The following is a 57671-nucleotide window of genomic DNA, read 5'->3' on the forward strand; positions in this document are numbered from 1 at the left end:
ATAAAATTTTTAGACCCTAGCATCTTAAATCTGTTACCTATCAGCCCGGTTTGAAATGTTACCTATCAAACCGGTTGCACAATATGTATACTTCCAGGCGGAGAAGGGATTTAATATTATCCCCTCTCCCACTTATGGGAGAGGGGTAGGGGTGAGGGTATGTTCACTTCATTATTCAAAGACTAGCTAATGCGTGTAGGTAATGACCTTCGTCAGGAGGTACATTATTTTTTTGCGCGAGCCACATGCACTCGGCTAATTGTTCCATCATTAAATGTTCCACTGTTAAAGAGTCATTATATTTTTGGATTAAATTCTTATAGATTACTTGAATACCGCTAGGGCGATCAGTTGCTATCTGCTCTCTAATTGCAAGATGAAGCCCCATATGCAGGAATGGATTGGGCTCTCCTGACTCCGGAAAATAAGATTGTTGCTGAAATTTCTCCTGATTTTCCAGCATCTTGTGGTATTCAGGATGAACTAATATCACTTGAACTATTTCATTTTCTAAAGGTGATAACAGCTTTTTATGCTGGTATTTTTCCCAGCTGGAAAAAAACATCTGTCGTGTATCTTGGATGGTATCGCCGTAAAACATGTATTGCTCATATTTATGAAAGCTTGAGTCTAACTGAAGTGAGTTGGAACAACAATAGAAATGGGTTTTGCAACGCCCACTCGCTGGTTGACATGTATAAGTGGTTATGAGATATTCACGCTGCGAGGTTGGACTTGCTATGTGTCATTCCACTGGGTCAATTGGCGACACACTGATTGGCCCTTTCTATTAAATCGATTTTCCAATCATCTCTGAAATTAAGCCTAAACAATCCGCACCGAGTTTAATCCCTATCAAGGCCATTAATAGGCCACTAAGTAACTCAATTCCTTTCCACACATTTGCTTTAGTTAAAACATCTGAAAAATATCGCGCGGTAAATGTTAATGAGCTGAACCAAATAAAACTTGAGGTGAGTACGCCTAATAAAAAAATATGTTCTTGATCAGGATATCCGCTGCTGCCTCCGCCAATAATGACTAGAGAATCAATAATAGCATGTGGGTTAAGGATGCTAAATCCTAAGGCCAGGAGAATGATTTGGGTCCTGTTTCGTGGTTGGTGCATACTGTCGGTGCTTTTTACTGGTTTTGAAAAAGCATTAGTTAACGCTTTTGCCGAGTAAAAAAGCAAAAATCCTGTACCTAGCAGCATCATCCAGATTTGTAGAACGGGGCGAACCAGGAGTAATTCATGTAAACCTGCAATACTAGAACAAATTAAGATGAGATCACAGATAAAACATATGGTAGCAGAAAGAACAGCATGATTTTTTTGTGCGCCTTGTTTAATCAAAAAGACGTTTTGCGGCCCTAGAGCAATAATTAAGGATAAACCTAAAAGCAAACCATCAAGATAAACAAACATAATCGCAATAATATAAAAATAATCAAAGATAGCGATTATAACATTGCAACTTATGTCTTGTGGAGTATAAAATGCGTCGATTATTCTGTCTCCGCAAGAGAAGCGTACAAAATAAGAACAAATAGGAGGGGGCGTGGGCTCTTTGTTACTAAGAAAGCTAATTGTCACTGCAACTTTGACAGTGTTGGGCATGGCAGGTCAATTATTACATGCAGAAAATGCTGCACCTGCTCAACAGCAATTACAAATCCATGACGGATATTATCCTGTTTATCCACCTACTGCTCCAGCTACAGGCGAGCAACAAAGTTTAATTCAGCGTGGAGAATATTTATCAAAAATAGGGGATTGTATTTCTTGTCATACCAATGTTAAAGCAGGTACACCCGCTTATGCAGGTGGATTGCCTATCGAAACTCCTTTCGGGACGTTTTATAGCCCTAATATTACCCCAGATAAAGAAACTGGGATTGGTAACTGGACAGAGAAAGATTTTATCCGCGCGCTAAAAGAAGGCCGTGATCCTAAAGGTAGAAACTATTTCCCAGTATTCCCTTATATTTATTTTTCTAAAATATCCGATGACGATGCACGTGCTCTATATGCATATTTTATGAGCTTGCCTCCAGTTAATTTGCAGAACAAATCATTACCTTTTCCGTTTAATGTCCCAGGCGCTCGTTTTACGCTTTGGGGGTGGAACCTACTATTTTTCTTCCCTGAAGGACATGGATTTCAATATGAAAAAGGCAGATCCCCTGAATGGAATCGTGGAAAATACATTGTCGATGGTTTAGGCCATTGCAGTATGTGCCATACACCTTTAAATCCATTCGGTGCACCAAAGAATAAATATTATCTAACGGGTGGATTTATCAACGGTTATTGGGCACCAAACATTACTAAGTATGGATTAGAAACCGCAACGCATGAACAAGTTGCTGATGTGTTTAAATACGATAAACTGATTAACAATGCGGGTCCAGTAGCTGGTCCTATGTCAGAAGTAAATCATAACAGCATGATGTATTTAACTGATGCGGATAGGATGGCTGTTGCTACATACCTTAAAACAGTGGTAAGTGAAGAGCCTTTAGGGTTACCCGCTTCAAATGAGCGTCCTTCACTCGACCGTGGAAAGCAAGTTTATTTCACAGCTTGTGTTATTTGCCACCAAGATGGCGTGATGGGTGCGCCTTTAATGGGTAATGCTCCAGGGTGGTATGAGCGATTAAAATCAAGTGGTTTAACCGGATTATATCACCATGCGATTAATGGATTTAACTCAATGCCGGTAAAAGGGGCTTGTGTGACTTGTTCCGATAACGACATTATTTCTGCTGTTGATTACCTATTAAATGAGTCATTAACTCGTACTGAGTTAGAAAATCTTAAGTCAGGCGGTGCAGCAAAATATCCTGCAAATGGAGAAGCCGTTTATAACGAAAATTGTGCGGCTTGTCATAATGAAGGGAAAGATGGCGCGCCTAAAATTGGCGATAAAGAGGCGTGGAAACCCTTGATTACAAAAAATATGGACGTACTGATTGAGAATACCGTGAACGGAAAAGGTCATCCGAAAAACGGGGGCTGTAAGCAATGTACTACGAATGAAGTAATTGAGGCAATTAAGTACATGGTCAGTAAATCGAAAACTGAAGGAAACTACACGTTGTGGTAGTGTGGCATTGATTGAACAGTCCCCTCGCGAAAAGAGGGGGCCAATTGAAAATTTATAAAAACTAAATTGAAGCTGGATGAATCTAGCTATTGACAAGGCGAGGAATGGGGATGTTAAACAGGTTAAAGATCTGTAGATTATTAACAATGCTTGGTGCCTGGGTTGCGAGCCAACCAATATTCGCTGCTGCGGATTTCTGGCAGTTAAATATGTATGAAGGGGTAACCCCTATCAGTAGAGACGCGTACTACTTACATATGGTTTGTATGGCAGTATGTGCCATTATCGGGGTTGTTGTATTCGGTGTGATGATCTATTCCATGATCCACCATAGAAAATCCAAAGGCTATAAGGCTGCGACTTTTCATGATAATCCTCGATTAGAAATTGTTTGGTCGATTATTCCTTTCTTGATTCTCGTTGGACTTGCAGTACCAGCTACCCGAGTTTTAATCCGCATGGATGATACAAGGCAATCAGAAGTAACTGTAAAAATAGTTGGTTATCAATGGCGATGGCAGTATGAATATCTTGATCAGGGAATAAGCTTTTTTAGCACCTTATCTACGCCTTTTGCCCAGATTCAAAATAAGGAGGCAAAGAATGAGTGGTACTTACTGGAAGTAGATAAACCAATGGTTTTACCGGTGAATAAGAAAATCCGCTTTTTGGTTACCTCAAATGATGTGGTCCATTCATGGTGGGTTCCTGAATTGGGTATTAAACGCGATGCGATACCAGGTTTCATGTATGAAGCATGGGCAACGATACAAAAACCAGGAACATATAGAGGGCAATGTGCTGAACTTTGTGGTGTCAACCATGGATTTATGCCTATAGTTGTCGAAGCGGTAAGCCAGGAAGATTTTGATAAATGGGTTGCAGCACAAACCAAATCACAAGACCAATACAATAAAGAAGAAGCGAATGAAGCAGCACAGAAAACAATGACACGAGATGAATTACTCGCTCTAGGAAAACAAAGATATGAGCAATTTTGTTCTCCATGTCATAGACCCGACGGAAAAGGTATACCACCAATGTATCCTGCACTCAGAGGAAGTTCGGTTGCAACGGGCAATCCTATTTCACGACATATAGATACAATACTTAATGGTATTCCTGGCTCAGCGATGCAGCCTTATAAAGATCAACTGACCGATGAAGAAATCGCTGCTATTGCGACTTATGAGCGCAATGCCTGGGAGAATAATACTAATGATGTTGTCCAAGCAGCAGAAGTTGCGACACAACGTCAGAAAGCTAATCAACAACCAACCATGGTTAATAAAGTTCAAGCTGGAGGTTTGCAATGAGTAGTTATACATTAGCACACGATGAAAAACATGACGATCATGGTCCTGAACAAGGCAAGGGCGTCTTAGGATTTATAAAACGCTGGTTATTTACTACAAACCACAAAGACATAGGTACACTTTATTTGTGGCTTGCAATGTTCAGTTTCTTTTTAGCTGGTGCCATGGCCTTAATTATTCGGGCAGAGTTATTTCAGCCGGGTCATCGTTTTGTTGATCCCAATTTCTTTAACCAAATGACAACACTTCATGGATTAATCATGTTATTTGGTGTAGTAATGCCGGCATTTACTGGAATGGCCAACTGGCAAATTCCAATGATGATCGGTGCTCCAGATATGGCTTTACCCCGTTTAAATAACTGGAGTTTCTGGATTTTACCTTTTGCTTTTTCATTATTACTCTCAACAACCTTTCATGCTGGTGGGGGGCCTAATTTTGGTTGGACAATGTATGCACCTCTGTCTACCAAATACGCACCGCCAAGTACCGATTTTATGATTTTTTCGATACACATGATGGGTATTTCATCCATTATGGGCTCAATTAATATCATTGCGACCATATTAAATTTACGTGCACCCGGCATGACTTTGATGAAAATGCCAATGTTTGCATGGACTTGGTTAATCACCGCCTTTTTATTGATTGCCATTATGCCTGTATTGGCTGGAGCAGTAACCATGATGTTGGCTGACCGCCATTTTGGTACCAGCTTCTTTGATGCAGCAGGTGGCGGTGATCCCATACTTTTCCAGCATGTATTCTGGTTTTTCGGACATCCCGAAGTTTATGTTCTTGTATTACCTGCTTTCGGAGTTATATCCGAAGTTATTCCTACCTTTAGTCGTAAGCCTTTGTTTGGCTACTATTTTATGGTGTATGCGACAGTCAGTATTGCCGTATTGTCATTTATTGTTTGGGCGCACCATATGTTTACAACAGGTATACCATTGGGTGCAGAATTATTCTTTATGTATACCACGATGCTTATTGCAGTCCCCACTGGGATTAAAGTATTTAACTGGGTAAGTACGATGTTCAGAGGATCTTTGTCCTTTGAAACGCCAATGTTGTTTGCGTTAGCTTTTGTCTTTCTATTTACCATAGGAGGGTTTACCGGTCTGATGTTGGCATTGGTACCTGCAGACTTCCAGTATCAAGACAGCTACTTCGTAGTCGCGCATTTCCATTATGTATTGGTTCCGGGCGTAATTTTTGCTTTATTCTCTGCTACGTATTATTGGTTGCCCAAGTGGACAGGACATATGTATAACGAATGCTTAGGTAAATGGCATTTTTGGTTATCTGTAATTTCTGTGAATGTGGCTTTCTTCCCTATGCACTTCTTAGGATTAGCAGGTATGCCAAGAAGGATCCCGGATTATGCGCTACAGTTCGCCAATTTTAATATGGTCTCCTCGATCGGCGCCTTTATTTTTGGTTTTACACAACTTCTATTTTTATATAATGTGATTGCTACTGTTAGAAAGAAAGGCACTAAAAAAGATATTGCGGCTGGAAGAGCATGGGAAGGTGCATATGGTTTAGAATGGACATTACCCTCTCCTCCTCCATATCACACATTTACTACTCCACCTAAGTTGGATTTGTAGGTTAGTTGTATGAAAAAACAAAAAGGGCATCGCAGGTTAATTGTTATTTTATCCGGCCTTGTGCTGGGAATGTTTGCCTTCGGCTTTGCATTAGTGCCCATTTATAACAGTTTGTGTAAATCACTGGGTATTAATGGTAAAACAAATCCTGAGGCAGTCGCTTACGATATAACTAAGGCTAAAGTTGACAAAAAAAGAGAAATAACAGTTGAGTTTGTTGCTACAAACAATAGCGGTGTACCTTGGGCATTTTATCCTAAAACTCGAAAAATAAAGGTACATCCTGGCGAAATAGCAAAACTTGCATTTTATGCTGAAAATAAAACGGACCATCCAATGACAGTGCAAGCAGTACCCAGTGTTACTCCAGGTATTGCTGCAAAGTATTTGAAAAAAACAGAATGTTTTTGTTTTACGCGACAAACATTAAATGGACATGAGGCGATGAACATGCCTTTACTATTTCATTTGGATGCTGATTTACCCGAGAAAGTGCATACAATTACATTGTCCTATACTTTATTTGATGTAACAGACAAGGGTTAATGCAAGTTTGTAAGTTTTAGTTGTGTGATTTGACAAAGTTCACACGATTATCATGCAAAAAATCAATGTGTCAGAATTGGCAATTTGAGTGGTTTAGACTCTCCCATCTATAGAGAGAGCATTTAAAATAGATTATTGATACAGGAGATAAAAATATAATGGGAGCACATGGTACTTATTATATCCCTAAGCCAAGCCATTGGCCTTTGGTTGCATCATGTGGGCTGACTACTACGCTTGTGGGCGCAGCATCTTGGCTTCACCATGATTGGTATGGGCCCTACATTTTCACTATTGGCATGGGAATTATGATTTTCATGCTGTTTGGTTGGTTTGGCCAAGTAGTTTACGAGAACTCAAAAGGAGTTTATGACTTACAGGTTGATCGATCGTTTCGTTGGGGTATGTGTTGGTTTATTTTTTCTGAAGTTTGCTTTTTCGGAGCATTTTTTGGTGCCCTGTTTTATACCCGATTTTGGGTTGTCCCTCTTTTAGGTGGCGATGTACATCCCATCACTCACTTTACTTTATGGCCAGATTTTAATTCGACTTGGCCTTTATTAGATAACCCGAGTAACAAAGTATTTGCTGGAGCTGATGAAGCAATGGGAGCTTGGGGATTAGCTGCGGTGAACACGCTTATTTTATTAACTTCTGGGGTTACTATTACTTGGGCACATTGGGCTTTAAAATTAGAAAAGCACAAGCAAGTTCTTATCGGGATGGTTTTAACCATTGCACTCGGTATATCGTTTTTGGTATTGCAAAGCTATGAATATCATGAAGCTTATACGAAGATGAATTTGACACTATCTGCGGGTATTTATGGAACGACCTTTTTTATGCTAACTGGATTTCACGGCCTACACGTAACCATTGGTACAATCATGCTGATTGTTATCGCGGTTCGTTGTAAGCTAGGTCATTTTACACCAGAGCGTCATTTTGGATTCGAAGGTGTTGCCTGGTATTGGCACTTTGTGGACGTGGTCTGGTTGTTTTTGTTTGTATTTGTTTACTGGTTATAAAAAGTCGAGATTAAATGTAGCCTGAGTGCAGCGAAGCGGAACCCGGGATGTTTTCTTTTACTAATTCCCCGGGTTCCGCTTCGCTGCACCCAGGCTACGAAATAGTAAATGTTCACTGAGATTTGTCATCCCGAGTGTAGCGAGGGATCTCCATGAGCTAGCGCTGTGTTACGATGGGAGATCTCCGGGGTCTGTTGCGCAACATCTAGGCTACTAAATATCTTTTTATTAATTAAGATATAATACTAAAAATTCATAGCCTAGTATTAATCAACAACCCAGGTTGGAATTGGATTTCTTGTATCGTTAATTGATAGGTAAAAAACGAATGAGCAAATTTGATTTCCTCGATAATTGCTTGACCACGAAAGTGCTTTGCAAAAAAGGAAACCTCAATGTCTTTTTCAATATACTCGTCACATTTCAGTTCTAATTTCTCTTCAGATAAACTAAGTAGTTGACCTACAAATTCATCTTCGCCAATTTTCATTAGAACGTAAACAGGTTGCACTGGCTGTATTAACATTGCAGTCTCCTAGCAATATAACCAGCTTATAACTATAAGTGTAGCTTACTATAAACTTCTTTTATTAATTTACATCGATGAAGTATGAAGGGTTGGTGTAAAACACTTCTTAAAACTATATAATTATCAGATTATTTTAAATATTTACCAATATTTAACATGCCTAAAAAAAAATTTTCTGTATATCAAGAACTATGCCCATCACGTAATGTACTAGAAAAAATCAGTGACAAATGGTCAATTTTAATAATTACTATATTATTAAATAAAACGTATCGATTTGGGGAGTTAAAACGAGAAATTGGAGGAATTTCCCCTAAAATGCTGACCCAAACATTAATTAAATTAGAACGTCTAGGATTTATAGTGAGGCAATCATTTCCGGTATTACCCATGAAAGTGGAGTACTCATTAACGCCATTGGGTGGTGAGTTAGGTGTTATTCTCAGTTCACTTACCGCATGGACGGAGAAAAATATGACTACAATAATGTTCGCTGAGAATAAATTTGTAGCAACGTATAATTTATAATTAATGCCCAAACCACTTTCTCAGCGTGTCTTCCCCTAGGTTATCATAGATATAGGATAAATATAGAGTTAATTCCTGCTCGTAGTTTTCATCGGACACGTGGTCATTTTCGTTTATTATGGGTTCGTGGTGAAAGAAAATACCACCAAGATACTCACTACAAAACGCATGATAATCTTTTGTAAACAAAAGAAAAGTATGCCACATATTATCAATATCAACCATTTCAGGGTGAATGACGCACGAAAAGTTCAGGAAGTCATTGCCAGGATTGCTGTACTTTTCTGACTTCTGCTTCATACAGAGCCAAATAAATTTCATTAATTCCTCTAAAGCGTCTTCTGCTTGCATTGTGGCACTAGGATAATCCTTATCATATCGAGAAATAATCTTATCATTTTTATAATGCACTAATTGATTTAAATCAGGTAAGTACATAATTTAACTCCATAATGTTCATGCATCATAACAAATGATAGATATGATGCATGTTTGATTATAATTATCCAACACATGTACCCGGTCCGCACCATCCTTTGCTTCTATTTAATACTTTCTCTTGAACAATTTTTTTGATAATTTTTTCCTTCATGATAATTTTCCTTAATTGAAATAAAATCACTATCGAGAATATAAAAGAGATACTAACGAGTCAATTAGTTACCAATTAGTAACTAATTTGGAGAAAACCATATGGATAATAAGAATTGGAGTAACTATTATAAAATTACAAAACAAAACACTCTCCCAAGAAAAACTTTATTGAAAGCAATTGAAATTTTTAATTGCAGGAATAAGTTTAACTGTGCTCAATTAGCGATTGATGTTGGATGTGGTGCCGGGGCTGATTCTATTGAGCTTTTAAAGAATAATTGGTCAGTGTTAGCAATAGATTCGCAAGCGGAAGCAATATCAACTTTAATTTCTTCCTGCCCTCAATCGTTACAAAATAGATTAAAGACAAAGGTAGCTTCATTTGAGTCACTAACTTCTTTACCGACATCTCAACTCATTAATGCAAGTTACAGCCTTCCCTTTTTAAGCTCGGATAATTTTTATAAATTTTGGAAATTAATTTTAGAAGCACTGCCTCCGGGCGGTATATTTGCAGGGATATTTTTTGGAATAAATGATGGTTGGAATTGTTATAAAAGATCGGATATGACGTTCCTTAGTACGAATGACTTATATAATTTATTTGTCCCGTTTAAAATTGAATTGCTTGAGGAAGAAGAAAGTGATGGGGCTGATGCCATGGGTTTCATTAAGCATTGGCATAGGTATTTTGTTGTAGCCGAAAAATGTTAGCACTGAATATAACTGTTGTAGCGTTAGCACTTTTGGTGGTTGTGCCCCAGAAGCTCAGAACCTAAATTGCATAGCTTATATGCTCATTTTCACACGGCTGAAACGAGCAGCGCAATAACCTAGTATCTAGGTCACAGCTCTGCTTAGAGTAATGAAATATCATTGATGCGCACGATTCAATTGATTAAGAATAATTTGCAAGCATTGTTCATTGTCATAGTGAATAACTAATGAACCCTTTCCAGCTTTGCCAGGTTTAAGCTTAATTGACGTTTGCAAATGGTGCGATAAATTGTTTAGCTGATCGTCATATCTGTGGGAAAGGTCCATATGTGGTTGTTGTTCCTTCACCTTTCCCGATTTGATGCGATCAACCAATTTTTCTGTTTCACGTACAGATAAATTTTTTGCAACAATAAGTTGAGCTACTTGATTTTGTTGCTCTTCATCTAATATCAACAAGGCACGCGCGTGTCCCATATCGAGATCACCATGCTCCAAAAGTTTTTTAACGCCGGCTGATAGGGCTAATAATCGCAAGTAATTACTGACTGCAGTTCTGGATTTACATAAAAGATCGGCAACTTGCTGATGAGTTAAAGAAAACTCATGTGTGAGTCTATGCATCGCACGAGCTTGATCCATTGCATTGAGATCTTCACGTTGCAGGTTTTCAACCAAAGCCATGGCCATAGCGGTTTCATCATCAACTTGCTTTAAAATGACTGGAACTTCGGTAAGGCCTGCTAATTGGCTGGCACGCCAGCGGCGCTCACCGGCAATAATTTCATAGCGTCCACTACTTAGTTCGCGAACTAAAAGTGGCTGTAATAAACCCTGCTTTTTAATTGATTGAGCAAGCTCCATGAGCGGAGCCTCTTCCATTTCTCCACGGGGTTGGTATTTTCCAGGTTGCAAACAATCGACAGCCAGCTTCAGGATTTCACCTTGCGGCTTCTCATTTAAAAGAATGCTATTCGATTGACTTAATAAAGCGGATAAATTACGTCCTAAACTACTACGTTTTACTGTCATAAATTACCCCATTTATCCTACGATAGTCTGTTTATTAATTAACTCAGAAGCAAGGACCATGTAAGCTGCTGCGCCAGGTGATGTTTTATCATATTGTAAGGCCGGCAACCCATGGCTTGGTGCTTCAGCAAGTCTGACATTACGCGGTACTACGGTTCTATAGACCTTAGTTGGAAAGTGTTCTATAAGTTGTTTCGATACCTCGGAGCATAATCGATTACGTGCATCGTACATGGTTCGTAGCACACCCTCAAGGTGCAAACGAGGATTTACCGAGGCTTTAACCTGTTCAATCGTCGAAAGCAATGCGGCTAAGCCCTCTAGAGCATAGTATTCGCATTGCATAGGAATAAGAACAGAGTCAGCAGCTACAAAAGCATTGATTGTTAGAGTATTCAGCGCGGGTGGGCAATCGATCAAGACAAAATCATAATTATTTTGAATCGGTTGCAATGCTTTATATAAGAACGTTTCACGATGATTGCGTTCCATAAGACTCACTTCCGCAACGGTTAAATCATCATTACCGGGAATTAAATCATAGCCACATGTTGTGGTAAGACATGCCTGTTCTGCAAGACAATCATGTAATAAGACATCATTGGTTGTATGTACCAATTGACTTTTATCAACGCCACTTCCCATAGTTGCGTTACCTTGTGGGTCCAGATCAATCAGTAAAACCCGTTGTCGATTTGCCGCTAAAGAAGCAGCTAAATTAATTGCTGTAGTGGTTTTGCCTACTCCACCTTTTTGGTTGGCAATGGCTATGACTTTTGCCATGATTTATTCCTTGGTTAAACCAGAAAAAGCAGTGAACTAGAGCTTACCTTTCTACTATCTTGGCCAAAATTGCCTAATTTTCTGTGCTCCGATACTCACATACTGCGTGTATGCTGCGTCTCGGTGCTCGAAAATTAGGCAATTTTGGCTCAAGATAGCGAAATGTAAGCCCTAGTTGTCACCACTCTTCTTAGGTTGATTTTCAATAATGACGCAACAGCGCTCGCCTTCAACCCCTGCGACAGTATAATGTTTCACCGTGCAGTTTTGCTTTATTTCATTCAATTCTGTATCAGGATAACGCCCTTTCATTGCTAGCCAGATTCCTTCATCAGCTATTAAATGTTGCGTCCACTGAATCATTTGTTCAAGGCTACTAAAAGCGCGACTTAATACTGTATCAAAACCTTGGGTTGGGTGGTAGTTTTCGACTCTAAATTGTACAATTTCAATATTTTTTAAATCGAGCTGACGTTTTGCTTCATGCAAAAAACGAGTTTTTTTACCGTTTGAGTCTAATAAAACAAAATTAAATTCAGGTCTGGCCAAAGCAAGAGGAATACCCGGTAACCCTGCACCGGTTCCTACATCAATAATTTGATCACCTTTAAGCCAGGGCAAAATAGCCAGGCTATCCAAGATATGCTTACCAACCATAGACTCAAGATCGCGAATTGCGGTGAGATTATAAGCTAAATTCCACTTATTAAGTAAGAATAAATAATCCGATAAAGCTGGCGTAAGCGCATGCAAATTAAATTGCTGCAAACCCGCTTCAAGTTGTGATTGGATGCTTGCTATTTGTTCCTTCATACCTCAATTCGCTGTTTTTTTAAATGGACTAAAAGGAGGGACAAGGCCGCAGGAGTAACTCCTGAAATACGGCCAGCCTGTGCTAAAGTAGAAGGTCTTATTTTTGTGAGTTTTTGAATCACTTCATTCGATAATCCAACCACTTCACTGTAATCCAACGACTCGGGCAACATCGTGTTTTCATGTTTACGCATTTTTTCTATATCAAGTTGTTGTCTTTCGATATAGCCCGCATATTTATTTTGAATTTCTATTTGTTCACTGACTTCAGTTGATAACTCAGGTAAGTTTAAATCATCGAGCATTAATAAATGCTGATAATTAATTTCAGGACGTTTAAGAAATTCTGAGGCTCTATTATCATGTTGCATGGGGTTGTGTAGAATATCTTTTAAAAGCTCATTATGTCCTACACGTACCCAAGTATTATGCAGTAGCGCCTGTGTAGATTCTATTGCTTCAGTTTTGGCAGAGAAATGTTGCCAACGTTTCTCGCCTACGAGACCTAATTTTCTGCCTTGAGCAGTTAAGCGTAAATCCGCATTATCTTCGCGCAAAAGTAGGCGATATTCGGCACGGGAAGTAAACATTCGATAAGGTTCTTGAGTGCCGCAGGTGATGAGATCATCGATCAACACACCAATATACGCTTCATCACGTCGTGGACACCAAAGTTCTTTTTCCTGAACATGTAGCGCGGCATTCATTCCTGCGATGATTCCTTGAGCAGCCGCCTCTTCGTAGCCTGTGGTTCCATTGATTTGGCCTGCAAAAAACAAATTGGGAATGGGTTTAGTTTGCAAAAACGAAGTTAACCCACGCGGGTCAAAATAGTCATACTCAATAGCATATCCAGGACGAGTGATATGAGCATTCTCAAAACCTTTAATCGTGCGCACAAATTGTACTTGAACTTCAAAGGGAAGACTTGTAGAAATACCATTAGGATAGATTTCTTCAGTGGTCAATCCTTCAGGCTCGACAAAGATTTGATGCGATAATTTATCCGCAAAACGAACAATTTTATCTTCAATAGAGGGGCAATAGCGTGGACCTACTCCTTCAATAACTCCTGCATACATCGGTGATTTATGTAGATTATTGCGAATGATGTCGTGTGTAGCTTCTGTTGTATGGGTGATATGGCACGCCACTTGTTGTGGATGATCACTAACATGTCCCAAATAAGAAAAAACAGGGATGGGCGTATCACCTGGTTGTTCGGTCATTTGGCTGTAATCTAAAGATCGACGATCAATTCGTGGTGGTGTGCCAGTTTTTAAACGGCCAACTGGTAGATCAAGATCACGCAAGCTTTTTGCTAAAGCAATCGAAGGTGGATCACCTGCCCGACCGCCAGCATATTGGTTCATTCCTACGTGAATTTTTCCCCCTAAAAAGGTACCAACAGTCAATACCACAGCACGAGCTCGTAAGGTAAGACCCATTTGGGTAACAACAGCGGTTACATGACCGCCTTCAATCAGTAAATCATCAACTGCTTGTTGAAACAAAGTCAGATTTTCTTGAGTTTGTAGTTGTTCTCTAATGGCTTGACGATAGAGTACACGATCGGCTTGTGCACGAGTAGCACGAACCGCAGGCCCTTTAGAGGCATTAAGAGTACGAAATTGAATTCCTGCCCTATCCGCAGCTTTTGCCATAGCCCCGTCTAAAGCATCTATTTCTTTGACCAAATGTCCTTTTCCTATGCCACCTATGGCTGGATTACAGGACATTTGACCGAGCAAATCCATGTTATGAGTCAGTAATAATGTCTGAGCACCCATTCGTGCTGCTGCCAGAGCAGCTTCTGTGCCTGCATGCCCACCGCCTACTACAATAACATCATATAATTTTTCAAGATTCATGACTGATCAATATTTGTGAAACAAAAAGAGGAATTATACACTTTTTTATTAATTGTCCCAATATTAAGAGCACTTGCCTGCTTTTTTAGCCAAAAAAGAAAAGGTTTGCTGTAACTATTGAGCTGGGTTTATATAGAGTTTTTGACAATTCACCTTAGCCACCTGCGAGTGGTCAACTGACCCATGGTAGAATTTAAACTGCTTTTTGCCTGTTCATCTCTATATAATAATTAATTGTTATAATATGAAAGATAGATAAATTTTTTATTGAGATAAGTAATGTTTTTCAAGACTGACATTGAAACATTTGAACATCTAGAAGCGGATTCGGTAGAGCATTTAAGAAAAAAATTAAACTCTATGAAAGGCATAAAAGCTCCCAAAAAGTCGATTGCTTTATCCATATTACGAATGCTTCCATTTGCAAGCGGATTGATTGATTCTCTAGCGGGGGCAGGGGGTGCGATTAATCGCTTGGTCGAGATTGAAGGCGTTGTAAATGAGGCTACAGCTGCTGCATCAGAAGGGTTTCAAATTATTAAAGTACTGACGGGCATTAGTGATTTTATAGTGATCCCGATTATTTATTTTGGTGCTTATATAACCAATCAAAAAGTACCTTTCACTTTATCGCGTAACGCCCGTTTTTTATATGCTGCAGTAATTTTAGGACTTACAATAACTGCTTTGGCCTTCCCTCCTTCAGCTCCTATTATTGCCTTAGTTAGCTCAATCGCTGCATTAGGCCTGAGTATAATTACTCTTGCCAAACTTTATTACAAACGTTATGAAATCGAAGACCAGTTGGCGGAGATAAAGGAACAAATTAATGTCGGAAAAAATCGACTAAATGCATTAATCGACTATTTAGAAAAATTAGAAGCAAATGCTAAAAAGGCGAAGGAGGAAGGAAAAATAGAGGAGTATAATTCCCTGGAAGCTGAAATTGAAGGCGAAAGAAGGAACATTAAAGAACAATTAAATTCATTACAAGAATTACATAATAATCAAGTACATTGCGAACAAAAATTGGAAAAGTTGGGTGCAACTGCCGTTTTAGATAAATCAGCAGGTATCGCTTTTGCCTCTCTCATACTAATTGGTGCAGTAGCCAGTTTAATAGTCCCTCCAGTAGGGGTTGGAATAATTGCAGTAACCGCTGCATTGGCGGTTGCCTACACGGTTGGACGACTCATCTATCCCTTGCTTAAGTTTCTTGCAAATAAAATAGTAAATTATGTCACAAGAAAATCTGAATCTGATACGGAAGAAGGTGAGGCGCTGAAAGAAAAAGATTCTCTGACCGAATCAGAATCTGAGAGTTCGGCCAAGAAAGCGAAAAAAGATATGCCTGAAGTTGCGAAACGATTAGAAAACGCTATAGAGGACGATCCAAAAACAAAAACGGAATACTCAACTCAAACTTTTATTTCAGGAAAAAGGGTATCTAAAAAAAATAAAGACGATGAGGAAATAGAACAAGACTCGGAAAATCCAAAAAATTTAATGCAATGAACTTCTTTTTAGCAACGATAGGACTCATTACGTGAACGATTACAAAATAGTCCTATATCAAATAGGATTAATAGGTGGAAGGTCGTTGTTGTTTTCTTTTTTACCGGCATTATTCTTTTTTATTTGTTGAATGCTACGCCACAATTCATCTCCACGCCATAAGGTTTTTTCTTTGTTTTTGTACAAAATTTGTGACAAAAGCTGTACTTGTTTTTTGAACGATGCATCAGCAGTAAGACGCGTTAAATCCGTTAGATTCAATATGGGCGCATCTGGCCAGTGTAGGCTGGCCCATTTTAATAATGCATCACGTGCACGTTGGGGATTTCCCTGCGTGCAGGATTTGTGAAGTTCGTTTAATACTGTTTTGTATCGACCTTTTCCAGTGTTTTTATTACCTCTTTGCCAAGCCCAGAGGATTAAGGTAATCAGCCAAGCGAGAGCAAAAAGTGCAGCAACTGCCCAAGCCCAATTGAATTGTGTTGATGGAGATTCACTCTTTGTCTGGATGGGTTTAACGGTATTTTGATTTTTGCTCACAGCCGGTTGGCTTGTGCTTGCTGCAGGTACGGTGTTCGAGGGAGTTACTTCAAGCGTTTTTGCAGGCAAGGTGGCTATTTCTTCTTTTCCTGTTTCTGTATTGAACCATGGAAGTTTCAATTCCGGGATGGTTGTTTTTCCTGCTTTATTGAATAAATAAGTTACTTTAATCTCAGTACGGCCAATCAATTCTCCCTGAGTGATCCGATTTTTATCTTTACCTTTCTCTGGATAGACGCTAACCCCATCTGCATCTGCAAAATTGAGTGTGGGTAAAAGCTGTGCTGGAACACCTACACCCTCAATAATTACGTTACGAATTAACGTATTACCTTGAGTTATGGTTTGATCCGAGTTTTCATATTGCTCGAATAATTTAACTCCCTTGGCAGGCAACCATATTTTACTTGAATACCCTTTAGGTATTGGTTGCACATCGATACTCATGGTTTTATCCTTAGCTTGGACTCGCTCAGGATTAAAGTCATAGATCAATGCAGTGAACACGGGAGACTTAATTTTTAAAGGCCCACTTTTTTGTGGAAAAATGGCATAATTTTGTTCTTCGACAAGATAGGGCACGCCATTTTTTTGGATCTGGGAGCGTTTATTCTCACCTAAGGGGACAAGTAAAGCATTTTCTACTTGGGGTGCTTGGTAATCCGCATCTAAAAGATGTTTTGAATTGTATAAGGTTACTTTATAAATTATTTGTTGGTTTACATACGGATTTTTTTTATCAACTTGTGTCGTTAAATAAAGTGCCTGATTTTTCTGGGAGCTAGTAGAAGTGTCGCTGGGTGTGTTAGGTGAGGTGGTACCTGTAGTTACATCAATTGTTAGCGGTTTTGAATATTCTCTACCAATCTTAATCGCAGGGATTGTTAATTTACCTTCTTTTTGTGGTTTTAATGTGACAGTCCATTCGCTGGATGATTGGGTTTGCCCATTGATAATTGAATAGTTCATGCGGCGCTCAGTGCCAAGAATCATAAAATCTTTCTGTAATGGGGTCAGATCAGGAATACCCCCATTTTGTAAATTATCTTGGGTCAGAATTAATCTGAATGAATCATCAATACTTATTTGCGAAGGATCGACCTGCACTTGTACTTCTGCATAAACGAATGCACTGAATAAATAAAAAAAACCAATAATTATTAATTTTTTCATTGATACCATCCACGTTCCCTTCGTAAATGGTCACGTAAGAATTTTTCTCGCATTAATCCGCCCGGATCATCTGGAATCAAACGTAACCACTGTTCTTTTGCTTGTTGTTTTTCCCGCTCCGCTTCAGATTGAGCTTCGCTATTGTTCTGGTTATTATTTTCTTTGTTTTGCTGCTCTTTGTTTTGTTGATCTTTGTTTTGTTGATCTTTGTTTTGTTGATCTTTGTTTTGCTGCTCTTTGTTTTGTTGATCTTTGTTTTGTTGATCTTTGTTTTGTTGATCTTTGTTTTGTTGATCTTTGTTTTGTTGATCTTTGTTTTGCTGATCTTTGTTTTGCTGATCTTTGTTTTGCTGATCTTTGTTTTGCTGATCTTTGTTTTGCTGATCTTTGTTTTGTTGATCTTTGTTTTGCTGATCTTTGTTTTGTTGATCTTTGTTTTGCTGATCTTTGTTTTGCTGATCTTTGTTTTGTTGCTCTTTGTTTTGCTGATCTTTGTTTTGCTTTTTTTCTTTATCTTTTTTTAAAAGCTCTTCAACCAGCTTACGATTATAAAGCGCATCCTGATTTGTTGAATTGAGTGCTAGAGCTTTATTGTAGGCTTTAATTGCCTCTTCGTATTGTCCCGTATGTGCTAGGGCGTTACCTTGGTTGTAATAGCCTTGTTCATTTTTTAATTCTTGATACAACTCAGCAGCTTTTTGGTAATCGCCAGCACGATATGCCGCAGCAGCGGCCCAATCACTCCGTGTAAATGTTTCCTTGGCTTGTTTAAATTGATTTTTTGCCATTAAGTCTCGCCCTTGTTGATCTGGAGTGGACCATAAGTCTTGCCAACTAAAAGCATGGGTCGTTAAAGACAAAAGTGAGATGAATAAAAGAATAAAGTAACGCATCATACAACGATCCTCTGTATCCAACCACGCCGAAATACAGGCAAAAGTAACAGCAACGCAGGTATTAAAAACCAGCGTCCTTCGTCGCGCCAAAGTGGTATGTCATCGTCTGTACTTAAAGCAAACTCATTACTATTACTTGAATTGAGCCATTGATCTAAGTCATTTGAATCTGGGGTATATTGTACCAATTGTCCTCCACCTGCATCAGCAAAACGGCTGAATAATGGATTTAGATTCTTATCTGCTTTAACCGGCATAATGGACGAATAAATGCCTGATTCGGCTAATTTCTTCGCTAGGGCAATTGCTTCATTAGAGGGGGTATCTGCGGTTAATACCAAAATTTGTCCTTGGTTGTAACCTGCTTGTTTGATTAAGTTACTGGCTTCATTCAAGGCACTATCAAGATTTTGCCCAGTTACGGGCATGACATCTGGAGTTAGAGAAGAAAGTAAGGATGAAATAGTTTGTCCATCATCAGTAAGTGGCGAAACAACAAAAGGTTCACCGGTAAAGGCTATAAGACCAAATTGGCCCACATCTTTGTGAGCAAATAAATCATGCAACTTAAATTTAGCGCGACTTAGCCGATTGGGCGTTAAATCGTTAGCCATCATATTGTCTGACATATCTAAAACTAAAACTCTAGGTTGTATTTGTTTATAGGTAGCTACGGGCAGCTTATACCAGACAGGACCGGCGATGCTCAAAATCATAAATAGAATACTTAAAAACAGACAGACCATGGAACCCATACGCCGTCCTTGTCCTTTTTTTTGCAGTAAATGACTGAGTAAATGGGAATCACAAACTTCTGACCAAGCATGCAATTTAGGTTTTTGTCGCCATAAAAACAAAATCAATCCTAATAAAGGCAAAATCATCAAAAGCCACCAAGGCCTTAAAAAATGAAAATCTGCAATCATGATTTTAATGCCCCCCGACCTGGTACCACAGAGTTTACTTTCAAGGTCAAATCAGCTTTGCCAATCAACCAAGAGAAACAAAGTAATAATGCAACACCAACAAACCATGGATAATATTCTTTTTGTGGGCGAACGGTCGCTTGTTCCTGACTTACGGTCTCCAACTCGTTAATTGTTTTATAAATAGAATGTAATGTTTCAGTATCTGTAGCACGGAAATAGCGACCCCCAGTCATATCAGACATTTTTTGTAAGGTTTCCTCATCCAAATCTGCTGAAGCATTTTGCATAATAAAATCGCCAACTAAGGCTCTCGATTCTGCTTCAGATCCCAAGCCTATGGTATAGATTTTAATTCCTTCCTCTTTGGCTAATTCAGCTGCTTTTAGCGGCGCGAGCACGCCTGAATTATTTGCCCCATCCGTCAATAAAATAAGAATCCTTCCTTCTTTAGGTACGTCATTCAACCGTTTTACAGCAAGACCAACGGCATCACCAATGGAGGTGGTTTTACCTGCAAGCCCTGCGGTGGCATCTTCCAGACGTAAAAGAATAGTATGCCGATCATAAGTGAGCGGTGTTTGTAAATAAGCACGCGTCCCGAAGAGGATCAGACCAATTTTGTCTCCGGAACGATCGCGTACAAATTGCTCAGCAGCACTTTTTACTACACTTAAACGGCTTACCGGTCTTCCATGCAGGAGCATATCAGGAATTTCCATACTGCCAGATAAGTCTAAAGCCAACATAATGTTGAATCCTTCACGTTCAATGGGTTTGGGAGGACCAATCCAGCGAGGACCAGCTAACGCAATAACTAGTAATAACCACACCACAGCTGGAACGATTAGTGAAGATTGTGCTGAAACGGAACGTTTTTCTTGATCCGCAATGTGGATCATGGCCGTAAAGAACGGTACTTTCAATGCAGCAGGCAAGTGTACTTTGGCTCTTGGTATTAAAAACCAGAGGAGCAAGGGTATAGGTAAGAGTATTAGCATCCAAGGATTGGCTAATTCGAACATGGCACGCTCCTTTGTTTAATCCAGAGTTGTGCTGTGCTGAACAATGGTTTGAGATCAATGGGTTCCCCTGTTTTAAAGGGAGCCTCTAACAACATGTCTTTTACCAAATTAAAATCAATTCCTTTGCTTGTTTCATTTAAAAATTTAAGCCACTCTTCTCCATGCAAACTTGCAACGCGCTCTCTTGGATAGTAAACAAGGGCAACTCGACGTAACAATTCTGAAATATTCGCACTGGTTAAGGAGCTATTCTGTTCTTTTTCATAGTTTTTTTGATAGTCACTTAACAAAAGTAACGCTTGTTTCTTAGCCAAAGCATGACGATATCTTTTATAAGCACCATAAGCGAGTACGATTGCTAAAAAGAGAACAAAACCCATCAGCATATACCAACCAGGAGCCAATGGCCACCAACCAATGGGTGAAGGAAGGTGTATGTCTTTTAACTGTGCTAAGGGATCAGTGTTAGCCACGAGACCTCCTAGGAAAGGTTTGACGCACCAATTGGGCTAAATCAATATCTGCTGTAACTTGAACATACTGAATGTATAAACGTCGTAATTGATTCTGCAAGTGATCTATGCGTTGCTGGCAATATTGCTCATAAGCGGTGCTCACTGAATGTAGGCTGGTATCGAGTATTATTTCTTGCTGTCCATTCGTCATGGCATATTGCTGTGGTTTAGGTGGAGAAAGTTCCACTCGATCACAAACATGATAAGCCAGTATGTCATTATGGTAACGTAACCGCTTTAAATGCTTTTCACATTCACTGTCCATAGAGTAAAAATCACTGATTAGAACCAGGATGCTCCCTGGTCTCACGACGCGCCGTAAGCGTGCCAATGCATCGCTAAGCAGTCTTGGCTGGGCTTCTCTTTGTTCATCAGTCTGATCAGTATATCGACTTAAAGAGGATAACATAGGCAGTACTCCCATATCACGACTACGAGGAGTAAATTCACTGTGATCAGTGGCTGAGAAGAATACGCCACCCACTCTATCGCCTTCCTTGATCACGGTCCAGGCAAGAAGCGCTGCTAGTCGAGCGGCAATTACTGATTTAAACGCAATGCGGGTACCAAAAATCATTGAAGGATTAAAGTCTGTGAGGATGACCACGGGTCTTTCGCGTTCTTCCTGATAAATTTTGACATGAGGTCTACCGGTACGCGCAGTAACACGCCATTCCATATGACGTATTTCATCACCAGCCTGATAATTTCTTACTTCGGCAAAATCCATGCCACGACCACGTAATTTGGATAAATGATTGCCGGATCGTATTGCTTTACCTTCGGGGTGATAATAAACGGATTGAACATAGCGCCTTAAGTCAATCAATTCATTTAATTCTGCAATAACGCCATTAACCATAAAAACCTCGTATACCTCATATGCTGTGTAGATGGGGTCGAATCCTTCAATCATGTAGCCTGGGTGAAGGCACAAGCCGGAACCCGGGTTCCGCTGCGCTTCACCCAGGCTACGGAACAGCAACTAAACGTAATAAGGAGTCAATAAAATCATCACTATTAATTCCTTCCGCCTCAGCTTCAAAACTTAATAAAATTCGATGACGTAATACATCATGAGCAATTACGTGAATGTCATCTGGAGTGACATAATCTCTTCCAGAAAGCCAAGCATGAGCTTTGGAGCAGCGATCCAAAGCAATCGTAGCACGAGGACTGGCGCCAAAACGTAACCAACGACCTAATTCTTCGCTATACACACCGGGATTGCGTGTCGCTACTACCAATTGGACGAGATAATTCTCTAATGCTTCGCTTGTATGCACATTAAGTACTTGTTTACGCGCTTCAAATAATGTTTTTTGTGATAATTTCTCTGATACCGGTGATTTGGTGGCCATAGCTGCGCCTAAAGCTTCTTTGCGTGATAGGGCTAAAATATCGTGTTCGATTTTGGCATCAGGATAACTAATTTTTACATACATTAAAAATCGATCCAATTGGGCTTCAGGCAAAGGATAAGTTCCTTCTTGTTCAATGGGGTTTTGTGTCGCCATGACTAAAAATAATTCGGGCAAGGGATAGGTCTTTCCACCTATAGTAACTTGTCTTTCTGCCATTGCCTCAAGTAATGCAGATTGTACTTTTGCTGGGGCACGGTTAATTTCATCGGCTAAAAGTAAATGATGGAATATGGGGCCGGGTTGAAACACAAAAGAACCATTTTGTGGGTGATATACATCTGTACCGGTTAAATCGCCAGGTAATAAATCAGGGGTGAATTGGATGCGATGAAAATTACCTTCGACCCCATCAGACAATTCTTTAACCGCTCGAGTTTTTGCTAATCCAGGTGCGCCTTCTACCAATAAATGGCCATCAGCAAGTAACGCAATGAGTAAACGTGAAATTAATCCATTTTGGCCTAAGATTTGCGAATTTAAGCGATGACTTAACTGTAATATTTGGTGCTGCACAGCATTTCCAGTCTTATTGCCTTCTACCTGCTCCATAGCTTCTACCTTAATAAAAAAATAACATCGAATAGAATAAAATAAAGAGAACTTATCCTAGCGTGAATTGTACGCGATGCCAAGTACTGTGAATGATTTTTGTTTAATATTTGTCCAAAAATGGTTTGATTCGGGGGTTTTTCCAATTCTGAGGATGTTTCATAATTGTAGCCTGGGTGAAGGCGAGGCCGTAACCCGGGTTTCGCTTTGCTTCACCCAGGCTACGATATTGATTATTGTTGATAGTCTGGATGAAGTTCTAACGGCATCATCGTTTGTAATTTTTGATAGAAAGAAAGAATTTCTTCACAAAAAACATGAAGCTGTTGCTGATTTTCCCATAAATCATAATCTGTTCCCTTAAGAAAAACCTGTTGTTTTGCTAAGGTTTTTAATAAAACAATTTCTTGGCGAGAAAAACCCAAATGGCTATTTAATTCAACTAACTCCATAAGTTTCTTATGTTCTTTAATTGGTCGGTGTTCATGCAAGCAATAGGCTTTTAATGTCAAGACAAAGGCTTGGTACATTAGCGAAGTCACAGGAGTTAATACGGTAAGCGGATCGGCTTGTCGAAATGTCCAATCTGTGATTTGTTGTAATAGATAATCAGCAGCATAGGCATGTTGTGTTGCGATATTGAGCATTTCCAAAGGAGATAAATAACGTTTGTCCATGAAGGGATTTTCCTATTTGATTCTTTTCTAGGTTTTAAGTATGTTAAAATAGGCCCTCATTATATCCATGAAATAAATTGATGCACGCTTTTATTAACAGTTCTTGGAAAATAGGTACCCTGATTCTGCCCAATCGATTAATTCAAGGCCCTTTGGCAGGTTATAGTTGTGCACCATTCAGAACCTTATTTAATCGATATGTGTCCCCTGCATATTGTGTTACCGAAATGAGTTCTGCAACCGACATCCTGCATAGACACCTAGCAAGTTCACGTTATGTTTACCGTGCGCCACAGGAGCAGATCCTTGCTTATCAAATTGCAGGCACAGAACCGCACGTATTGGCACAGGCAGCACAACAGTTACAGCTTAAGGGGGCGGATATTATCGATATAAATTGTGGTTGTCCAAAACCTAAAATACGTAAAAAAGGTGCGGGAAGTGCCTTGCTAGAGGTTCCAGAGCAATTGGCGCGAATTATTAAAGAAGTACGCGCCGCAATTACTATCCCTTTAACTATAAAAATTCGCATTCAAGGCAATGAACAGGATCTTTTGCTGGCGAAAAAAATCGAAGAAGCAGGTGCTGATGCATTGATTGTACATGGTCGGCGTTGGATTGATGATTATAATGTTGCTTCTGATTTGCAGCAAATTGCACAAATCAAACAAGGCCTTTCTATTCCCGTGATTGCCAATGGCGATATTCATGATGTTGCCAGTTTACAAAGAGCAATAGAATTAAGCGGTTGTGACGCTTACATGATATCGCGAGCTGGAAGTGGCAAGCCTTGGCTTTATCAGGAGCTATTGGAGCAGCAGAGTATCGCGGTAAGTGTCGCGGAAAAAATCAGTCTGTTTATGACCCATTTGCAAGGATTGGCTAGCCTGGAAGATGAGTATAAGGCAGTTTTGCAAAGCAAGTCTTTAATTCGTTATTATTTTGGTAAAAGACTTGGTGAGTCACTATTAAATAGGTTTTATCAATTGGGTTCTTTAGCTGAAGTTCATTGTTTTTTACAATCTTCTTTTTCATAAACTATAATTAAATTATCCCAATCTTGGCATCATAGCCTCAGTGAAGGCGAAGCCGGAACCCGGGTTTCCTGAGGGTGATTATTTCCCATCTCCCGGGTTCCGCTGTGCTGCACCCAGGCTACAATCATATTTAAACCGAGGAACAATTTAGGCTAGATCACTATAATCTTGATTATAAACAATGAGATGTTGTAATCGCTCAGCTACTTGCTTAGCTCCTTCTTGATTGCCGTTTTGAAAACGAAGTTTGGCCAGATAATTCAGATAAAGCTCTATATATTCTGGAGGGATAGGATAATGAAGACCAGCCTCCAAAACTCTCTGCGCGAGCTGCAGTTCATTTTGCTCGATTAAAAATCGGGCAAAAGTAATTCGAGCTAAACAAAAATGTGGATTATTTTTTAACGTTTTAAGAAAATATTTTTTTGCTTCCTGAGGCTTATTAAAGACTAAGCTTTGCAACAATGCCATTTGAAAGTAAGAATGGGCAAAGTAGGGGTTCATTGCCATTGCTTGATTAATAGCAGTCATCGCTTTTTCCGTCCAGTAATGACGCAGGTGATCCGATGGTGCATGTTGGATCAATTGCAAATAAGCATCTATTTGGAGACTTAGAATTTCAACAAAATGAAATGACTTTAATGCATGGTTGCTATAATTAATCGCCTTATGAAATTGTTTTGCCTGGATCGCGGCCTCAGTTTTTCCAATATAGTGTTCTAAGATTAAAAAGCGAATAAAGTAACTGCCCATGAGCAAGAGAAATACCATTAGGCTACTTTGTAGAATCCAAATGCTTTTGCCTGAAGACAATGAATAAAATCTAATACAGCCTTCTTTTTTAAAGAAATAATAAAGATACCCCAAACAACATCCCATGAGGAGATTCATGGGAAATACATAGAAATTAAAATCAATAAAGCTATGGCAAACCAAAGCACCTAATGCAGTAAAACAGGCCATACCCTGGATACAGGCTATAGGGTCCTTATCTTGGCGGCTTAAGTAGTGCCTTAAATAAGTGATGCAAGTCACTATAATTCCAAGCAGAATAATGATGCCTGGAACTCCTGCTTCAATCAATAATTGTAAAAAGTCGTTGTGAGCATATTCGAGATTAGAGCCGTCGCCCGGCAAACTAAACGCGGGGTAATACTGTTTAAAATTGAAAATGCCTAGACCATACCAGGGGGTTACTTGCCATAAGTGCCACGCACCTTGCCAAATAACAAGACGTGATTTCTCATGCGCAAGTAAATCCAGCCTGTGTTGTATGGCAGGTTGAGCCAATAGATACAATGTACCTAAAGCAAGAACGAGAATTGCCAACAACTGATAAATATTTTTTATTTTTATCACGTGGCGACATAAAACGATCTCTAGCGCGGTAAAGAAAAGAAAGCAAAGGATAACACCGCGGCTTAAGGCGGCAAATAAAGCAATAGTGATAATGTAAATACTGATTAAAAGAAAAGTTGTATGAATTGTTTTTTGTACCTTGGATTGATTCATTCCATTTAATTTAGGATGATTTAACGTAAAAAATTTCCCCATTAATAAGAGGTTAACCGCCATTAAAAAGGCTGCGGCAGTATTTTTACTTGCAAAAAATCCAGCAGGCATTGCATTTCTAACCAAGAGTTGAGTTAGAGCATAAGCCGCACAAACCAAGCCTAATATCCAGAGCAATCTTAGTAAATTTTGCCATAACCATTCAGTGAGAGGGGTTTGCGTCACTAAAAAAAATCCAAATATCCAGGCTGAGCATTGGAAAATGCCGAAAAAAGCAGTGTTAGGAACTATGCCCAGCAGAGGTGGAAGAGTCGTCCAGACAAGCCAGATAACGAGCCAAAACGTTAATGTGGCGCATTGGATTAATTTTGGAGGCCAAGAAAAGGAAATAGAACTAACTAAAGCAACAAGCATTATGCTGTAGCTGACCAGTATAATTGAATAATCGCTTGTTCCTTTAAACAAAAACGATGCGATCAGCAGAAAGAAAAATAGGGCTCCTACTATTTTATGAAGACACGACGTAATAGCTCACCCCCTACCTATGTGCCGTGGCTTGTCTGTGAAAGCCAATTTTGATGTCCCTTCATGGGATGCCGCGGATAACCCGCGGCACACGGATGATTGGATAAGCCAAGTGCAAAGGACTTTAACATCAAGAAAGCCATTTAGCTTTGATAAAAGGACCATCCAGAGAGAAATCATTCTGAGTTACAACTGTTGCAGGATTAGAGTTTCCTCCGGGAGGAAGAAGAAACATATCAAAATAATGTTGCCACATCCAACCGCCCATTAAGGTAAGCTGTCCGCTAATGCAGCTACCCCATTGATAGCTTAACCCTAATTTTGCTTCCAATTCGGGAACGATATGGGTGCCTTTGGCTTGCGCGCTAAAAGGAAAAACATTGGGTCCGCTTATATTGGCCCCTGATAATTTTGCTTTTCTTTCGCCAAGGAGTATGGCTGTAGCACTTTGAGCAAATACAGCAAAACCATGGTTCAGGTTATGAGCCATGTCTATCCCTACACGAGGGCCTGCACCTTGGAATTTCGTATGCGCTACTGCTTCTTGAACAAGTGTATTAGGTGGGAAGAAAATGACATTTTCAAAATCATACTCCGCACGTTTAATCTTGGAGTTGACATATTGTCCCCCGCCATAAAAGCGAATATTTGTGTTTTCACCAAAGGAGCTGCTTTGTGCCAATTCAAGATTGACCGCATCAAAATAAGTGTCAAATCTCAAATTAGTAGTAATATCTGCTATAAATGGGTTTACAGCTGGGTTTTCATTTATGTTGGTAAGGATACTACTGGAATGATTTCCTCTAAAGTGCAACCAATTTACATTAAGGTCATTTCCTGTGTTAAAATGATAGCCTCCTTCCAGCAAAAACCCCCAATCCCAAGAGGATTTAATAGTATTGAACGTTTTGGTAGTTGTGCCATCAGTTTCGAAATGATTTATAGTCAATGTAGGATTTAGCAGGTCTGAATTAGTGTTTGGTTGTAAATATAAAGCACTAATGCCTATTTCCCATGCATTGCATGGACAGGGAACGGTGACATTATCAGGGTCACAAGAAGGTTTTATTATTCCCATGCTACCAGCCTGTACCATACTGATATTCAAGGTAACAAATATAAAGGCTACTATTTTCTTCATGAATTCACTAATCCATCCTTGTTGGTTTTCCCTATTATTAAATAAGTTTTTCCATTAAGCAATTAGCTAATGATTAATTAGCCAAGTAAACTTCTTCCTCCATCCACTTTGAGTATTTGTCCGGTAATATAGGGGTTCTCAGCCAAAGCTAAAATGGCCTGGGCAATGTATTCGGGATTACCGTGTTTTTTTAATGGGGTCTTCGCAATAATTTTTTCTTGTTGTTCTGGGGTCAACGTATTGGCATTCTCAGGCCAGGAAATTGCTCCTGGAGCAACAGCATTCACCCGAATTTCAGGAGCAAACTCGCGCGCCAAGCTTTTTGTTTGCATTTCCAGGGCGGCTTTGCTTTGACAGTACGCGGAGTATTCTTTCAGTGGTTTTTCTGCATGGGTATCGGTCACATTGATAATAGCCCCTGATTGTTTGGCCAATAATGGACGCGCTGCGAGGCTCAGTAAAAAAGGCACTTTAACATGAACATTAAATAGGGTATGCCAATCCGTTTCAGCAAATGCAGCAAATTCAGTACGAATGAAAACAGAGGCATTATTGACTAATAAATCCAAACGTCCAGCCCAATCTTGTATTGTGGTTATGATTCCCTCTGCCGCGCCTGTTTCAGTTAACTCCCTTTGTACAACAAAAGCACTGTTTGGGCGTTGTTCATTTAAGTGTGCTGCTAGAGAATGAGCTTCCGACAATGAATGATGGCAATGAATGACCACTTTATATCCTGCCGCATGCAGTTTTTTGGCTGTTGCAGCACCAATACGACGTGCCCCGCCGGTGACTAAAGCAACCTTCACTTCTTGTTTGTTTGTCAAATTCAATGTATTTTCCCTATTTTTTAGATTACTGCGATTAAATTAAAAAGAATCCCTTCTCCCGCCTGTGGGAGAGGGGAAGTTTCATTATAAATGGCAGTGGTTTCAACAGGCTACAAATTTTCTAAGTAATTAACTATGAGCATAAAACAAACCCTACACGCACTATTAACGCAACGCCAGGTGATTCCCTTTGTGGAGTTCATGCAACTTGCATTGTACGCTCCTGGTGAAGGATATTATAGTTCTGGGTTGCAAAAATTAGGCAAGCATGGTGATTTTATTACTGCACCTGAGTTAACCCCCTTATTTGGTAAAACACTAGCGAATCAATGTCAGCAAGTGCTTATGAAACTTGATTCTCCTGTTCTATTCGAATTTGGTGCGGGTTCAGGGGCTCTTTGTGTCGCTGTATTAGAACATCTGGCAGAGCATCACGCTTTGCCAGAGGCCTATTACATTTTAGAGGTCAGTGCGAATTTACAGCATCGTCAACGTGAACTTATAGCACAGAAAATTCCTCATTTAGCCCATCTGGTTACTTGGCTTGATCGCTGGCCAGAAATTCCTTTTAATGGAGTGGTGCTGGCTAATGAAGTCCTGGATGCGATGCCTGTACATCGTTTTATGAAAACTGAAGAAGGCATTATGGAAAGTTATGTTGCCTTGAATGAACAGCAGCAATTAACTGAGCTATTCAAGCCCTGTCAGAATCAACGGTTACTGGATTATATAAACAACAGATTATCGCTGCCCGCTGCGCCTTATCTTTCTGAGGTGAATCTTTTTATTGATGATTGGATCCTGAATATTTTTCATATGTTAAAACAAGGTGTGGTGTTTTTAATCGATTATGGATTTCCTCGTCACGAATTTTATCATCCAGATCGTAATCAAGGAACCTTAATGTGTCATTATCAACATCGTAGTCATCCAGATCCTTTATTGCATCCGGGAGAGCAAGATATTACTGCGCATGTGGATTTTACGCATGTGGCAGAAGCTGGACAACAGGCAGGTTTTCATATTGCGGGTTTTACGAACCAAGCCTCTTTTTTGCTGGCTAACGGTTTGCTAAGCTTATTAAATACGTCGGATAATGAGTTGGATCAAGTTCGAGCCAAACAGGCGATAAAACAGCTTACCCATCCTAGTGAAATGGGGGAGTTATTTAAAGTCATCGCGTTGAGTAAGAATGTGGAAATTTCCTTAAACGGATTTCTATTAAATGATAAACGAGTGAGTTTATGAACAAAAAAAAATACCTGACAACAGTGGAATTACAAAAAGAGTCCATGAAATTTTCTGCTGGCCACACTACTATTTTCTCCGCAACTGAAAGAGAACCACTACACGGCCATATGTATGGAGTTTATTTGGCGCTTACCACTTGGGTTGAAGAAAATGGGATGACGTTTGACTATCGTTACTACAAAGAACGTATCCATAAGTTATGTCGTTATTTGAATCAAACTTTTCTGATGCCGCAATTCTCGCCTTTTCTGGAATATGCCGAAGATGAGGAATATTATTATTTTACGTTTAACCACAAAAAAATTCCTTTTCTTAAAGAAGATGTAACTTTATTACCAGTAACCAATATTACAGTAGAGGAGCTATCACGTTGGTTTGTTAATGAACTGATTAAGGATAGGGCAGAGTTAGACAGACATCGTATTGAGAACGTTTTGGTTAAGGTGTTTTCAGCTCCAGGACAATCAGCTAGCCATCAATGGCAAAGAGTGCATGAATAAAAGCGATCGAGATCATTTTATTGGGAAAAATTCGGTGCCAATATCTGCAGACACCTCTTTAGAACTTGTTGATGATGATTCTAAGGAGTCTTGGAACAAACCGCAGGATAACCCACAACATGGGAAGACTGTTTATCACGTCTGCATTCCACATACTCATCGAGATGGTTTTGACTATGTTGCGGAAGGTTTAAATCCATGCATAGGAGCTCGTGTTTGGGTTCCTTTCCGCAAACAAACGCGTTTAGGGTTGGTACTAGGTAGAATCAAATCGTCGAAAGATGTTTCTTCCCTAAAAAGCATCAGCACGGTCATTGATAACCAATCTTTGATCGATGAAGAAATGTTGACTTTATGCGCATGGATTGCCAATTATTATCAATCGCCTTTGTCTGAGGTATTACCCCTGGCGTTACCTAAAAAATATCGACTGGGAGAACCATGCCAATTACCGATGGGGGATTTTTATCAACTGGCGTTGCCGGTGGAAGAGGCCAAAAAGCGTATCCCTGCACGTGCGCGTAAACAATTGGAGCTTATCGAATTTTTGAATGCCCAAAATGAACCAGTTGCCAAACATCGTTTGACGGAGAAAGGATTTAATTCCACCCAGCTGTGTAACTTACTTGCCTCACAAGTTGTTTCTTTGTCCCAGCAAATCATGTTGCCCGAACAAGCAGAAGCTTTATCACCTCCTTTAACACTTAATCCTGAACAAGCTGTGGCTGTGGCTGCAATCACAGAAGCGTTACATCAATATCAGTGTTTCTTATTGCAGGGGGTTACAGGGAGTGGCAAAACAGAAGTGTATTTGCAGGTAATTGCCCAAGTATTAGAACAGCAAAAACAAGTTTTGATTTTAGTCCCTGAAATTGGACTAACACCGCAATTAGTCTCACGATTCACGGCACGTTTTAAGCAGCCAATTGCCGTAATTCATTCAAGCTTGAATGAAACAGAGCGCCAGGTCGCATGGCAATTAGCAAAGGAAAGCAAGGTTCAAATTGTGATCGGAACTCGGGCTGCTCTATTCACGCCCATGCCTAATTTAGGACTCATTGTAATTGATGAAGAGCATGATGCGTCATTAAAGCAAATGGAAGGAGTGCGTTACTCTGCTCGCGATGCGGCCCTAATGCGGGCGCATTTGGCCAACATACCCATTATTTTAGGTTCAGCAACCCCTAGCCTGGAAAGCATGTATAATGTGAAGCAAAAGAAATACACCTTATTGCGTCTGAACCATAAAGCGCTCTCGATTACGCCGTTACACTATCAACTCATTGATTTACGCTCCCAAACACTCCAACATGGTTTGGCAACAACAACATTACAAGTAATTAAAGAACATTTGCTCAAACAAAATCAGGTACTGGTATTCATCAACCGTCGCGGTTTTGCTCCTGTACTGTTATGCCATCAATGTGGTTGGATGGCCGATTGTCGTGCCTGTGACAGTCATCTAACTCTGCATAAACAGTTAGGACAAATGATTTGTCATCATTGTGGATTAACCCAACAAAAACCAGAGCGTTGCCACAGCTGTCATAGTATGGAATTAATTCCAGTTGGAGCAGGTACCCAGCGCATCCATGAGTTTCTAAGTACTTACTTCCCAAATACCGATGTGGTACGCATCGATCGTGATGCAGTGCGTAAAAAAAATTCTTTAAATGAGCATTTGCATAAAATACATAAGGGCGAAGCACAGTTAATCGTTGGCACACAAATGTTAGCAAAAGGCCATCATTTTCCACGTCTCTCTTTAGTGGTTATTCTTGATGCCGATGCTGGACTCTATAATCAGGACTTTCGTGCCCTAGAGCATTTAGGGCAATTATTAATGCAGGTTTCGGGGCGTGCAGGGCGTGCAGATCAAGACGGTCAAGTTTTGATTCAAACTCATTTACCCAATCACCCCTTACTTAATTTATTGATTCAGCAAGGATATGATTCGTTTGCGGATGCACTATTAACGACACGCCAACAAGCCCAACTTCCTCCTTTCCACTATTTGGCCATAATTAGAGCACAAGGAAAAGTCGCTGGGAGTGTATTAAAATTTTTACATGCAGCTAAAGAACAAATGCTGGAACATTCCATTACGGTGATGGGGCCCGCGCCTGCTCCTATGCCGCGTAAAGCCAATCAATACCGTATGCAACTGTTACTTAAATCCTCGTCACGGAAAACCTTAAAAAACGTTTTAACCCAATTGCGAGAATGGTTAATGGGAAATAAATTAAGTAACGGTGTGCGCTGGAATGTGGATGTAGATCCTATGGATTTATCTTGAGGGAGATCGAGAAATGGCTGAGTCGAAAATCGAAATACATAAAAAAGTTTTTCCCATTGCTTGGGGAGATATGGATGCACTAGGACATGTAAATAATGCACGTTATTTTGATTATTTTCAGGAGGCACGTATTGAGTGGTTAAGAGAGCTCAATATCAGCATGACTGAAAATACGGGTCCTGTAGTCATTCATGTTGGATGCACTTTTTTAAAACCAGTGATTTATCCTGCAACAGTGACGTTGTGTTCCAAAATACACAGTCTTGGGAATTCCAGCATGATGATGGATCACGATCTATATCAAGATGAAATACTGATGGCGCAAGGTACTTGTAAAATTGTTTGGGTGGATTATGTCCAAAATAAATCGGTACCTTTACCAGATGAGATCCGTAGACTTTTTTGAAAATAATGTAGCCTGGGTGCAGCGCAGCGGAACCCGTGTTTAATTGAACCCAACAGTTCCCGGGTTCCGCTGCGCTGCACCCAGGCTACATTCGCTACGATAGCACTTTAAACCGCAATTGGCGCTTTGATGCCAGGATGCGATTGATAGTTTACAAACTCAAAATCGTCATAAACATATTCAAATAAGGATTGTGGTTTGCGTTTGATATTTAAAGTAGCCAAAGGTAAAGGTTCTCTGGTTAATTGAGTGCGTGCTTGCTCCAAATGATTGAGATATAAATGGCAATCGCCGCCAGTCCATATAAAATCGCCTACATTGAGATTGCATTGCTGAGCAACCATGTGAGTCAGTAGCGAATACGACGCAATATTAAAAGGAACACCCAAAAATACATCCGCAGAGCGTTGATATAATTGACAAGAAAGCGTCTTATCCGCCACATAAAATTGGAATAAAGCATGACAAGGCATTAAAGCCATTTGATCCAGTTCGCCAACATTCCAGGCACTAACCAGCAAACGGCGTGAGTCAGGATTGGTTTTGATTTGCTCTACAATATCGCTGAGTTGGTCAATCGTACGGCCATCTGCTGTTGGCCAATTTCGCCATTGTTTGCCATAAATAGGCCCTAAATCTCCATGACTATCAGCCCATTCGTCCCAAATTGTGACCCCATTTTCATTTAAATACGCAATATTGGTATCACCTTTTAAAAACCAAAGTAATTCATGCACAATACTGCGCATATGTAATTTTTTGGTAGTGACTAAAGGGAACCCCGTGCGTAAATCAAATCGCATCTGATAGCCGAAAACTGATAGGGTACCTGTCCCTGTTCGGTCTGTTTTTTTGGCGCCGTGTTGTAAAATATGTTCTAACAAATTCAAATAAGTTTTCATCGTTTAAGCCACCATAACCAAAATCCCAGTAATAACATGGGAATAGATAAAATTTGTCCCATAGTCAGCCATCCGAACGCAATATAGCCAAGCTGTGGGTCGGGTTGTCGAAAAAACTCAGCAATGATACGACACACTGCATATCCCATTAAAAATACAGCGGATACCCGGCCAACAGGACGAGGTTTACGTGCATAGATCCAAACAAGGAGAAATAAACCAATTCCTTCCAAACCAAATTCATACAGCTCTGAAGGATGACGAGGTTGGTTATCAACATGGCTATATACCATACCCCAGGGCATATCGGTCGGGCGCCCCCATAATTCACCGTTAATAAAATTACCAATCCGGCCTGCACCTAAACCTATAGGAACCAGTGGCGCAATAAAATCGCCTATTTCCAAGAATGACTTTTTACTTTTATAGGAAAAGAACCAGAGCGCGGCAGCAACGCCAAGCAAGCCGCCATGGAACGACATACCTCCTTGCCATATTTTAAATAAAGACAGGGGGTCATGCATCAAATCCGGGAAATTATAAAAAAGCATATAGCCGATGCGTCCTCCAATAATAACACCGAGGGCCGCGTAAAAGATCAAATCACTAATTTGTTCCGAAGTCCAATCCAGATGATAGTGCTTGTTACGCCAATGAGCGAGTAACCAGCCACTTACAAAGCCAATCAAATACATTAAGCCGTACCAATGAACTTCTATCGGGCCTATGGAAAATGCTACAGGATTGATGTAGGGGAAGGTTAGCATATTTTTTTAAGTTCCTTTTATATCTCCGGCCTTTAAGAGAATAGAATGTAGCCTGGGTGCAGCGTAGTGAAACCCGGGATTAACTGTGCTTAGGATTCCCGGGTTTCGCTGCGCTGCACCCAGGCTACATTGTTTAAGCAGGTTCTTATTCATAAGGACTTACCAGCCCTGATGAGACTGCCTAATCCTTCGTCTTCCAGTGCCTTTTGTAAATGAAAACGTATTTGTGCAGGATGTTCAAATTCTAACACTTCGGCAAGAATTTTACGCGCATGAGCAATAGCCAAATTACGAATAACCCATTTCACTCGCGGTAAACTAGAAGAGTTCATACTTAGGGTATCAAAACCCATAGCGACCAATAAAATAACAGCTAGAGGGTCGCTAGCCATTTCGCCACAAATACTCACTTCTACTCCTGCTGCATGACCTCCTTCTACGACTTTTAGTAAAACACGCAACATAGCTGGATGCATGGCATCATAAAGGCCAGCAACTCGGGCATTATTACGGTCTACAGCAAGAAAATATTGGGTCAAATCGTTGCTACCTACAGAGATAAAATCAACTCGTTTGGCGATTTCGCGTGCCAAATAGGCGGCTGCAGGAACCTCAATCATGACACCTAGCTTTGGTTTTTCTATATTACAACCTTCTTCTAATAATTCTGTAAATGCTTGATCAATAAGATAAGAAGCTTCTTCGACTTCACTTAAATTGGTGACCATAGGTAACATGATGCGCAAATTATTCAATTCTTCGCTCGCACGCATCATCGCACGGACTTGCATCAAGAAGACATCAGGATGATCCAGGGTTACGCGAATTCCTCTCCACCCTAAATAGGGATTATCTTCTGCTACAGGAAAATAGGGGAGAACTTTATCACCACCAATATCCAGAGTCCGCATGGTCACGGGGCGTGGAGAAAAGGCTTTTAGTGTTTGTCGATAAATAATGGTTTGTTCATCTTCTGAAGGAAAATGATCCCGGCTCATAAAAGGCACTTCTGAACGATATAGACCAACCCCTTCAGCGCCGACGCTCATGGATAAACCAGCGTCCATAGCCAAACCCGTGTTGACTTGCAAAGAAATTCTATAGTTGTCGGTAGTTTCTGCAGGTTTATCTCGTAAACTAATCAAGCTCTGGTTTAATGCCTGCTCTTCTTGCTCAAGGAGCTTGAATTCTGCAAGTACGGATTTTGATGGTGAAATATAAACTTGCCCATAATATCCATCAACAACAATGGCCCGGCGGGAAATCAAATCTAATTTTAAACCACGCACACCCATAACCGTGGGAACACCTAATGCACGAGCTAAAATAGCAACATGTGAGTTATTAGAGCCTTTGGCTGATATAACGCCTGCCAGACATCCTTCAGGAACCTCAGCTAACGCCGCAGCAGTTACTTCCTCTCCAACCAAAACAGTCCTTTTGGGATATACAATTTCTTCTTGTTGTGACCATTGTAATGCCGCCAAAACACGACGTCCCAAATCACGGAAATCACTGGCCCGTTCACGAAGGTAGGTGTCTTCCATATTTTCAAATTGTGCTATGTGCTTTTTAATTACCGTTGCTAAAGCTGCCTGCGCCCCAATTTTTTCTTTACGAATGATATGCTCGACTTCAACACCTAGGCTGTCTTTATCCAGAATACGTAAATAGACATCAAACAGCGCATGTTCTTCTTCGCCAACCACAGACTTCATGCGTCTGCTTAAACGGTGCATGTCTTCACGAGTGGACTCCAGAGCTTCATAAAACGCGTTAATTTCCTCATCCAAAGTCTCGACAGGATTTAGTGGTACGGCATCAATGTCTGCCTGCGGATACACAACTACGGCAGTACCTATCCCAATACCTGGGACAGAGCCAATTCCAGCAAGCGCTGCGGTGCTGACTTCTCCTTTTTTGGCAACACCCATAGGCTTGGGCTGTGTTAATTCAGCTAACTCACCTGTTGCCTCTGCATGAGCGATAATTCCACCAAGTTGAGCCGCTAAAGTAATTAAAAAAGATTCTTCCGTGTCATCGAAATAACGTTGTTCTGTTTGTTGAACAATGAGAACACCATAGAGCTTTCTATGCTGAATAATCGGGACGCCTAAAAATGCTTTAAAATGTTCTTCACCTAATAACGGATTATGATAAAAATCAGGATGGGCGGGGGCATCTTCAAGATTAATAGGCTCTTCGCGTCGACCGACAAGGCCAACAAGACCGCTATCAAAGGAAATACGAACTCGAAATTGTGCTTGTTTGTTTAAACCTTCTGTTGCGATAAGAACGTATTCGGCGTGTTTGGTATCGATGAGGTAAACGGAAGCGGCCTCTGCATTAATGGCTTTATTAATTTGTTGCACTAAAATGCCAAGTGCTTCAGAAAGCTGCTTAGCTGCAGTGACTTCTTGAACTATCCGCTTAAGTACTTTGAGCATCTATGCCTATGATTACCTCTTTTCTAAATGGTCAACGGCCATATTTGGCACATCTTGTACGAAAATCGTTTCGAAAAACACCGATCTATGCTCCGTTTTTTCTAAAGCGATTTTCGTTCAACCTGCGCTCAAATTCAACCGTTCCCTAATATTTTATATCCCTGTGCCCTATGATCTCTTCTTTCGTTTAATGCCGTAAGGAGAACGACGATTTTTTTTCAATAAAGGTTCTAATTCTTTTAACGCCTGCGAGTAAACCTGGCGTTTAAAAAAAATAACCTGCCCTTCAGGCTCATGAAAATCAACCCAACGCCAGCTGTCAAATTCTGGTGAGTCACTCAGATCCAGTTTGACTTTTTGCTCACTGGCAATGAGCTTTATCAAATACCATTTTTGTTTTTGTCCAATCACCAAAGGTTCGCTGCCATGACGCAGATATTGTTTAGGAAGTCTGTATTTAAGCCAGCGCTTTGTAGAGCCTATAACTTCAACATCTTCCTTATCCAAACCTACTTCTTCATGCAATTCCCGAAACATTGCCTCTAATGATGTTTCGCCAGCAGCCAAGCCGCCTTGCGGAAATTGCCAAGCATCATGACCAGTCCTTCTACCCCAAAAAACCCTATTCTGTGCGTTGACAAGGATAATACCTACATTCAACCGATAACCGGCACGATCAATCACCATGATGTCACTGTTTAGATTAAACCGCTAATACTTTGATTTTTCCATAAACAGCAAGACCTTGGCAATTAAATCTGTAATTATTATTGAAAAAAGGTTACTACTCAACAAAATCTGTCGTAGTTTTCATTCTTGGAGATCAAATCTGTAGCCTGGGTGCAGCGCAGCGGAACCCGGGGTTGTGGATATGAATTGAGCATTCAATCCCGGGTTCCGCTGCGCTGCACCCAGGCTACATGACTCCATGACTCTATCCAGCATTGAATAAAAGTATATAATTTATAATTAGAACAAATACTCAAACTTACAAACACATGAAAAAAAGAGTTTTAATAATAAATACCGGCGGTACTATTAGCAGCATTAAGACAGAAAATGGCTATGAGCCTGCTGCAGGGTACGTAGAAGCTGCATTGCAACAAATTCCTTTGCTCAAACATGAAGACATGCCCGAATATTCGATAAAGGAATACTATCCTTTGCTTGATTCTTCGAATATGACTGTGTATGACTGGAATCGAATAGCGCGCGATATAGCGGAAGATTATGCGCATTTTGATGGCTTTGTTGTATTCCATGGGACTGATACTATGGCTTATACCGCATCGGCTTTATCCTTTATGTTGGAAAACTTGGGTAAGCCGGTAATTATTACAGGTTCGCAGATTCCTTTATCTGAAGTACGCAATGATGCAATTGATAATGTGATCACTTCCTTATGGCTTTGTGCGAATCAGCCTATACATGAAGTATGCATTTATTTTAATCAGCATCTATTACGCGGTAATCGATCACAAAAAATCAGTTCACAGGGATTTAAAGCGTTTGATTCACCGAATTATCCACATCTCGCGTCTATAGGGATTGAAATAAAGGTTCATAAAAACTTATTGCTGAAGCGGCCGAAAAAGGCATTTCATTTACAAACAATAGAACCACAGTTTATTGCCAATTTTAGATTATTCCCAGGTTTTGCCACGGAGGTTTTGACCTATATTTTGAATCAGCCTTTATGTGGTTTGATTCTTGAGACATACGGTGCGGGTAATGCTCAAAATAATGATCCTCGTTTTTTAAAATTGCTCAAGGATACTTGTGCACGCGGGGTTATCATTGTTAATTGCACTCAATGCCAACAAGGTGGTGTGGAAATGAGTCAATATGCTACGGGGCATTCTCTAAAGCAAGCAGGGTTAATTAGCGGCCACGATATGACTCCAGAAGCTGCTCACTGCAAGTTGTTGTATTTGCTCAGTAAGCGACTCGAAATTTTGGAAATAAAGAAGCTGATGACAACAGACCTTTGTGGTGAGTTGACTTCGTAGACTGGCGTTTTGTAACCTGGGTTAGGCGAAGCCGTAACCCGGATTTTTTTACGCCATCCCGAGTGTAACGAGTGATCTCCGGATAACGGGATAGATAGAATTAAGTTGTTAATGATGCCTTCTCTTTCTTCTCTTCTTCCTCTTTTTTATCGAGTGTTCTGGCTTCAATTTCCTCAAACGCATTGTCCATAGCAACTTTTAATCGTCCCCGGCTGGGTTTTATGGTTGGTGCCTTAACTCGTGCAACTGCAATCAAAGTGACTTGCACAGGTATTGAGTCAATGGGCTTGGATTCTTCACAAATTTTGGCATTTTCTCTATGAATTGCCTGTATCGCTTCGTTAACAAATGTCTTACGTAAATTTTTATAATCAGGTTTATCTGGATCCAAACCTTCCAGTTTCTTCTTACAGATCAGAATATTTTTCATCAGACATTCTTCTTTTTGAGCTCGGATCTCTATTGCTGTAGAGTTGCTAATACTATTGGCAACTTTTTCATATATTTTAGCAAGCATACCTTCTTCAGGAGGACAAAGAATATGTTCGCCCAAGTAATAAGCTGCATGAGCACAAAGTAGATTAAACGGATCATCATCATCAGCAACATCGATAAAAGTAAACGCATTCTCACTGTTCTCACTTTTCTCGCTTTTCTCACCAAGATAACGGTAGAATCGGTCCAGACTTGAATTAAGCGCACTTAAAGTATCATTCAAACCACCCCTACTCCACGATTTTAGAGAGCGTAATTTTTCTACGGCACCGTCTGTTTTGCTGATGAGCTCTTGCAAGGCAGCTAAATTTTTTTTATCTGTATCTTCCGGCTTAAGGTCCGCAACATATTTTTGCAGATTACGTGTTAAAGCCCTTTGTTGTTCAGAATGTTTGGTATCTCGAAAAATTCCAGATATCACCCCGTTATCATCAGCAATTGAATCTTCAATTGATTTTTGCAATACTCGATCGATAAGTGCTTGGGCTGTTCTAACAAATATGGTCATCGCTCTACTCCTTGAACTGTAATTTAGTTATCATACCCCTTTAATTTTTTTATTATTGAGGCAGATTGTTTCATTGCTAGCTGCTTTGTTTTTAACCTAGGAACTCATAATTACATGAACTTACAAATTATTATTTTAGCTGCAGGACAGGGTAAACGAATGTATTCCAATACCCCTAAAGTACTCCACCAAATTGCTGGGAAGCCTATGCTTACTCGAGTAGTGGAAACCGCACAGCAGCTAAATCCTGATGTAATTCATGTTGTATACGGTCATGGTGGTGAACAACTTAAGAACTCACTCCCTGACTTACCTGTGCATTGGGTATATCAAGCAGAACAATTAGGTACTGGACACGCAGTGATGCAGGCCTTACCGTTTATTCCACCACAAACACAAGTACTTGTTTTATCTGCTGATGTACCGCTTATTCAAGCAAATACGTTGCGTGCTTTGATCGAATGCAGCAATACAGCAAATCCCTATAAATCCGTTTTGGCACTCTTGGTTGCCCATCTCGAAGATCCCAGCGGTCTTGGACGTATTATTAGAAACAACCAAGGTGAAGTTTCCATCATTGTAGAAGAAAAAGATGCAAATGAGCAAGAAAAGAATATAAAAGAAATTTATTCGGGAATTTGTTGTGCAATATCTGACGATTTGGCTTCATGGTTACCCAAATTGGGTAATGATAATGCTCAGTCTGAGTATTACCTCACAGAAATTATTGCTTTAGCTGTTGCCAATCAAACACCAATTAATACACTGAGTGTAAAAGATAGTGCAGAAATTCAAGGTGTAAATAACCGTCTGCAATTGCAGCAATTAGAGCGAATATGGCAGGTAAGGCAAGCTGAAAAATTATTGCAGCAAGGGGTAACTCTTGCTGATGCAAATCGTTTTGATTTACGTGGTGAGTTAATCTGTGGAAAAGACGTATTCATTGACATTAACTGCGTATTTAAAGGAAAGGTTGTTATTGGAGATGGCTGCTCTATAGGCCCTAATTGCATTCTCGCTGATGTGACTTTGGGAGCAGGGTGCCAAATTTACGCCAACAGTGTCTTAGAAGGATGCAACATCGCAAATGATTGCGCTATTGGTCCTTTTGCCCGCTTAAGAACAGGAACTGAATTGGCTGCGCACTGTAAGATAGGCAATTTTGTTGAAACCAAAAAGGCTGTATTTGATGAGGGCTCCAAGGCTAGTCATCTAAGTTATTTAGGTGATGTCACTCTTGGGAAACAAGTCAATGTGGGGGCGGGTACGATTACCTGTAATTACGACGGAGTTAACAAACATAAAACCATTATTGAGGATGGTGTTTTTGTTGGTTCAGATACTCAGTTCATCGCTCCAGTGACGGTAGGTGCCAATGCAACTATAGGCGCAGGCAGTACTATACGGAAAAATGTTCCTCCTGGTGAATTGACGCTTACTGAATCAAAACAGAAAACGGTCTATGGCTGGAAACGGCCTGTGAAAAAGGAGTCTTAAGTATTCACTCTGATTTTTCACCAAGATTCAAACATGCCCTTTGAATAGAATAGAAATTGTAGCTGGGTGAAGGCGCGAGCCGTAACCGGGGATTTAGAAGTTTATTCATGTCCAGAACCCCGGGTTTCGCTTGCGCTTCACCCAGGCTACATCCAGCTTCAATTTTGGGGCGATTATGATTTCAATCATACTGCAACTTCAATGACTTATTTTTTTCCATATAAGCACAGAACCAGAGAATGAAAGGTAAGAAAATCAAGGTCATTAATAATTTATAATGCCAAACATTAACTACCAAACTAATAATTTGATCATAAGGATAGATGTCACCAAATAGCAAATTGTAGTCAACTAAACATAATAAAGAATTAGAACAAAAATTAGCGATTAAAATACGTAATGGACGATGTAAGTTCCACTTGGAAATTTTCAAGTAGTGTAACAACATAGCATTACTGATAAAGGCAATAAACAAAGTCAGGGAGGCAGTAGGTAGCCTTTTCAGCATGATGTAATTATAAAAAGGATTCAAATTAAAGAAGGTTGGAGATGGCAAGGCTACAATCCCCATAAGCAAAACATCAAATGTAAATTGAGTGGCAATGAGTATCAGACACAATTTTAGATTGACTCGATAACCCCACAGTTCGCCGAGAATGGTACTAATCACCAGGGTAATCGGAAAGAATAATGAACTGGCCGATAAAACCATATATTTATGTACAATCGTTACTATTCTGTATTCGCAAGCCAAACATATCAGCATGACTACGATCGCAACACAAATAAAGTAATGATATAAGGGTAACTCTTCTCTGCCGCGTTCAGGAAAAACTAAATTCTGGTATTTCAATAATAAGATCAAATAGAAAACACCGATAAGAAGCAGTATTAGTGAGGCAATCATGAATGAATCAATAAAAATTTGTTTAAAGCTTTGAAGATGAGCACCTGAAAATAAAAGGAAAAAGTCCAATCCAAAAAAACTGATGCCACCTAACACCGCAAGGAGCATACATTGCTTTGGTGAAGGTAACGTTTTACTGGATTTAGGATAAAACAAAAGATGGGGCAGGTAGAAGCTTAGTGCGAAAGCAATCGTAGTTGCAAAGAACTTTTTAGGTATGTCTTCAAAAATAATTTGATAAACTGGATTATCATGCATGTATTCAGCTGCGGGCAAATTGATTAAGACGTAAACACCAATACAAAAAAGATATAACGTCATTAGAGAGATATTGAGCAAGTGTCTTTGTTCTTTAATGGTGCAGTTTCTCAATGCTACCAAATACAAGCCTGCTATGAGTGGACAGATTAATCCATTCACTGAGAACACCAGTCCTTGAATGAGAACGATTTTAAACGATACGTTGATTAATAAAATAAGAGAGGTAATTACACTTACAGTCAAAAGTAAAAAGCAGCGTGAGTGCTGTGAAGGCAACAATTGATTCATATATGTAGGATTTCCATAATTTTGCCTTGCCTTTGCTAATAATTGCCTTGTAATGAACTAGTTCGCGCGTAAATATATCACCATTGCATTTAATATGGCAAGTATTGGTCAATTTTGCTTGATGAGCATATAAATTAAAGGAAATAGGCATAAATCAAGATATTAGCAAGAGTAAGAGGCGCACCAATTTTTATAAATTCAAGAAAGCCAAAGCCTCTAATGCCTCTTTTTTCACAGTTTTGAATAATAATGATGTTACTTGCTGCTCCTAAAATTGATAAATTACCGGCAATAGTACTTCCTGCGGCTAAAGCCAATAGGCTTGAATCAGAAACAGAATAGTGCATGAGAAGTGGCAAATATAAGGCCACCATGGGCACATTAGATATAAATTGACTAAGAACGATGCTGATTATCAATATAACAGGGATTTGAGTCACTGAGAGATGGAAATGATTGATCCGGGTTTGAAAAAAACCACTATCCCATACACTTTGCATCAGAATGAAAAGACTCACAAAAAAAATCAAAGTACCCCAATCCAAACGTTTGATCAGTTCCCATCGGAGCTTACTAAAAAAAATCGGCAAGGCTGAGATAAGTGCCATATGGCTGAAATTTAAGTGGATGGCGGGTCGGGTGAACTCGAAAATTATTTTAAGAGTGATTAAAAGAAAGAAAATGATTAAGCTCAATTTAACCAGGGTCACTGTATGGTGATCATTTATAGGCCCAGGGGCAGGTTTTTCTATAGGTTCATTTAAGGTTTCTTTGTATAAAAAATAGATAAATAGATAGGTAATTATAAGATTTATTACTGTGGGTATCGCCAAGAGTCTTATAAATTGAAAAAAAGGCGATGGCATTTCTCCTTTTATTGCAACTAATAAGTTTTGCGGGTTACCAATAGGACTAAGGGTACTGCCAATAGTAATTGAAAACGCCAGTGCAAAAAGTAAAGGCTTAATTAACTTTTTATGTGATTGGCACAATTGAATAATAATGGGGGTGCCTATAATTGCGATTGTATCATTCATAAGTAAGGAAGCGCTTAATCCAAGGACAAAGAGGATAATGAATAGAGCCTGTTTTCCGGTGTGGGCATGATAGAATAATTTATCCGTTAGTTGTTCTAAATAGCCACTGTCTTCAGCTGCTTGTGCAATGAGAAAAACACCAAACAAATAAAACACCACATCGGGTTCAATTGCCGCAATTGCATGAATTGGGGTAATTTGCTGCAATAAAAGTGCTGCTGCAGCGCCTGCAGTTGTAATCAGCCAAATTGGAATGATGACTCGCGTCATCCTACGAATCGCAATCCCAATCAAGGTGATTAAAAGAATCAGTGGCGCTACAGACATTCTTTTAATCCCTTATGCTTTAGCTGTATTCAGGTGGCGAATATTCACCTCCTATTGAGGAAGAAAACTCTTCCTTTTTAGGTGGTTCATAACCCATGGATTTAGGTCGCTGTTTGGTAGAAAATAAACTGTTTGCTGTGACTACCGTTGGAGGTTTTTGGGGAATTAAGCGTTTGGCATCAGCTATAGTTGGTGTTCGTACTGTTTTTAACTCATCGGCTGGAGGTAATGCTTTCACTGGAGTCTCTGGAGGGAGCTCAATGATTCTATTTGATTCATGTAAACCTACGCCCACTTTAGAATTTCCTTTTGCCAAGACTACTTCATAAGATACATTATTTCGTTGAAGCCACATTGTAAGTGCAGTAACAAAATCCCAAAAATCTTCTTTTTTACTTAAGGATAATAGAAATTCAGACAATTTTATAGGTAAGCCAAAGCGGTAGTTTAATACAACTGGGAGGGTGTATTTAACTGTAGATGCAATCGCAGTTGGTGCAGTCGTTAGTGATTTAACAGGTTTTGCAGACTCCACTATTTCTAAGATGTAGAGTAAATCACTGCGTATTTCGGGCCAAAATTGCTTAATCACCGGGTCATTGACTGCGTTCTTAGGGCTAAGAAACATGTTAGGTATTACAACTCGTGCCGCTTTCTTAAAAAATCCAGGCTGTGCCACTTGTACTGTCTCTAAATCACTGTCGAGTACTTTGGTTAAGAATTTAAAAACTGTTGATAGAGGAATGAATGGTTTTGCGCCTGGTGGTGGTTTAAAATCAATAGGCACTCGTTTCTGCAGTCCTGCAAACACAACATCAACAATAAACCGTTTCGTACGATCGTAAATAACTAAAGGATCCAGGGGGATTGTATTTTTTGGGGTTCTGACTAATGGCAAAGACATGTGTGATGCAACATTAATGTGCCCCAAAAGTAATAAATGGCGCAAGGTTCTAAGGTAAAGATAAGGAGGAGTTCCCACCGTGGATTCAAATCCATAATCCATCGCCATTGAGAGTAGGGTGTAAATTAAACCTAAAGACAGTATGGATTCCGATTTCATGGCTTTATGCCGTTCACATCGCTCTGGTGTTGCCATGCGAGTAATGTATTCGCCATAAAAAATGACGCTTAAAATAAAGGAGAGTTGTTCTCCATAAGGTAAGTGGCTAATTGCCCAAAGCACAAGATCATTAAAAGCTAATACTATAGGTTCGCGTAAAGTACCTTTAAATTTACGTTTAAAATTACACTCTTCTTCTTTGCATAATGTTTGTGGGGGTTGTGTGAGTTTCCATTTGTATTCATTAAAAGCGGACGAGCCTACGGCATCAAGAGCAAAAGTATGCACTACTAATTTAGGTGCTTGTCTATAAGTAAATCCCCATGTTATATAATCTATTAGAGTTAGGCTAGGTAAAACCGCATAGGAAGCCAACATTCCAGTTGGGTCTGCGGGTCGCAAATAAGTTTGAATGCCATAATTTACACCCTGGGCAGCGACAACAGGCAGGACATCATAAAGGAGTATATTCCCTGTGCCTTTGACTACTTTCAGCACCGGTGGTGTGACTACTGCAGGAATTGCTTCACGCAAGGCTAGAACTTGCTCAAATACGTAAAAGGTTGTATTTGCAACATAACCTACGGTTTGCTTTATCGGTACATTATTCCAAATCCAAGTTGCTCCATTGCCAAGTGACTTGGCGCTATCCGTCCACCAGTTCATATATTTGCGCTCCCTGCAACAACGAAATTTTATTGTATGAGTAAAAATATAGAAATGCCAGTCTTTTTCTCATGAAGCACAGGAACATTACATGTTGCTGCGATTCTATTAAGATCATTTTGTCTAAAAACAAAGTGGGTTATTCTTTATCTTTTAGTTCAACAATTCCAATGTCATCACTAATTAATTGATTCTTCCATGGTAAGTCATGATAAGTTTGTCCCTTTTTAAGCGGCAAGATTGGATATTTGATCACATCAAAAAAAGGGGAAAGATCAAAGTCGCTTGGTGTATAAAGACGAGGATTTCTGTGAATTAATGCATAACCTGTTTTGTCTTTTTTTATGAGAGGCAAAATAGGATAGTTTACTGATTGAAATACATTCGCGATCATTGAAGAACATATATCCTCAGTTGGTTGCAACATATTGTGCTGGAATAATGAAGAGCGCCATTTGCGAGGAAAAAAACTCCAGGGAAAAATAAAGCGTGCCAGATCAAAAAGATGTCTTAAACTGTAGTTTTTGCCAATTTTATGAATGGCGGCAGCAATCACTTTTTCTTTATCTTCCGGTAGGAGGGCAGAGGGTCTTAAAATGCGGATGTGATCATTTTTGTATTCATCTACAGTGGAAATTCGAGTTCCTTCACCGAGGATGCTCTCTATGATGAGTTGGTCTGAAGTCAGATTTTGAGTTTGTTTTTGCACGACTTCACGCAAAGAGGGATCAGTAATGTCCTCAAGACGTCCTATATATAATGCTGAGTGAGTCCAGGTGCTTTCGGAAATAAGGCGGATAATATTACCCATACGCGTATGACTTTCTACTAAGAGAACATCTCCAGGTCTTATTTCCTGAGTCAGCTGATCGAAATCGTACAGATACGTTCTTTTAATTACCTTATCTTCCTTTGATAAAAATCGATAAAATTTTAATAAAATGAAATTTAATAGTGTATTTTTATGACTTTCTTTCATCGTAGTTATCCATAACCAGCCTCTAAATGTAGCTTGGGTGCAGCGCAGCGAAACCCAGGAACCATACTATTGTATTTCCGAGTTTCGCTGCGCGGCACCCAGGCTACGATAATTCAAGGCAATCTCTTATAAATTCTTATCTGGGTATTCACAAAGATCCTGAATGATGCAGGTTTTGCATTTAGGACTGCGCGCTGTGCATACATATCGTCCATGTAAAACCAGCCAGTGATGTGCATCTTTTAAAAATTCAGGGTCTGTATTTTTTATGAGTGCTTTTTCTACCTCTAAAGGGGTTTTGCCTTTAGCAAGTCCAGTACGATTTGCTACCCGAAATATATGAGTGTCTACTGCTACGGTGGGTTCGCCAAAAGCCGTATTTAGAATAACATTAGCAGTTTTACGTCCGACCCCAGGCAGCGACTCTAATTCCACACGTTTATTGGGTACTTTTCCATTATAATTTTTAACCAGCAATTCGCAAGTTTTCATAATATTTTGCGCCTTGCTGTTATAAAGTCCTATAGATTTTATATATTCTTTTAATTTTTCGAGCCCTAAATCAAGAATATCTTGGGGCGTATTGGCTACTGGAAATAATTTTGCAGTTGCTTTATTGACCCCTACGTCAGTTGCTTGCGCCGAAAGAATAACGGCAATTAATAATTCAAAAGAAGAATGATAGGCAAGTTCCGTAGTTGGATGCGGATTGTGTTCACGAAATCGTACAAAAATTTCTCGACGCTTTTGTTTATTCATGATGTTTTTTTGCTTTTACACGAGCCAATGCTTGTTGAATGTAATCTTGCTTGGCTTGTATGTCTTTAGTTTGATCCACTTTCAAAGCAAGTTGGCGTTTTTCCCTATAAGCGTGTTGTTTTTCATGTTCTTCACGCAATAAACGGGTTTGTTTCGCGTGAAAACGTTTGCGTGCTAAGTCTTTATCATAGTGCACATCTGGTAAAGTAACCATCTCAATACAATCTACTGGGCAGGGCGCAACGCACAAACCACAACCGGTACATTCATGATCAATTATCGCATGCATTAATTTACCACTGCCAATAATCGCATCGACAGGGCAGGCTTTGATGCATTTAGTGCAACCAATACATTCTGCTTCACGAATGACTGCAACCGACGGCGCACGAGTATTCGCAAGGGCTTCTGTCAAATACGGCGTTGGATCTACATGCAACAAAGCTCCTAATGCTTTGACAGTGGCAACTCCTCCAGGAGGACATTTATTGATCGTGGCTGTCCCTTGAGCCAAGGCTTCAGCATAGGGTAAACAACCAGGAAAATCACATTCGCCGCATTGTGTTTGTGGCAAAAGTGCGTCAATTTCTTTAACTGTGGCCATTGTACACCTGTTTGGACTGCTCCAGCATGGCTTCTATTTTTTCTTTTTCAACACGAACCATTAAGGGCTGGAAGGTATTGAGATGATGATTTAATAAAGGCTGATCAATTGCTTCCCAAGTAAGTGGCTCACAATTTAAAAAGTCTTCTGCGGCTTTTGCCATCATAGGCAATACTGGCTTTAAATAAGTAATTAGGATGCGGAATAAATTAATTCCCATGGTGCAAATGTTTTGAACCTCGGCTAAACGTCCTTCTTCTTTTGCCAAAACCCAGGGTTTATTTGTATCGATGTACTGATTCACTTTATCGGCACAATCCATGATATGACGAATAGCACGTGCGTAATCACGTGAAATAAACGATTCGATGACTTCGGCGCGTATTTCCAGCAGTTCTGCATACAGCTGAGGATCACTTAAGTGATTACTGAGACGGTTATCAAATCGTTTATTAATAAAACCGGCACAGCGACTGGCGATGTTGACTACTTTACCCACCAGATCCGCATTGATGCGGTTGATAAAATCATCAAAATTTAAATCCAAATCATCAACACGACCATTGAGTTTGGCCGCAAAATAATAGCGTAGGTATTCTGGATGCAAATGTTCCAAATAGATACGGGCTTCGAGAAAAGTCCCACGTGATTTTGACATTTTTTGGCCGTCTACGGTCAAAAAACCATGGGTATAAACCGCGGTTGGCATACGGTGACCACTGGCAGCGAGCATGGCAGGCCAAAATAAAGCATGAAAATAAACAATGTCTTTGCCAACGAAGTGGTATAACTCTGTAGTGGAACCTTTATCCCAAAACTCAGCAAAGGAGACGCCCTGCTCATCACAGTATTTTTTAAAACTGGCCATATAGCCTATAGGGGCATCAAGCCAAACATAGAAGTATTTGTCTGTAGTTCCGGGAATAGGAAATCCAAAATAGGGCGCATCCCGAGAAATATCCCATTGTTTTAATCCAGCAGCAAACCACTCATCCAGTTTATTGGCAACCTCAGCTTGTAAATGACCGCTACGGGTCCATTCCTTTAAGAGATGTTCATACCGGGGTAAATCAAAGAAGTAATGCTCCGAATCTTTTTCTATGGGTTTGGCGCCAGAAATGGCAGATACTGCATCAATCAGATCCGTCGGGGAATAGGTAGCACCGCAAACTTCACAATTATCGCCATATTGATCTTTAGCTCCGCACTTGGGACAAGTTCCTTTAACGTAACGATCTGGCAAAAACATTTGTTTTACGGGATCATAAGCCTGACGTATGGTTCTTTTAATAATCGAACCGTTTGCCTGCAATGCCTCGTAAATGGCTGAAGCCAAAGCCTGGTTTTCTGGCGAATGGGTGGTGTGATAACAGTCATAATCAATTGCAAAGGCTTTGAAATCACGTTCATGACTTAACTTGATTTCAGCAGTCAACGCTTCGGGAGTGATTCCCATTTGCTCTGCTTTCAACATAATCGGGGTCCCATGCGCATCATCGCCACAAATGCTGATGCAATTAATGTCTGACATTTTATGGGTGCGTACCCAGATATCCGTTTGAATATGCTCTACTAAATGTCCAAGGTGTAAATGGCCATTTGCATAGGGTAAGGCGCTGGTCACCAGCATTTTACGTTGTTTCGCCATCAATAAGCTACCTGCTTGTATGAAATGACTGATTATAACGCATATGAGTGATAAATGCTGTAGGTAACTGAGTTATTGCAAGAATCATAGTACAGAGAATGTTTTGAGGGAAACCGAGAGAATACTCTGCGGTTTCAATTGGGGAAGTTAAGCCCGCAAAATAGTTTGTAAGTAGAAATAAAAAACGCGGCTTAGGCCGCGTTTTGAAGTTGTATTTTTTCTAAACTGTGTATTGTTTTTGTTGCTCATCTGTAACAACAGGAGCACCAGTACCTTTCTCTGTCTCTTTCTTAGGAGTAGCAATTGGAGAATCATAATGTACATCAGATTGTTGTGAAAATGGAACTACAGTTCCTTTTTCTTTCTTTGTACCTTGACCCATATCAGTATTTAACTTGGAAGAAGCATATGGATTAGATTTATACTGAGACCCTGTGTCAACACCTAATTTTTGTGTAGTGCTAGCATCTGTTTCAGGATGAGAAGAAAGAAGTGATGCATTTTTGTGTTTAGCGCGCATTTCTTTGCAGCAGCTTGCAACCCAAGAAACGAAGTTACCAACAGCAGCACCTACGTAAGTTGCAACAGAAGTAGCAGCAGCAGCTAATCCAGCAGCAAGACCGATTTGGGCAATAGCACTAGGACCAGCAATCGCAGCAATAGAAAGACCAGCGATTGTGAAACCAGCAACTGTAGCTAAAGCAGCAGGCCATAAAGCTAAAGTCAGTGCAAGACCACCAGCAACAGCTAAAGAAGCCCAAGCAGCAACAGTAATCGCTGTTTTATGTGCTTTAAGAAAATCAGTAGCTGAACGACCAACAGCCTTAATACCCTCAGCTAAGTAACCGAGTAAACCGGGGGTTACTAAAACTTGTCCTTTGACTATTTTAGGTGAACCGTCTGATTTTGTTACAGTAGAGCCTAATAATAAACTAGAAAGTCCAGTCAAAGCGTTAGCTGGTAAATAAGCAACCGCTTTACCAAAATTAGATAATTGTTCTCTTGTTAATGCCATGTTTTACTCCAAGGTTATAAATCACGGCGGATGATAGCAATGTTTTTGCTACATGTGAACCAAAAATGCTCAATTTGTTGTAACAAAAGTGTAAAAATATTTGATTTTTTGCTGTTATTAGTATAATAAATGGGCAGTTTTCTCATTGTAAGTTCTTTATGGTTTTTTTCTGCTCACTCATGAGGCCTTCGTTTTTAATTTAAGAAATACCAATATCCTAATTTAATGATATTAATCGAATTAATTTTTACTTTGGGGTTGAATGACGGTATAAAGTTGGATCAGCAACTCCAGCTCCAATAAACCCACGTCGTCTAAAAGTACAACTGTCGCATTCACCACATGCTTCGCCAGCATCGTTTGCCTGATAGCATGAAACTGTTAAGCTGTAATCTACGCCTAAACTTATTCCTAACTGGATGGTTTGCACCTTACTTAAGTGTTGTAAAGGAGCGTGGATGGAAAAATGATCCCCAGTGACACCCGCTTTGGTTGCCAGATTAGCTAATGTTTGAAACGCTTCAATAAACTCAGGACGACAATCTGGATAATGAGAATAATCAACAGAGCTTGCACCGATAAAAATGTCCCTTGCGCCTATGGATTCTGCAAGGCCTAAGGCCATCGCTAAGAAAATTGTATTGCGGGCAGGAACATAGGTAACCGGGATCTCAGAGCCACCCTGAAAAGCAGGTACTTCCATGTTAGAATCGGTCAAAGCAGAATTACGAAACAGTTCAGTGTCTAAGGTGACAATGTGATGTTTTAGCACTTTATAATGTTGTGCAATACGCTGGGCGGCATGCAATTCAGCGGAATGTCTTTGTCCATAAGAAAAGCTGATCGCATCACAGGAAAAACCTTTTGATGTTGCTAGAGCCAGACACGTCGTTGAATCCAGACCACCAGAGAGTAAGACAACTGCTTTTTTCATAATGTATTGGTCTCCATAAAGAATTTACTTTTTTTGTGACTTTTCAATATGCCCGAGAGATTATATTTTCCCGCAAGTTTTGGCAAATGATATTCCTACCTGCATCTGCAATGGGGACGGTCCGGGACGGACCCCGTTAATTATTAGTCAACTTGTTCAAAGCACATTGGGGTCCGTCCCGGACCGTCCCCATTGCAGCACTACGTCCACAGAATGTAGACTGTTGTTTTTTTGTCCGGACTTATTAAGCGGTTAGCTTTTTTTAGGTCAAAAATGCTGTTAGAATGCGCCAATCATGCCATAACATGGAACTTTATGACGACTACCCTTTATCCTGTTATCCTCGCTGGAGGTTCTGGAACTCGTTTATGGCCATTATCCCGTAAAAATTATCCAAAACAATTTCTGGCTTTAAATGGGGAGTTATCCCTTTTACAACAGACGGTGAAAAGAGCACAAAACTTAGTGAGTACTCATTCTCTTATTGTAAGTAATGACGCTCATTATTTTCTTTGTCAGGATCAGTTAAATCATTTTGCTCATTCAATGACTTATCTGCTGGAACCTTGTGCACGCAATACAGCCCCGGCAATTGCCTGTGCTGCCCATTATTTATCTCAAATTGCCGGCCCTGATGCCGTGATGCTAGTACTTCCTTCAGACCACTGGATAGCTGATGATAAGGCCTGGCAAGAAGCGATGTTAAGAGGCGCACAATTCGCAGCAGAACATCAAGCTTTAGTTACTTTTGGGATCGAGCCAGATAGCCCTAAAACGGGGTATGGTTACATAGAGGCGGGTTTGCCATTAACGGATAAGGTGCAACAGGTTTTAAGTTTTAGAGAGAAACCAGCCATTGAGATGGCGGAAGAGTTTATAGCCAGTGGCAATTATTTTTGGAATAGTGGCATGTTTGTCTGTCGTGCTGGTGTTTATCTCCAGGAATTAGCTGAATACCAGCCGGATATTCATTATTTTAGTCAGCAAGCTGTTTTAAAAGCCCAGCATCATCATGATTTTTTACGTCTTGATCTAGAATGTTTCTCACGTTGTGAAGCAGAGTCGATTGATTATGCGATTATGGAAAAGACCAATAAAGCAGCAGTTATCCCAGTTTCCATGCAATGGAGTGATTTAGGATGTTGGTCTGCGGTAGCCGATGCAAATGTACCTGATCAAGACGGAAATACGGTGACCGGAAAAGTTATAGCTCAGCAGAGTACTAATTGCTTGATTCATAGTACTGACATTTTGGTTACTGCCATCGGTGTACAAGATCAGATTATTGTTGCGACACAAGATGCTGTTTTAGTCGCTGACAAACAATATTCACAACAAGTTAAGGATTTGGTCAACTCTTTAAGTAAAGATCATCATCAAGTCACTCAGGATCATCAACGGGTATCTCGTCCTTGGGGATATTATGAGGTTTTAGCAGAGGGTGCTTCATTTAAAGTAAAGCGATTGATGGTGAAACCCGGTGCTCGTTTATCTTTGCAAATGCACCAGCATCGTGCCGAACATTGGGTTGTAGTTTCTGGAAAAGCAGAAGTAATCAATGACACGCAAACAATCTACTTATCTGTAAATCAATCAACTTATATTGCGCAAAATACGCTTCATCGTTTAAGTAATCCTGGGAGTGAACCCTTGTACGTCATTGAGGTACAAAGTGGTGCCTATTTGGGAGAGGATGATATTAAGCGTTTTGATGATATCTACGCGCGTGATATCTCCTAAAAATTGTTTTCTAAAAATTTTGTAGCCTGGGTGAAGCGCAGCGAAACCCGGGAATTTGATCGTAACGATCCCGGGTTTCGCTCGCTTCACCCAGGCTACCAATCTCCTTCTTCAATTAATTCCCTCTTAAAACTCACTTTTTTATGAAAAATTGTTTGCAATTGTGTAAATCAATGTATGTACATCTTGTTTTTTAAATTTATTTTATGTTATAAAAAAGAACACATTTGATTTTTTCCTTTGATTAAATGAATTAGTCGCTGAACATTCGTGGGCACAGAGGTGGGTATGGCAACAAGTAGCGCAATTCTTCAATCTTTTCTTAGAGATGAATTAAAAGATAAAGAACTTGCTGATTTGAGCTTCGAGGAGTTGCTTAAGTACAGCAGAGCCGAATGTGGTCTTATCGAGATAGATCCAGGTCAGGTTAATTTTGCCGGTAAAGATGACGACATTGATTTTGCAACCCTCAGCCCATTACTCCATGGTAATAATGCCATCGTTTTGCAGGAAGGCGCGCTTTATTATGTAGATCTAAATGCAGATTCAAAAAGAGTAAGTATTCGCTTAATAGAAGAACCAGACGAACTAGATAGCACGGCACAGACTTCTGAGCAACTGAAATCCCTTCGCCTTCAAAAGCAATATAACCAATTAAAGCAGGCATGTTCTGAAAAGTATAAACGTGCTAGAGGGAAAGAGCTAGACTCTATTCGAGCTTTAACTGGTCGCGCGTTTACGGAACATCGCAGTGATGATTTTTTGCCTTCATTGGAGTTTTATTTAGGAATATTGGATAAGACTGACAGGGTTATGTTTCAGTATATGAATGAAAAGCAAAAGGAAGAGTTGACATTCAATCTGAAAATTACTCTTTTGCTTTTGGCGGCACAACAAAAGCACGAACAAGATTATCAAAAAACGGAAAACGCAAAAAAATATGGTGAATACATTAAAAGATGCTCAAAATTCCTTATCGAACTGGATCCTGAGTATCAAAGACGAATCGAAGACTATCCTAAAGAAGAGTATCCTGATCCTGAAAATATTATAAAAGTCGCACAAGCAGTAAAATTAGAACAACATGATGGGCAACCGCTAAAGTATTTGGGTATCCCCCTTGGGCAATTGCTGGCTAGAGATATTGTTGATTTATCTGGTGGTACGACAAAAACAATTAAAGATTATATGGGAGCCCTTAATGATAAGCGGCTGTATTGGGTATGGGGCTCAACTTTTTTAAAGACTGTAATAGGTACAATCTCTGAAGATTGGTTTTATCAACAACAAGCATCCTTTGCAATAAAAGCGCCTGATCCTTATACGGGGAATTTGAGCTGGATTTTATATTACGCGCGTTTTGCTCTGAATCTGTTTTTATTGCTCAAGCATACCATTAAAGGGTCATGGATGAGTGCCGAAGAAGCAAAAACACCTTGGCAGGAGCGCTTTTTAACCCAATGGTCATTAAGAAAATTTACCTTATTGAATGATTCATTTTGGGGAACGGCTAATATGGTTTGTTTTTTCTGGCTTACCGGAAAAAGTGTATTGGGTACTGCGGGGGACGCGCTCACTATTGCGCTATTAGTTTTTGACCTCGCCATAGCTATATGGGATTTTGAAGAGCAAAGAACAAAATATAATAAAGCCATGCTGCAATATGATGAGGATTTAGAAAGGTTAGCCAAGCGACTTCAAGCGCTTAAGGATTTAGAATTAACAAGCAAGCTTCAGGATGAAGAATTAAGAGAAAAGCGCCAAATTGAAATGCAAATTCGCACATTGGGACGTGAAAAGGCAAAGTGTGAGAGAGATTGGCAGCTGCAAAAAGTATCCTTAATTACTAATATTGTCTATGCTATAGGTTTGCTGGCGGCTTTTATGATCTTAACCATGCCGTTTATGCCTATAGCAGCACCGGCGTTAGCTACAATGGCCCTTGTTGGTGCGATATTGTGTCTTGCATTTACTGTTATTAATAATGCAGTCAAAGGAGGCATTGAACTGTATAAGACCGATAAGGCAATACAGGAGCAAGAAGATCAAGCGAAAGATTTAATTAAAACATTAAAAGAAAATTACAAGAAGCTTACTGAGGATGAAAGAAAACTTCTTTACTTGCAAATCAAACAATGTGAGGCGGAAACAGAGTATCAAAAGTTAACGAGAAGATATCAAATAGCAAGTTTAATACACAGTACTTTGATTCAACTCCTTGTTCCAGCTGTGGTTTTCGCGAGTTTAGTGTTTGTGCCTTTGGGCATAGGTATCCCTGCGCTTATTGTTGCAGTAGCGTTTGCATTTGCAACTCAGCTTCTAGTTGATGCTCTTTTTAAACCCGAGGAAAAAAAGGCATTAGAATTTGATAACACAGATTATCAGGAGTTTTGTGATAAGATTCTTCAAGACGACCAACCAAAACTTGAAGGCCCACGTTTCTCCTTTGGGGGTGAAAGTGAAAAGCAACCCTTATTGGAGTATGAAGGTTCAACGGATGTTCAAGGCGATATTCTTGCTATGCAGGCTGGTTGCTAGTATGTAGCCTGGGTGGAGGCTAAGCCATAACCCGGGCTCCTCTGCGCTGCCCCCAGGCTACAAGTGCTGATGATTCTATTCAGTCCTCGAATTGAGCACTTTATCCAAAAAAATTTCATTAAAATTCAATAAATTATATAAAAATAAAAAACTAGCATTCACTTTCTTCTTATGTATAATGTTTGAAAGAAGCCTGGTTGGAGTGCCTTAATGAAAAAGCTCACTACCCTGTTGTTGCTTGTTTTTTCTGTCAACGTTGTTGCTTCTGTAGCGTTCGGTGATGCATGCGATACGAGTGCAGGCATGTCCGATTCCTATGTTCTTGCACTGAGTTCACAACCTGGTTTTTGCCAAACTTATGGCTATGAAGCAGGTAAGCCAGAATGCATGCACTTACCTAAAAATTCGTACCAAGCAAAACACCTTACCCTCCATGGTTTGTGGCCTAATCAGAATGCTTGTGGTCAAAGTTATGGCTTTTGTGGTGTACAACAAAAATCCAGCCATTGTGCTTATCCTCCACTGAATTTGTCACCACAAGTGTCTGAAGATTTGAAAAAAATTATGCCCAGCTACAATTATGGAAGTTGTTTGGAACGTCACGAATGGAATAAGCACGGCAGTTGTCAAATTTTGTCTGCTGATGAGTATTTTTCTTTGGCGATGCGGTTGACTGAAGAAGTCGATCATTCTGCTTTGGGACAGTATCTCACCCAGCATCAAGGACAAAAAGTGACATTAACTGCTTTGCGGGAGATGGTAGTCCAAGCATTTGGTAAAAAGAATTCTGGAAAAGTTTATCTAGGTTGTAGAAATGGAATCTTGGTTGATATTTATATTGAATTACCAGCATTAATTCCTTTTAATGAATCTTTAGAGTCTCTAATCGATAATGCTCCGAATTCCCCGGTGAATGATACTTGCCCTACCAATGTGCTGCTTTCTAATTTTAATAAAGGATCTTGGTTTTAAGGTAGTCTGGGTGCGCGCAGCGGAACCCGGGAAGTGAGTCATAGAAAACCCGGGTTCCGCTACGCTGCACCCAGGCTACACCTTGCA

General features: G+C 39.9%; 52 protein-coding genes and 1 pseudogene. 20 read left to right on the forward strand and 33 right to left on the reverse strand.

Annotation, left to right across the window (positions count from 1 at the left end; all coding sequences use genetic code 11):
- Positions 1–175 precede the first annotated feature (175 nt).
- Together Lstg_RS10815 and Lstg_RS10820 are read right to left on the reverse strand one after the other, a co-directional pair.
- Positions 176–601 (reverse strand): DUF1841 family protein, encoded by a 426-nt coding sequence (locus tag Lstg_RS10815; RefSeq protein ID WP_058477695.1) that lies wholly within the window; start codon positions 599–601, stop codon positions 176–178.
- A 189-nt stretch (positions 602–790) separates the two neighbouring features.
- Positions 791–1429 (reverse strand): LysE/ArgO family amino acid transporter, encoded by a 639-nt coding sequence (locus Lstg_RS10820; protein WP_058477696.1) that lies wholly within the window; start codon positions 1427–1429, stop codon positions 791–793.
- Between the two features lie 190 nt (positions 1430–1619).
- Between Lstg_RS10820 and Lstg_RS10825 the strand changes: the two genes are divergently transcribed.
- From Lstg_RS10825 to Lstg_RS10845, 5 genes are all read left to right on the forward strand, one after another.
- On the forward strand, positions 1620–3110 hold the full coding sequence (locus Lstg_RS10825) for a c-type cytochrome (RefSeq protein WP_415583210.1): 1491 nt from the start codon (positions 1620–1622) through the stop codon (positions 3108–3110).
- Positions 3111–3220: 110 nt separating this feature from the next.
- The gene (gene coxB, locus Lstg_RS10830) at positions 3221–4426 is read left to right on the forward strand and encodes a cytochrome c oxidase subunit II (protein WP_058477698.1); all 1206 of its coding nucleotides are present in this window, start codon (positions 3221–3223) and stop codon (positions 4424–4426) included.
- A complete protein-coding gene (ctaD, locus tag Lstg_RS10835; protein WP_058477699.1) occupies positions 4423–6042 on the forward strand; it encodes a cytochrome c oxidase subunit I in 1620 nt (539 codons plus the stop codon). The genes coxB and ctaD overlap by 4 nt, the downstream gene beginning before the upstream one ends.
- Positions 6043–6051: 9 nt before the next feature.
- Entirely contained in the window at positions 6052–6588 is a 537-nt protein-coding gene (locus Lstg_RS10840; RefSeq protein WP_058477700.1) for a cytochrome c oxidase assembly protein, read from the forward strand.
- A 158-nt stretch (positions 6589–6746) separates the two neighbouring features.
- On the forward strand, positions 6747–7616 hold the full coding sequence (locus Lstg_RS10845; RefSeq protein ID WP_058477701.1) for a cytochrome c oxidase subunit 3: 870 nt from the start codon (positions 6747–6749) through the stop codon (positions 7614–7616).
- A gap of 253 nt (positions 7617–7869) precedes the next feature.
- On the opposite strand, the gene Lstg_RS10850 is transcribed toward Lstg_RS10845, so the two are convergent.
- A complete protein-coding gene (locus Lstg_RS10850) occupies positions 7870–8142 on the reverse strand; it encodes a hypothetical protein (protein ID WP_058477702.1) in 273 nt (90 codons plus the stop codon).
- A 159-nt stretch (positions 8143–8301) separates the two neighbouring features.
- Here Lstg_RS10850 and Lstg_RS10855 point away from each other — a divergent pair, with 159 nt between their 5' ends.
- Positions 8302–8673: a winged helix-turn-helix transcriptional regulator gene (locus Lstg_RS10855; protein WP_058477703.1), complete on the forward strand. Its 372-nt coding sequence runs from the start codon at positions 8302–8304 to the stop codon at positions 8671–8673.
- Here the strand turns inward: Lstg_RS10855 and Lstg_RS10860 are convergent, their stop codons facing one another.
- Entirely contained in the window at positions 8674–9111 is a 438-nt protein-coding gene (locus tag Lstg_RS10860; RefSeq protein ID WP_058477704.1) for a glycine-rich domain-containing protein, read from the reverse strand.
- A gap of 255 nt (positions 9112–9366) precedes the next feature.
- On the opposite strand from Lstg_RS10860, the gene Lstg_RS10865 reads away from it, so the two are divergent.
- The gene (locus tag Lstg_RS10865) at positions 9367–9981 is read left to right on the forward strand and encodes a class I SAM-dependent methyltransferase (protein WP_058477705.1); all 615 of its coding nucleotides are present in this window, start codon (positions 9367–9369) and stop codon (positions 9979–9981) included.
- A gap of 159 nt (positions 9982–10140) precedes the next feature.
- Here the strand turns inward: Lstg_RS10865 and Lstg_RS10870 are convergent, their stop codons facing one another.
- The 4 genes from Lstg_RS10870 to mnmG all read right to left on the reverse strand — a co-directional run bounded on the left by Lstg_RS10870 (position 10141) and on the right by mnmG (position 14483).
- Complete coding sequence (locus tag Lstg_RS10870) at positions 10141–11016, reverse strand: ParB/RepB/Spo0J family partition protein (RefSeq protein WP_058477706.1); 876 nt, start codon at positions 11014–11016, stop codon at positions 10141–10143.
- Between the two features lie 12 nt (positions 11017–11028).
- The gene (locus Lstg_RS10875; protein ID WP_058477707.1) at positions 11029–11799 is read right to left on the reverse strand and encodes a ParA family protein; all 771 of its coding nucleotides are present in this window, start codon (positions 11797–11799) and stop codon (positions 11029–11031) included.
- 171 nt (positions 11800–11970) lie between these two features.
- Positions 11971–12612: a 16S rRNA (guanine(527)-N(7))-methyltransferase RsmG gene (gene rsmG, locus Lstg_RS10880; RefSeq protein WP_058477708.1), complete on the reverse strand. Its 642-nt coding sequence runs from the start codon at positions 12610–12612 to the stop codon at positions 11971–11973.
- Entirely contained in the window at positions 12609–14483 is a 1875-nt protein-coding gene (mnmG, locus tag Lstg_RS10885; RefSeq protein WP_058477709.1) for a tRNA uridine-5-carboxymethylaminomethyl(34) synthesis enzyme MnmG, read from the reverse strand. Before mnmG ends, rsmG begins: the two co-directional genes overlap by 4 nt.
- A gap of 279 nt (positions 14484–14762) precedes the next feature.
- On the opposite strand from mnmG, the gene Lstg_RS10890 reads away from it, so the two are divergent.
- Entirely contained in the window at positions 14763–15998 is a 1236-nt protein-coding gene (locus tag Lstg_RS10890) for a hypothetical protein (protein ID WP_058477710.1), read from the forward strand.
- 57 nt (positions 15999–16055) lie between these two features.
- Here Lstg_RS10890 and Lstg_RS10895 read toward each other — a convergent pair whose 3' ends face one another.
- The gene (locus Lstg_RS10895; protein WP_058477789.1) at positions 16056–17711 is read right to left on the reverse strand and encodes a BatD family protein; all 1656 of its coding nucleotides are present in this window, start codon (positions 17709–17711) and stop codon (positions 16056–16058) included.
- Between the two features lie 97 nt (positions 17712–17808).
- Between Lstg_RS10895 and Lstg_RS18185 the strand changes: the two genes are divergently transcribed.
- Positions 17809–18288 carry a pentapeptide repeat-containing protein gene (locus tag Lstg_RS18185; RefSeq protein WP_420798092.1) on the forward strand — a complete coding sequence of 160 codons (480 nt, stop codon included), beginning with the start codon at positions 17809–17811 and terminating at the stop codon, positions 18286–18288.
- Between the two features lie 13 nt (positions 18289–18301).
- Here Lstg_RS18185 and Lstg_RS18190 read toward each other — a convergent pair.
- The 7 genes and pseudogenes from Lstg_RS18190 to Lstg_RS10930 form a co-directional block, all read right to left on the reverse strand.
- A pseudogene (locus Lstg_RS18190) lies at positions 18302–18607 on the reverse strand (tetratricopeptide repeat protein); the annotation flags it as partial.
- Complete coding sequence (locus Lstg_RS10905) at positions 18604–19533, reverse strand: vWA domain-containing protein (RefSeq protein ID WP_058477712.1); 930 nt, start codon at positions 19531–19533, stop codon at positions 18604–18606. The pseudogene Lstg_RS18190 and the gene Lstg_RS10905, both read right to left, overlap by 4 nt.
- Positions 19530–20558, reverse strand: a complete 1029-nt coding sequence (locus Lstg_RS10910; protein WP_058477713.1) for a vWA domain-containing protein — start codon at positions 20556–20558, stop codon at positions 19530–19532. Before Lstg_RS10910 ends, Lstg_RS10905 begins: the two co-directional genes overlap by 4 nt.
- On the reverse strand, positions 20546–21031 hold the full coding sequence (locus Lstg_RS10915) for a DUF4381 domain-containing protein (RefSeq protein ID WP_058477714.1): 486 nt from the start codon (positions 21029–21031) through the stop codon (positions 20546–20548). The genes Lstg_RS10910 and Lstg_RS10915 overlap by 13 nt, the downstream gene beginning before the upstream one ends.
- Entirely contained in the window at positions 21024–21935 is a 912-nt protein-coding gene (locus tag Lstg_RS10920; RefSeq protein WP_058477715.1) for a DUF58 domain-containing protein, read from the reverse strand. Before Lstg_RS10920 ends, Lstg_RS10915 begins: the two co-directional genes overlap by 8 nt.
- A gap of 109 nt (positions 21936–22044) precedes the next feature.
- Positions 22045–23046: an AAA family ATPase gene (locus Lstg_RS10925; protein ID WP_058477716.1), complete on the reverse strand. Its 1002-nt coding sequence runs from the start codon at positions 23044–23046 to the stop codon at positions 22045–22047.
- A 233-nt stretch (positions 23047–23279) separates the two neighbouring features.
- Positions 23280–23723, reverse strand: coding sequence for a hypothetical protein (locus tag Lstg_RS10930; RefSeq protein ID WP_058477717.1), 444 nt, complete (start codon positions 23721–23723; stop codon positions 23280–23282).
- Between the two features lie 80 nt (positions 23724–23803).
- Between Lstg_RS10930 and Lstg_RS10935 the strand changes: the two genes are divergently transcribed.
- Positions 23804–24760: a tRNA dihydrouridine synthase gene (locus Lstg_RS10935; protein WP_058477718.1), complete on the forward strand. Its 957-nt coding sequence runs from the start codon at positions 23804–23806 to the stop codon at positions 24758–24760.
- Positions 24761–24907: 147 nt separating this feature from the next.
- On the opposite strand, the gene Lstg_RS10940 is transcribed toward Lstg_RS10935, so the two are convergent.
- Positions 24908–26497 (reverse strand): O-antigen ligase family protein, encoded by a 1590-nt coding sequence (locus Lstg_RS10940; protein WP_238585413.1) that lies wholly within the window; start codon positions 26495–26497, stop codon positions 24908–24910.
- A gap of 37 nt (positions 26498–26534) precedes the next feature.
- Here Lstg_RS10940 and Lstg_RS17990 point away from each other — a divergent pair, with 37 nt between their 5' ends.
- Positions 26535–26696, forward strand: coding sequence for a hypothetical protein (locus Lstg_RS17990; protein ID WP_238585414.1), 162 nt, complete (start codon positions 26535–26537; stop codon positions 26694–26696).
- A gap of 231 nt (positions 26697–26927) precedes the next feature.
- Here the strand turns inward: Lstg_RS17990 and Lstg_RS10945 are convergent, their stop codons facing one another.
- Positions 26928–27938: an Lpg1974 family pore-forming outer membrane protein gene (locus Lstg_RS10945; protein ID WP_058477720.1), complete on the reverse strand. Its 1011-nt coding sequence runs from the start codon at positions 27936–27938 to the stop codon at positions 26928–26930.
- Positions 27939–28015: 77 nt separating this feature from the next.
- Positions 28016–28771, reverse strand: a complete 756-nt coding sequence (locus Lstg_RS10950; RefSeq protein ID WP_058477721.1) for a pteridine reductase — start codon at positions 28769–28771, stop codon at positions 28016–28018.
- 132 nt (positions 28772–28903) lie between these two features.
- Between Lstg_RS10950 and Lstg_RS10955 the strand changes: the two genes are divergently transcribed.
- From Lstg_RS10955 to Lstg_RS10970, 4 genes are read left to right on the forward strand one after another with little or no spacing between them, the layout of a single operon-like run.
- Positions 28904–30016: a class I SAM-dependent methyltransferase gene (locus Lstg_RS10955; protein ID WP_058477722.1), complete on the forward strand. Its 1113-nt coding sequence runs from the start codon at positions 28904–28906 to the stop codon at positions 30014–30016.
- Complete coding sequence (locus tag Lstg_RS10960) at positions 30013–30519, forward strand: 6-pyruvoyl trahydropterin synthase family protein (RefSeq protein ID WP_058477723.1); 507 nt, start codon at positions 30013–30015, stop codon at positions 30517–30519. Before Lstg_RS10955 ends, Lstg_RS10960 begins: the two co-directional genes overlap by 4 nt.
- Positions 30512–32815: a primosomal protein N' gene (locus tag Lstg_RS10965; RefSeq protein ID WP_058477724.1), complete on the forward strand. Its 2304-nt coding sequence runs from the start codon at positions 30512–30514 to the stop codon at positions 32813–32815. Before Lstg_RS10960 ends, Lstg_RS10965 begins: the two co-directional genes overlap by 8 nt.
- A 13-nt stretch (positions 32816–32828) precedes the next feature.
- Entirely contained in the window at positions 32829–33221 is a 393-nt protein-coding gene (locus Lstg_RS10970) for an acyl-CoA thioesterase (protein WP_058477725.1), read from the forward strand.
- A 107-nt stretch (positions 33222–33328) separates the two neighbouring features.
- Here Lstg_RS10970 and thyA read toward each other — a convergent pair whose 3' ends face one another.
- From thyA to Lstg_RS10990, 4 genes are all read right to left on the reverse strand, one after another.
- Positions 33329–34123 carry a thymidylate synthase gene (thyA, locus tag Lstg_RS10975; RefSeq protein ID WP_058477726.1) on the reverse strand — a complete coding sequence of 265 codons (795 nt, stop codon included), beginning with the start codon at positions 34121–34123 and terminating at the stop codon, positions 33329–33331.
- Positions 34120–34890 (reverse strand): prolipoprotein diacylglyceryl transferase, encoded by a 771-nt coding sequence (gene lgt / locus Lstg_RS10980; protein WP_058477727.1) that lies wholly within the window; start codon positions 34888–34890, stop codon positions 34120–34122. The genes thyA and lgt overlap by 4 nt, the downstream gene beginning before the upstream one ends.
- Before the next feature lie 149 nt (positions 34891–35039).
- Positions 35040–37337, reverse strand: a complete 2298-nt coding sequence (gene ptsP / locus Lstg_RS10985) for a phosphoenolpyruvate--protein phosphotransferase (RefSeq protein WP_058477728.1) — start codon at positions 37335–37337, stop codon at positions 35040–35042.
- A 168-nt stretch (positions 37338–37505) separates the two neighbouring features.
- A complete protein-coding gene (locus tag Lstg_RS10990; protein WP_058477729.1) occupies positions 37506–38024 on the reverse strand; it encodes an RNA pyrophosphohydrolase in 519 nt (172 codons plus the stop codon).
- A gap of 311 nt (positions 38025–38335) precedes the next feature.
- Here Lstg_RS10990 and ansA point away from each other — a divergent pair, with 311 nt between their 5' ends.
- Entirely contained in the window at positions 38336–39346 is a 1011-nt protein-coding gene (ansA, locus tag Lstg_RS10995; RefSeq protein WP_058477730.1) for an asparaginase, read from the forward strand.
- Between the two features lie 100 nt (positions 39347–39446).
- Here the strand turns inward: ansA and Lstg_RS11000 are convergent, their stop codons facing one another.
- Positions 39447–40349 (reverse strand): hypothetical protein, encoded by a 903-nt coding sequence (locus Lstg_RS11000; RefSeq protein ID WP_058477731.1) that lies wholly within the window; start codon positions 40347–40349, stop codon positions 39447–39449.
- 114 nt (positions 40350–40463) lie between these two features.
- Here Lstg_RS11000 and glmU point away from each other — a divergent pair, with 114 nt between their 5' ends.
- On the forward strand, positions 40464–41846 hold the full coding sequence (gene glmU, locus Lstg_RS11005) for a bifunctional UDP-N-acetylglucosamine diphosphorylase/glucosamine-1-phosphate N-acetyltransferase GlmU (RefSeq protein ID WP_058477732.1): 1383 nt from the start codon (positions 40464–40466) through the stop codon (positions 41844–41846).
- Between the two features lie 181 nt (positions 41847–42027).
- On the opposite strand, the gene Lstg_RS11010 is transcribed toward glmU, so the two are convergent.
- From Lstg_RS11010 to queC, 9 genes are all read right to left on the reverse strand, one after another.
- Positions 42028–43302: a VUT family protein gene (locus Lstg_RS11010; protein ID WP_058477733.1), complete on the reverse strand. Its 1275-nt coding sequence runs from the start codon at positions 43300–43302 to the stop codon at positions 42028–42030.
- A gap of 134 nt (positions 43303–43436) precedes the next feature.
- On the reverse strand, positions 43437–44666 hold the full coding sequence (locus Lstg_RS11015; protein ID WP_058477734.1) for an SLC13 family permease: 1230 nt from the start codon (positions 44664–44666) through the stop codon (positions 43437–43439).
- Between the two features lie 19 nt (positions 44667–44685).
- Positions 44686–46395 carry a hypothetical protein gene (locus tag Lstg_RS11020; protein WP_058477735.1) on the reverse strand — a complete coding sequence of 570 codons (1710 nt, stop codon included), beginning with the start codon at positions 46393–46395 and terminating at the stop codon, positions 44686–44688.
- Positions 46396–46534: 139 nt separating this feature from the next.
- The gene (locus tag Lstg_RS11025) at positions 46535–47374 is read right to left on the reverse strand and encodes a YiiX/YebB-like N1pC/P60 family cysteine hydrolase (RefSeq protein WP_058477736.1); all 840 of its coding nucleotides are present in this window, start codon (positions 47372–47374) and stop codon (positions 46535–46537) included.
- Between the two features lie 126 nt (positions 47375–47500).
- Positions 47501–48133 carry an endonuclease III gene (gene nth, locus Lstg_RS11030; protein WP_058477737.1) on the reverse strand — a complete coding sequence of 211 codons (633 nt, stop codon included), beginning with the start codon at positions 48131–48133 and terminating at the stop codon, positions 47501–47503.
- Complete coding sequence (locus Lstg_RS11035) at positions 48126–48737, reverse strand: RnfABCDGE type electron transport complex subunit B (RefSeq protein WP_058477738.1); 612 nt, start codon at positions 48735–48737, stop codon at positions 48126–48128. The genes nth and Lstg_RS11035 overlap by 8 nt, the downstream gene beginning before the upstream one ends.
- A complete protein-coding gene (metG, locus tag Lstg_RS11040) occupies positions 48724–50385 on the reverse strand; it encodes a methionine--tRNA ligase (protein ID WP_058477739.1) in 1662 nt (553 codons plus the stop codon). The genes Lstg_RS11035 and metG overlap by 14 nt, the downstream gene beginning before the upstream one ends.
- 220 nt (positions 50386–50605) lie before the next feature.
- Positions 50606–51400: an MFS transporter gene (locus tag Lstg_RS11045; protein ID WP_058477740.1), complete on the reverse strand. Its 795-nt coding sequence runs from the start codon at positions 51398–51400 to the stop codon at positions 50606–50608.
- Between the two features lie 247 nt (positions 51401–51647).
- Positions 51648–52334, reverse strand: a complete 687-nt coding sequence (queC, locus tag Lstg_RS11050) for a 7-cyano-7-deazaguanine synthase QueC (protein ID WP_058477741.1) — start codon at positions 52332–52334, stop codon at positions 51648–51650.
- A 315-nt stretch (positions 52335–52649) separates the two neighbouring features.
- Here queC and Lstg_RS11055 point away from each other — a divergent pair, with 315 nt between their 5' ends.
- From Lstg_RS11055 to Lstg_RS11065, 3 genes are all read left to right on the forward strand, one after another.
- Entirely contained in the window at positions 52650–54074 is a 1425-nt protein-coding gene (locus Lstg_RS11055) for a mannose-1-phosphate guanylyltransferase/mannose-6-phosphate isomerase (RefSeq protein ID WP_058477742.1), read from the forward strand.
- Between the two features lie 288 nt (positions 54075–54362).
- A complete protein-coding gene (locus tag Lstg_RS11060; protein WP_058477743.1) occupies positions 54363–56612 on the forward strand; it encodes a hypothetical protein in 2250 nt (749 codons plus the stop codon).
- Between the two features lie 210 nt (positions 56613–56822).
- Positions 56823–57584 carry a ribonuclease T2 family protein gene (locus Lstg_RS11065; RefSeq protein ID WP_058477744.1) on the forward strand — a complete coding sequence of 254 codons (762 nt, stop codon included), beginning with the start codon at positions 56823–56825 and terminating at the stop codon, positions 57582–57584.
- The last annotated feature ends 87 nt before the right edge of the window (positions 57585–57671 follow it).

The organism is Legionella steigerwaltii (assembly GCF_001468065.1).
Classification (GTDB): Bacteria; Pseudomonadota; Gammaproteobacteria; order Legionellales; family Legionellaceae; genus Legionella; species Legionella steigerwaltii.

Bases quoted from the DNA above. Each gene is read 5' to 3' on its own strand.
- ctaD (WP_058477699.1), top strand. From the start codon at position 4,423: ATGAGTAGTTATACATTAGCACACGATGAAAAACATGACGATCATGGT.
- Lstg_RS10850 (WP_058477702.1), bottom strand. From the start codon at position 8,142: ATGTTAATACAGCCAGTGCAACCTGTTTACGTTCTAATGAAAATTGGC.
- Lstg_RS11055 (WP_058477742.1), top strand. From the start codon at position 52,650: ATGACGACTACCCTTTATCCTGTTATCCTCGCTGGAGGTTCTGGAACT.
- Lstg_RS10990 (WP_058477729.1), bottom strand. From the start codon at position 38,024: ATGGTGATTGATCGTGCCGGTTATCGGTTGAATGTAGGTATTATCCTT.
- Lstg_RS10865 (WP_058477705.1), top strand. From the start codon at position 9,367: ATGGATAATAAGAATTGGAGTAACTATTATAAAATTACAAAACAAAAC.
- Lstg_RS10955 (WP_058477722.1), top strand. From the start codon at position 28,904: ATGAGCATAAAACAAACCCTACACGCACTATTAACGCAACGCCAGGTG.
- Lstg_RS11035 (WP_058477738.1), bottom strand. From the start codon at position 48,737: ATGGCCACAGTTAAAGAAATTGACGCACTTTTGCCACAAACACAATGC.
- Lstg_RS10860 (WP_058477704.1), bottom strand. From the start codon at position 9,111: ATGTACTTACCTGATTTAAATCAATTAGTGCATTATAAAAATGATAAG.
- Lstg_RS10825 (WP_415583210.1), top strand. From the start codon at position 1,620: ATGGCAGGTCAATTATTACATGCAGAAAATGCTGCACCTGCTCAACAG.
- Lstg_RS10965 (WP_058477724.1), top strand. From the start codon at position 30,512: ATGAATAAAAGCGATCGAGATCATTTTATTGGGAAAAATTCGGTGCCA.
- Lstg_RS10960 (WP_058477723.1), top strand. From the start codon at position 30,013: ATGAACAAAAAAAAATACCTGACAACAGTGGAATTACAAAAAGAGTCC.
- Lstg_RS10840 (WP_058477700.1), top strand. From the start codon at position 6,052: ATGAAAAAACAAAAAGGGCATCGCAGGTTAATTGTTATTTTATCCGGC.
- metG (WP_058477739.1), bottom strand. From the start codon at position 50,385: ATGGCGAAACAACGTAAAATGCTGGTGACCAGCGCCTTACCCTATGCA.
- Lstg_RS11065 (WP_058477744.1), top strand. From the start codon at position 56,823: ATGAAAAAGCTCACTACCCTGTTGTTGCTTGTTTTTTCTGTCAACGTT.
- coxB (WP_058477698.1), top strand. From the start codon at position 3,221: ATGTTAAACAGGTTAAAGATCTGTAGATTATTAACAATGCTTGGTGCC.
- ansA (WP_058477730.1), top strand. From the start codon at position 38,336: ATGAAAAAAAGAGTTTTAATAATAAATACCGGCGGTACTATTAGCAGC.
- rsmG (WP_058477708.1), bottom strand. From the start codon at position 12,612: ATGAAGGAACAAATAGCAAGCATCCAATCACAACTTGAAGCGGGTTTG.
- Lstg_RS10815 (WP_058477695.1), bottom strand. From the start codon at position 601: ATGTTTTACGGCGATACCATCCAAGATACACGACAGATGTTTTTTTCC.
- lgt (WP_058477727.1), bottom strand. From the start codon at position 34,890: ATGCTAACCTTCCCCTACATCAATCCTGTAGCATTTTCCATAGGCCCG.
- Lstg_RS11010 (WP_058477733.1), bottom strand. From the start codon at position 43,302: ATGAATCAATTGTTGCCTTCACAGCACTCACGCTGCTTTTTACTTTTG.
- Lstg_RS10890 (WP_058477710.1), top strand. From the start codon at position 14,763: ATGTTTTTCAAGACTGACATTGAAACATTTGAACATCTAGAAGCGGAT.
- mnmG (WP_058477709.1), bottom strand. From the start codon at position 14,483: ATGAATCTTGAAAAATTATATGATGTTATTGTAGTAGGCGGTGGGCAT.
- Lstg_RS10945 (WP_058477720.1), bottom strand. From the start codon at position 27,938: ATGAAGAAAATAGTAGCCTTTATATTTGTTACCTTGAATATCAGTATG.
- thyA (WP_058477726.1), bottom strand. From the start codon at position 34,123: ATGAAAACTTATTTGAATTTGTTAGAACATATTTTACAACACGGCGCC.
- queC (WP_058477741.1), bottom strand. From the start codon at position 52,334: ATGAAAAAAGCAGTTGTCTTACTCTCTGGTGGTCTGGATTCAACGACG.
- Lstg_RS11015 (WP_058477734.1), bottom strand. From the start codon at position 44,666: ATGTCTGTAGCGCCACTGATTCTTTTAATCACCTTGATTGGGATTGCG.
- Lstg_RS10970 (WP_058477725.1), top strand. From the start codon at position 32,829: ATGGCTGAGTCGAAAATCGAAATACATAAAAAAGTTTTTCCCATTGCT.
- glmU (WP_058477732.1), top strand. From the start codon at position 40,464: ATGAACTTACAAATTATTATTTTAGCTGCAGGACAGGGTAAACGAATG.
- Lstg_RS11020 (WP_058477735.1), bottom strand. From the start codon at position 46,395: ATGAACTGGTGGACGGATAGCGCCAAGTCACTTGGCAATGGAGCAACT.
- Lstg_RS10920 (WP_058477715.1), bottom strand. From the start codon at position 21,935: ATGGTTAATGGCGTTATTGCAGAATTAAATGAATTGATTGACTTAAGG.
- Lstg_RS11025 (WP_058477736.1), bottom strand. From the start codon at position 47,374: ATGAAAGAAAGTCATAAAAATACACTATTAAATTTCATTTTATTAAAA.
- Lstg_RS10820 (WP_058477696.1), bottom strand. From the start codon at position 1,429: ATGTTTGTTTATCTTGATGGTTTGCTTTTAGGTTTATCCTTAATTATT.
- Lstg_RS17990 (WP_238585414.1), top strand. From the start codon at position 26,535: ATGCCGAAAAAAGCAGTGTTAGGAACTATGCCCAGCAGAGGTGGAAGA.
- Lstg_RS11045 (WP_058477740.1), bottom strand. From the start codon at position 51,400: ATGGCATTAACAAGAGAACAATTATCTAATTTTGGTAAAGCGGTTGCT.
- Lstg_RS10895 (WP_058477789.1), bottom strand. From the start codon at position 17,711: ATGAAAAAATTAATAATTATTGGTTTTTTTTATTTATTCAGTGCATTC.
- Lstg_RS10875 (WP_058477707.1), bottom strand. From the start codon at position 11,799: ATGGCAAAAGTCATAGCCATTGCCAACCAAAAAGGTGGAGTAGGCAAA.
- Lstg_RS11000 (WP_058477731.1), bottom strand. From the start codon at position 40,349: ATGACCATATTTGTTAGAACAGCCCAAGCACTTATCGATCGAGTATTG.
- Lstg_RS10905 (WP_058477712.1), bottom strand. From the start codon at position 19,533: ATGATTGCAGATTTTCATTTTTTAAGGCCTTGGTGGCTTTTGATGATT.
- Lstg_RS10870 (WP_058477706.1), bottom strand. From the start codon at position 11,016: ATGACAGTAAAACGTAGTAGTTTAGGACGTAATTTATCCGCTTTATTA.
- Lstg_RS10845 (WP_058477701.1), top strand. From the start codon at position 6,747: ATGGGAGCACATGGTACTTATTATATCCCTAAGCCAAGCCATTGGCCT.
- Lstg_RS10910 (WP_058477713.1), bottom strand. From the start codon at position 20,558: ATGTTCGAATTAGCCAATCCTTGGATGCTAATACTCTTACCTATACCC.
- Lstg_RS10925 (WP_058477716.1), bottom strand. From the start codon at position 23,046: ATGGAGCAGGTAGAAGGCAATAAGACTGGAAATGCTGTGCAGCACCAA.
- Lstg_RS11060 (WP_058477743.1), top strand. From the start codon at position 54,363: ATGGCAACAAGTAGCGCAATTCTTCAATCTTTTCTTAGAGATGAATTA.
- nth (WP_058477737.1), bottom strand. From the start codon at position 48,133: ATGAATAAACAAAAGCGTCGAGAAATTTTTGTACGATTTCGTGAACAC.
- Lstg_RS10855 (WP_058477703.1), top strand. From the start codon at position 8,302: ATGCCTAAAAAAAAATTTTCTGTATATCAAGAACTATGCCCATCACGT.
- Lstg_RS10930 (WP_058477717.1), bottom strand. From the start codon at position 23,723: ATGGACAAACGTTATTTATCTCCTTTGGAAATGCTCAATATCGCAACA.
- ptsP (WP_058477728.1), bottom strand. From the start codon at position 37,337: ATGCTCAAAGTACTTAAGCGGATAGTTCAAGAAGTCACTGCAGCTAAG.
- Lstg_RS10935 (WP_058477718.1), top strand. From the start codon at position 23,804: ATGCACGCTTTTATTAACAGTTCTTGGAAAATAGGTACCCTGATTCTG.